The sequence below is a fragment of the Variovorax nivicola genome (assembly GCF_051216475.1).
Lineage (GTDB): Bacteria > Pseudomonadota > Gammaproteobacteria > Burkholderiales > Burkholderiaceae_C > Variovorax.
Genome location: NZ_JBPJZK010000002.1, coordinates 279,121 through 334,130, shown reverse-complemented (window position 1 = coordinate 334,130; position 55,010 = coordinate 279,121). Strand labels below are relative to the sequence as shown.

General features: G+C 66.9%; 56 protein-coding genes and 4 tRNA genes (2 of these 60 only partly in view). 29 read left to right on the top strand and 31 right to left on the bottom strand.

Annotated features, from left to right (window positions below):
- Together ACSFBF_RS10145 and ACSFBF_RS10140 are read right to left on the bottom strand one after the other, a co-directional pair.
- A protein-coding gene (locus ACSFBF_RS10145) for a PP2C family protein-serine/threonine phosphatase (RefSeq protein WP_093059685.1) crosses the window boundary here: on the bottom strand, positions 1 to 202 show its beginning. It extends 707 nt beyond the left edge of the window; 202 of the gene's 909 nt are visible here — the first part of the coding sequence; it begins with the start codon at positions 200 to 202; the stop codon falls past the left edge of the window.
- Between the two features lie 4 nt (positions 203 to 206).
- Complete coding sequence (locus ACSFBF_RS10140) at positions 207 to 1,214, bottom strand: serine/threonine protein kinase (protein WP_042673779.1); 1,008 nt, start codon at positions 1,212 to 1,214, stop codon at positions 207 to 209.
- 91 nt (positions 1,215 to 1,305) lie between these two features.
- Between ACSFBF_RS10140 and ACSFBF_RS10135 the strand changes: the two genes are divergently transcribed.
- The 4 genes from ACSFBF_RS10135 (at position 1,306) to ACSFBF_RS10120 (ending at position 5,457) form a co-directional block, all read left to right on the top strand.
- Entirely contained in the window at positions 1,306 to 2,229 is a 924-nt protein-coding gene (locus ACSFBF_RS10135) for a YicC/YloC family endoribonuclease (protein ID WP_435459249.1), read from the top strand.
- A gap of 14 nt (positions 2,230 to 2,243) precedes the next feature.
- Entirely contained in the window at positions 2,244 to 2,864 is a 621-nt protein-coding gene (gene gmk, locus ACSFBF_RS10130; RefSeq protein WP_093059689.1) for a guanylate kinase, read from the top strand.
- Between the two features lie 40 nt (positions 2,865 to 2,904).
- A complete protein-coding gene (gene rpoZ, locus ACSFBF_RS10125) occupies positions 2,905 to 3,108 on the top strand; it encodes a DNA-directed RNA polymerase subunit omega (RefSeq protein ID WP_007835875.1) in 204 nt (67 codons plus the stop codon).
- A gap of 93 nt (positions 3,109 to 3,201) precedes the next feature.
- Positions 3,202 to 5,457, top strand: a complete 2,256-nt coding sequence (locus ACSFBF_RS10120) for a RelA/SpoT family protein (protein WP_435466492.1) — start codon at positions 3,202 to 3,204, stop codon at positions 5,455 to 5,457.
- Positions 5,458 to 5,464: 7 nt separating this feature from the next.
- Here the strand turns inward: ACSFBF_RS10120 and greB are convergent, their stop codons facing one another.
- The 5 genes from greB to hrcA form a co-directional block, all read right to left on the bottom strand.
- Complete coding sequence (gene greB, locus ACSFBF_RS10115; protein ID WP_435466490.1) at positions 5,465 to 6,040, bottom strand: transcription elongation factor GreB; 576 nt, start codon at positions 6,038 to 6,040, stop codon at positions 5,465 to 5,467.
- Between the two features lie 57 nt (positions 6,041 to 6,097).
- Positions 6,098 to 6,174 (bottom strand) — tRNA-Arg (locus ACSFBF_RS10110).
- Positions 6,175 to 6,291: 117 nt separating this feature from the next.
- Positions 6,292 to 6,368 (bottom strand) — tRNA-Arg (locus ACSFBF_RS10105).
- A gap of 62 nt (positions 6,369 to 6,430) precedes the next feature.
- A tRNA-Ile gene (locus tag ACSFBF_RS10100) sits at positions 6,431 to 6,507 on the bottom strand.
- Positions 6,508 to 6,538: 31 nt separating this feature from the next.
- Positions 6,539 to 7,546 (bottom strand): heat-inducible transcriptional repressor HrcA, encoded by a 1,008-nt coding sequence (hrcA, locus tag ACSFBF_RS10095; RefSeq protein WP_093059694.1) that lies wholly within the window; start codon positions 7,544 to 7,546, stop codon positions 6,539 to 6,541.
- A 31-nt stretch (positions 7,547 to 7,577) separates the two neighbouring features.
- Here hrcA and ACSFBF_RS10090 point away from each other — a divergent pair, with 31 nt between their 5' ends.
- From ACSFBF_RS10090 to rapZ, 3 genes are read left to right on the top strand one after another with little or no spacing between them, the layout of a single operon-like run.
- Positions 7,578 to 8,489, top strand: coding sequence for an NAD kinase (locus ACSFBF_RS10090; RefSeq protein ID WP_435466488.1), 912 nt, complete (start codon positions 7,578 to 7,580; stop codon positions 8,487 to 8,489).
- 1 nt (position 8,490) lies between these two features.
- Positions 8,491 to 10,173: a DNA repair protein RecN gene (recN, locus tag ACSFBF_RS10085; RefSeq protein ID WP_435466486.1), complete on the top strand. Its 1,683-nt coding sequence runs from the start codon at positions 8,491 to 8,493 to the stop codon at positions 10,171 to 10,173.
- Positions 10,170 to 11,048, top strand: coding sequence for an RNase adapter RapZ (gene rapZ / locus ACSFBF_RS10080; protein WP_435466484.1), 879 nt, complete (start codon positions 10,170 to 10,172; stop codon positions 11,046 to 11,048). The genes recN and rapZ overlap by 4 nt, the downstream gene beginning before the upstream one ends.
- Positions 11,049 to 11,075: 27 nt before the next feature.
- Here the strand turns inward: rapZ and mutY are convergent, their stop codons facing one another.
- The 3 genes from mutY to mutM form a co-directional block, all read right to left on the bottom strand.
- Complete coding sequence (gene mutY / locus ACSFBF_RS10075) at positions 11,076 to 12,110, bottom strand: A/G-specific adenine glycosylase (protein WP_435466482.1); 1,035 nt, start codon at positions 12,108 to 12,110, stop codon at positions 11,076 to 11,078.
- A gap of 37 nt (positions 12,111 to 12,147) precedes the next feature.
- Complete coding sequence (locus ACSFBF_RS10070) at positions 12,148 to 14,109, bottom strand: dynamin family protein (RefSeq protein ID WP_435466480.1); 1,962 nt, start codon at positions 14,107 to 14,109, stop codon at positions 12,148 to 12,150.
- 112 nt (positions 14,110 to 14,221) lie between these two features.
- Positions 14,222 to 15,034 carry a bifunctional DNA-formamidopyrimidine glycosylase/DNA-(apurinic or apyrimidinic site) lyase gene (mutM, locus tag ACSFBF_RS10065; protein ID WP_435466478.1) on the bottom strand — a complete coding sequence of 271 codons (813 nt, stop codon included), beginning with the start codon at positions 15,032 to 15,034 and terminating at the stop codon, positions 14,222 to 14,224.
- An 80-nt stretch (positions 15,035 to 15,114) separates the two neighbouring features.
- Here mutM and ACSFBF_RS10060 point away from each other — a divergent pair, with 80 nt between their 5' ends.
- The 8 genes from ACSFBF_RS10060 (at position 15,115) to ACSFBF_RS10025 (ending at position 21,694) form a co-directional block, all read left to right on the top strand.
- Complete coding sequence (locus ACSFBF_RS10060; RefSeq protein ID WP_435466476.1) at positions 15,115 to 16,980, top strand: tetratricopeptide repeat protein; 1,866 nt, start codon at positions 15,115 to 15,117, stop codon at positions 16,978 to 16,980.
- Between the two features lies 1 nt (position 16,981).
- Positions 16,982 to 17,515 carry a lipoprotein insertase outer membrane protein LolB gene (locus tag ACSFBF_RS10055; RefSeq protein WP_435466474.1) on the top strand — a complete coding sequence of 178 codons (534 nt, stop codon included), beginning with the start codon at positions 16,982 to 16,984 and terminating at the stop codon, positions 17,513 to 17,515.
- On the top strand, positions 17,512 to 18,393 hold the full coding sequence (gene ispE / locus ACSFBF_RS10050) for a 4-(cytidine 5'-diphospho)-2-C-methyl-D-erythritol kinase (RefSeq protein WP_435466472.1): 882 nt from the start codon (positions 17,512 to 17,514) through the stop codon (positions 18,391 to 18,393). Before ACSFBF_RS10055 ends, ispE begins: the two co-directional genes overlap by 4 nt.
- 70 nt (positions 18,394 to 18,463) lie before the next feature.
- Positions 18,464 to 18,540, top strand: a tRNA-Gln gene (locus ACSFBF_RS10045).
- Positions 18,541 to 18,680: 140 nt separating this feature from the next.
- A complete protein-coding gene (locus ACSFBF_RS10040) occupies positions 18,681 to 19,655 on the top strand; it encodes a ribose-phosphate pyrophosphokinase (RefSeq protein WP_081269883.1) in 975 nt (324 codons plus the stop codon).
- Positions 19,656 to 19,750: 95 nt separating this feature from the next.
- Positions 19,751 to 20,437: a 50S ribosomal protein L25/general stress protein Ctc gene (locus tag ACSFBF_RS10035; RefSeq protein ID WP_435466470.1), complete on the top strand. Its 687-nt coding sequence runs from the start codon at positions 19,751 to 19,753 to the stop codon at positions 20,435 to 20,437.
- Positions 20,438 to 20,518: 81 nt separating this feature from the next.
- Entirely contained in the window at positions 20,519 to 21,151 is a 633-nt protein-coding gene (pth, locus tag ACSFBF_RS10030) for an aminoacyl-tRNA hydrolase (RefSeq protein WP_093059713.1), read from the top strand.
- Positions 21,152 to 21,274: 123 nt separating this feature from the next.
- Positions 21,275 to 21,694, top strand: coding sequence for a hypothetical protein (locus tag ACSFBF_RS10025; protein WP_435466468.1), 420 nt, complete (start codon positions 21,275 to 21,277; stop codon positions 21,692 to 21,694).
- Here ACSFBF_RS10025 and ACSFBF_RS10020 read toward each other — a convergent pair.
- Positions 21,691 to 21,966, bottom strand: coding sequence for a YfhL family 4Fe-4S dicluster ferredoxin (locus ACSFBF_RS10020; protein WP_093059717.1), 276 nt, complete (start codon positions 21,964 to 21,966; stop codon positions 21,691 to 21,693). The two genes, ACSFBF_RS10025 and ACSFBF_RS10020, sit on opposite strands and share 4 nt — an antisense overlap.
- 103 nt (positions 21,967 to 22,069) lie before the next feature.
- Here ACSFBF_RS10020 and ACSFBF_RS10015 point away from each other — a divergent pair, with 103 nt between their 5' ends.
- The 7 genes from ACSFBF_RS10015 (at position 22,070) to ACSFBF_RS09985 (ending at position 30,418) form a co-directional block, all read left to right on the top strand.
- Positions 22,070 to 23,020 carry an ABC transporter permease gene (locus tag ACSFBF_RS10015; RefSeq protein WP_435466465.1) on the top strand — a complete coding sequence of 317 codons (951 nt, stop codon included), beginning with the start codon at positions 22,070 to 22,072 and terminating at the stop codon, positions 23,018 to 23,020.
- Entirely contained in the window at positions 23,017 to 23,892 is an 876-nt protein-coding gene (locus ACSFBF_RS10010) for an ABC transporter permease (protein ID WP_435466463.1), read from the top strand. Before ACSFBF_RS10015 ends, ACSFBF_RS10010 begins: the two co-directional genes overlap by 4 nt.
- A 5-nt stretch (positions 23,893 to 23,897) precedes the next feature.
- Positions 23,898 to 24,887 carry an ABC transporter ATP-binding protein gene (locus ACSFBF_RS10005; protein WP_435466461.1) on the top strand — a complete coding sequence of 330 codons (990 nt, stop codon included), beginning with the start codon at positions 23,898 to 23,900 and terminating at the stop codon, positions 24,885 to 24,887.
- Positions 24,884 to 25,711: an ATP-binding cassette domain-containing protein gene (locus ACSFBF_RS10000; protein ID WP_435466459.1), complete on the top strand. Its 828-nt coding sequence runs from the start codon at positions 24,884 to 24,886 to the stop codon at positions 25,709 to 25,711. The genes ACSFBF_RS10005 and ACSFBF_RS10000 overlap by 4 nt, the downstream gene beginning before the upstream one ends.
- A gap of 112 nt (positions 25,712 to 25,823) precedes the next feature.
- Complete coding sequence (locus ACSFBF_RS09995; protein ID WP_435466457.1) at positions 25,824 to 27,317, top strand: ABC transporter substrate-binding protein; 1,494 nt, start codon at positions 25,824 to 25,826, stop codon at positions 27,315 to 27,317.
- Between the two features lie 228 nt (positions 27,318 to 27,545).
- Entirely contained in the window at positions 27,546 to 29,033 is a 1,488-nt protein-coding gene (locus ACSFBF_RS09990) for an ABC transporter substrate-binding protein (RefSeq protein WP_435466455.1), read from the top strand.
- Positions 29,024 to 30,418: an amidase gene (locus ACSFBF_RS09985; protein ID WP_435466453.1), complete on the top strand. Its 1,395-nt coding sequence runs from the start codon at positions 29,024 to 29,026 to the stop codon at positions 30,416 to 30,418. The genes ACSFBF_RS09990 and ACSFBF_RS09985 overlap by 10 nt, the downstream gene beginning before the upstream one ends.
- Before the next feature lie 279 nt (positions 30,419 to 30,697).
- Here the strand turns inward: ACSFBF_RS09985 and ACSFBF_RS09980 are convergent, their stop codons facing one another.
- Positions 30,698 to 31,324 (bottom strand): YitT family protein, encoded by a 627-nt coding sequence (locus tag ACSFBF_RS09980; protein ID WP_093059890.1) that lies wholly within the window; start codon positions 31,322 to 31,324, stop codon positions 30,698 to 30,700.
- Between the two features lie 39 nt (positions 31,325 to 31,363).
- Positions 31,364 to 32,224: a LysR family transcriptional regulator gene (locus ACSFBF_RS09975; protein WP_435466451.1), complete on the bottom strand. Its 861-nt coding sequence runs from the start codon at positions 32,222 to 32,224 to the stop codon at positions 31,364 to 31,366.
- Between the two features lie 111 nt (positions 32,225 to 32,335).
- Between ACSFBF_RS09975 and ACSFBF_RS09970 the strand changes: the two genes are divergently transcribed.
- A complete protein-coding gene (locus tag ACSFBF_RS09970; protein ID WP_435466449.1) occupies positions 32,336 to 32,734 on the top strand; it encodes a tautomerase family protein in 399 nt (132 codons plus the stop codon).
- 39 nt (positions 32,735 to 32,773) lie between these two features.
- Entirely contained in the window at positions 32,774 to 34,129 is a 1,356-nt protein-coding gene (locus ACSFBF_RS09965; protein ID WP_435466447.1) for a tetratricopeptide repeat protein, read from the top strand.
- 13 nt (positions 34,130 to 34,142) lie between these two features.
- Here the strand turns inward: ACSFBF_RS09965 and ACSFBF_RS09960 are convergent, their stop codons facing one another.
- Entirely contained in the window at positions 34,143 to 34,841 is a 699-nt protein-coding gene (locus tag ACSFBF_RS09960; RefSeq protein WP_435466445.1) for a histidine phosphatase family protein, read from the bottom strand.
- Positions 34,842 to 34,912: 71 nt separating this feature from the next.
- Positions 34,913 to 35,494 (bottom strand): Yip1 family protein, encoded by a 582-nt coding sequence (locus ACSFBF_RS09955; RefSeq protein WP_435466443.1) that lies wholly within the window; start codon positions 35,492 to 35,494, stop codon positions 34,913 to 34,915.
- Positions 35,495 to 35,619: 125 nt separating this feature from the next.
- Here ACSFBF_RS09955 and ACSFBF_RS09950 point away from each other — a divergent pair, with 125 nt between their 5' ends.
- Entirely contained in the window at positions 35,620 to 36,333 is a 714-nt protein-coding gene (locus ACSFBF_RS09950) for an alpha/beta fold hydrolase (protein ID WP_435466441.1), read from the top strand.
- 10 nt (positions 36,334 to 36,343) lie between these two features.
- Here the strand turns inward: ACSFBF_RS09950 and pcp are convergent, their stop codons facing one another.
- Genes pcp through ACSFBF_RS09915 form a run of 7 tightly spaced genes read right to left on the bottom strand, consistent with a single transcriptional unit; the run spans position 36,344 to position 41,349 of the window.
- Positions 36,344 to 37,006: a pyroglutamyl-peptidase I gene (gene pcp / locus ACSFBF_RS09945; RefSeq protein WP_435466439.1), complete on the bottom strand. Its 663-nt coding sequence runs from the start codon at positions 37,004 to 37,006 to the stop codon at positions 36,344 to 36,346.
- 27 nt (positions 37,007 to 37,033) lie between these two features.
- The gene (pxpA, locus tag ACSFBF_RS09940; RefSeq protein ID WP_435466437.1) at positions 37,034 to 37,774 is read right to left on the bottom strand and encodes a 5-oxoprolinase subunit PxpA; all 741 of its coding nucleotides are present in this window, start codon (positions 37,772 to 37,774) and stop codon (positions 37,034 to 37,036) included.
- Positions 37,775 to 37,808: 34 nt separating this feature from the next.
- Entirely contained in the window at positions 37,809 to 38,807 is a 999-nt protein-coding gene (locus ACSFBF_RS09935) for a 5-oxoprolinase subunit C family protein (protein ID WP_435466436.1), read from the bottom strand.
- Complete coding sequence (gene pxpB / locus ACSFBF_RS09930) at positions 38,804 to 39,466, bottom strand: 5-oxoprolinase subunit PxpB (protein WP_435466434.1); 663 nt, start codon at positions 39,464 to 39,466, stop codon at positions 38,804 to 38,806. Before pxpB ends, ACSFBF_RS09935 begins: the two co-directional genes overlap by 4 nt.
- Positions 39,467 to 39,472: 6 nt before the next feature.
- Positions 39,473 to 39,976, bottom strand: a complete 504-nt coding sequence (gene coaD / locus ACSFBF_RS09925) for a pantetheine-phosphate adenylyltransferase (RefSeq protein ID WP_081269908.1) — start codon at positions 39,974 to 39,976, stop codon at positions 39,473 to 39,475.
- A gap of 43 nt (positions 39,977 to 40,019) precedes the next feature.
- Positions 40,020 to 40,670 (bottom strand): RsmD family RNA methyltransferase, encoded by a 651-nt coding sequence (locus ACSFBF_RS09920; RefSeq protein ID WP_435466432.1) that lies wholly within the window; start codon positions 40,668 to 40,670, stop codon positions 40,020 to 40,022.
- Between the two features lie 43 nt (positions 40,671 to 40,713).
- Positions 40,714 to 41,349: a LysE/ArgO family amino acid transporter gene (locus ACSFBF_RS09915; RefSeq protein ID WP_435466430.1), complete on the bottom strand. Its 636-nt coding sequence runs from the start codon at positions 41,347 to 41,349 to the stop codon at positions 40,714 to 40,716.
- A 75-nt stretch (positions 41,350 to 41,424) separates the two neighbouring features.
- Here ACSFBF_RS09915 and ACSFBF_RS09910 point away from each other — a divergent pair, with 75 nt between their 5' ends.
- The gene (locus ACSFBF_RS09910) at positions 41,425 to 42,342 is read left to right on the top strand and encodes a LysR family transcriptional regulator ArgP (protein ID WP_435466428.1); all 918 of its coding nucleotides are present in this window, start codon (positions 41,425 to 41,427) and stop codon (positions 42,340 to 42,342) included.
- A 7-nt stretch (positions 42,343 to 42,349) separates the two neighbouring features.
- Here the strand turns inward: ACSFBF_RS09910 and ACSFBF_RS09905 are convergent, their stop codons facing one another.
- Together ACSFBF_RS09905 and ACSFBF_RS09900 are read right to left on the bottom strand one after the other, a co-directional pair.
- Positions 42,350 to 43,726 carry a M16 family metallopeptidase gene (locus tag ACSFBF_RS09905; protein WP_435466426.1) on the bottom strand — a complete coding sequence of 459 codons (1,377 nt, stop codon included), beginning with the start codon at positions 43,724 to 43,726 and terminating at the stop codon, positions 42,350 to 42,352.
- A 17-nt stretch (positions 43,727 to 43,743) separates the two neighbouring features.
- Entirely contained in the window at positions 43,744 to 45,183 is a 1,440-nt protein-coding gene (locus tag ACSFBF_RS09900) for a M16 family metallopeptidase (protein WP_435466424.1), read from the bottom strand.
- A gap of 29 nt (positions 45,184 to 45,212) precedes the next feature.
- Here ACSFBF_RS09900 and ftsY point away from each other — a divergent pair, with 29 nt between their 5' ends.
- On the top strand, positions 45,213 to 46,433 hold the full coding sequence (gene ftsY, locus ACSFBF_RS09895) for a signal recognition particle-docking protein FtsY (RefSeq protein ID WP_435466422.1): 1,221 nt from the start codon (positions 45,213 to 45,215) through the stop codon (positions 46,431 to 46,433).
- Between the two features lie 131 nt (positions 46,434 to 46,564).
- Here ftsY and ACSFBF_RS09890 read toward each other — a convergent pair whose 3' ends face one another.
- Positions 46,565 to 48,367, bottom strand: a complete 1,803-nt coding sequence (locus tag ACSFBF_RS09890) for an ATP-binding response regulator (protein WP_435467396.1) — start codon at positions 48,365 to 48,367, stop codon at positions 46,565 to 46,567.
- A 2-nt stretch (positions 48,368 to 48,369) separates the two neighbouring features.
- The gene (locus ACSFBF_RS09885) at positions 48,370 to 49,080 is read right to left on the bottom strand and encodes a response regulator transcription factor (RefSeq protein WP_435466420.1); all 711 of its coding nucleotides are present in this window, start codon (positions 49,078 to 49,080) and stop codon (positions 48,370 to 48,372) included.
- 185 nt (positions 49,081 to 49,265) lie between these two features.
- Between ACSFBF_RS09885 and ACSFBF_RS09880 the strand changes: the two genes are divergently transcribed.
- Both ACSFBF_RS09880 and rpoH read left to right on the top strand, forming a co-directional pair.
- Complete coding sequence (locus ACSFBF_RS09880; protein ID WP_435459220.1) at positions 49,266 to 49,730, top strand: Mpo1 family 2-hydroxy fatty acid dioxygenase; 465 nt, start codon at positions 49,266 to 49,268, stop codon at positions 49,728 to 49,730.
- Between the two features lie 98 nt (positions 49,731 to 49,828).
- Positions 49,829 to 50,770, top strand: a complete 942-nt coding sequence (gene rpoH / locus ACSFBF_RS09875) for an RNA polymerase sigma factor RpoH (RefSeq protein WP_093059932.1) — start codon at positions 49,829 to 49,831, stop codon at positions 50,768 to 50,770.
- A gap of 44 nt (positions 50,771 to 50,814) precedes the next feature.
- Here rpoH and ACSFBF_RS09870 read toward each other — a convergent pair whose 3' ends face one another.
- The 5 genes in view from ACSFBF_RS09870 to ACSFBF_RS09850 are tightly spaced (at most 16 nt apart) and all read right to left on the bottom strand, a layout consistent with a single transcriptional unit that may run on beyond the window.
- Positions 50,815 to 51,636 carry a DNA alkylation repair protein gene (locus ACSFBF_RS09870; RefSeq protein ID WP_435466418.1) on the bottom strand — a complete coding sequence of 274 codons (822 nt, stop codon included), beginning with the start codon at positions 51,634 to 51,636 and terminating at the stop codon, positions 50,815 to 50,817.
- Positions 51,637 to 51,652: 16 nt separating this feature from the next.
- Entirely contained in the window at positions 51,653 to 52,270 is a 618-nt protein-coding gene (locus ACSFBF_RS09865; protein WP_435466416.1) for an SCO family protein, read from the bottom strand.
- A gap of 10 nt (positions 52,271 to 52,280) precedes the next feature.
- Positions 52,281 to 53,186 (bottom strand): heme o synthase, encoded by a 906-nt coding sequence (cyoE, locus tag ACSFBF_RS09860; protein WP_435466414.1) that lies wholly within the window; start codon positions 53,184 to 53,186, stop codon positions 52,281 to 52,283.
- Positions 53,183 to 54,406 (bottom strand): COX15/CtaA family protein, encoded by a 1,224-nt coding sequence (locus tag ACSFBF_RS09855; protein WP_435466412.1) that lies wholly within the window; start codon positions 54,404 to 54,406, stop codon positions 53,183 to 53,185. The genes cyoE and ACSFBF_RS09855 overlap by 4 nt, the downstream gene beginning before the upstream one ends.
- 8 nt (positions 54,407 to 54,414) lie before the next feature.
- Positions 54,415 to 55,010, bottom strand: partial view of an SCO family protein gene (locus ACSFBF_RS09850; RefSeq protein WP_435466410.1) — the 3' portion only. It continues 85 nt past the right edge of the window; only the last 596 of its 681 coding nucleotides appear in the window; the start codon falls outside the window, past its right edge — the gene reads right to left on this strand; it ends in the stop codon at positions 54,415 to 54,417.

The following is a 55,010-nucleotide window of genomic DNA, read 5'->3' as shown; positions in this document are numbered from 1 at the left end:
TCACGACCGGACGCGCCTCGCGCTGGTAGAGCGCGGCAATGGTCTGCAGCGCCAGCTGCGCCGCAACCTCGCCTTCCGGGTGGCCGCCCATGCCGTCGGCCAGCACGAACAGGCTCGATTCCCGCGTGTAGCAATAGCCCATGCGGTCTTCGTTCTTGAGACGTCCGCCCTTGCGGCTGACCTGGAAGACGGAGAATTTCATGATGTCATGCAGGGCGCGTGGTGGGCGCAGCAGCCTTGGGCAGGCTCTTCTTGTCGAAGGAGCGGATGTTGTCGATCGACAGGCGCACTTTCTCGCCCACCGTGAGCTTGGTGTAGCGGCGCTCGCCTTCACGGCTGAGCTCCTTCTGCAGCGCGAAGACCGATTGCGGGCGCGACAGCGGGTCGAGCGACATGCACCACTCGACCACCTCGATCAGGTTGTCGGAATACACGCCCCGCAGGCGCGACAGCGACAGGCTGAGCCGGTCTTTCTCGATGCGCCGCGGCGCGTCATTGGGCGGGTAGCCCTGCATGCAGGCGTAGATGCAGGCGCCGATGGCATAGATGTCGGTCCACGGGCCCATCGACGAATCGCGCCGGTACATCTCGGGGGCTGCGAAGCCGGGGGTGTACATCGGGCGGATGAAGATGCCTTCCTTGCTGAGCACTTCGCGCGCGGCGCCGAAGTCGATCAGCACGGCACGGTCGTCGTCGGTGACGAAGATGTTGGCTGGCTTGATGTCCAGGTGCAGCATCTTGTACTGGTGGACGATGCGCAGGCCACGCAGGATCTCGTCGAACAGCGAGCGGATGGTCGACTCGCGGAACACCTTTTGCTTCTTCAGGTCGCGCGCCGTGACCACGAAATCCTGCAGGGTCGCGCCCTCCAGGTAGTTCATGACCATGTAGACGGTCTCGTTCTCGCGGAAGAAGTTGAGCACGCTGACCACCGAGGCATGCGAGATCTGCGCGAGCGAGCGGCCCTCTTCGAAGAAGCTCTTGAGCCCCAGCCGATAGAGTGACAGCTTCTCCGGCGGCACCTGCGGCGCGAGCTCGCCAGGCCCCCGCGTGGCAAGCGAAGACGGCAGATATTCCTTGATGGCCACCTGCTGTCCGCTGGGGTCGATGGCGAGATAGACGACACCGAACCCACCAGCGGAAAGCCGGCGTACAACGCGGTAACCACCAATGACCGTATCGGGCAACAGGGGCGTAGGCTTGACCTTTGACATAATCCGGGAGTTTCGCCCGAAGGCGATGGTGCGGCAAGCGAACGCCGTGCCGACGCCTCGGTGCATGCAAGCAAAACCACAGTGAGGCGCAATGCCAGTTTACAGCATGACCGGCTACGCCAGCGGCCAGAACGGGTCCGCAGGCAGCCACTCCGAAGCCGAGGCACGGCCTTCCGCCGCGGGCCGGCTCGGGGTAGAAATCCGCTCGGTCAACAGCCGCTTCCTCGATCTCACCTTCAAATTGCCGGAGGAGCTGCGCCAGCATGAAACCGCGCTGCGCGAGCTGCTCACGGGCAAGCTCAAGCGCGGCAAGGTCGAAGTGAGGGCTGCCATCGAGAACACGGCCCAGGCCGGTGTGGTCGAGCCCTCCGTCAAGCTGCTCCAGCGGCTCAACGGGGTGCAGGACAGCATCAAGGCCTGGCTGCCGAGCGCGCGCGACCTGAGCGTGGCCGACGTGCTGCGCCTGGCCGGGGGCGACAGCGCCGCCCGCGGCGATTGGGGCCCCGACCTGCTCGATGTCGCCGGAAAGGCGCTCGAAGGCCTGATGTCGGCCCGCCAGCGCGAAGGTGCGCGGCTGGCCAAGATGCTCGAAGCCCATCTGGGCCAGTTGCGTACCCTGGTGCTGCAGGCCGGTCCGCTGGTGCCGCAGCTGGTCGAACAGCAGCGCACCCGCTTCCTGGAGCGCTGGCAGGAGGCCATGGGCCTGACCGCCGGCACAGGCGGCACGCTGCCCGAAGCCGCCCAGGACCGCGCGCTGACCGAAGCCACCGCCTTCGCGATCCGCATCGACGTGGCCGAGGAGCTCACCCGGCTGAACTCGCACCTCGACGAGATCGAGCGGCTGCTCAAGAAAGGCGGCGAAATCGGCAAGCGCCTCGACTTCCTGATCCAGGAGCTTCACCGCGAGGCCAACACCCTGGGCTCGAAGTCGGCGGCACTGGAGCTCACGCGCATCGGCGTGGACATGAAGGTCCTGATCGAGCAGATGCGCGAGCAGGTGCAGAACATCGAATGACGACGAGCGAAAGAATGGATTACCCCGGCAATATCTTCGTGGTGGCCGCGCCCAGCGGGGCCGGCAAATCGAGCCTGGTCAAGGCACTCATGGAGCTCGATTCGGCCGTGCAGCCCTCGGTCTCGCACACGACCCGGTCGCCGCGCGGGCAGGAAAAGCACGGTCGCGAGTACTTTTTTGCCTCGCCGACGGAGTTCGACGCCCTGATCGCGGCGGACGGCTTCGTGGAATGGGCCCATGTGCACGGGCACCGGTACGGCACCTCCAAGAGGGCCATCGAGGAGCGGATCGCCCAGGGGGCCGACGTCATCCTCGAAATCGACTTCCAGGGCGCGCTGCAGATCCGCAAGACCTTTGCCAACGCGGTCATGATCTTCATCCTGCCGCCCAGCTGGGAAGAACTGCGCTCCCGTCTCGAACGGCGTGGCGAAGACAGCGCCTCGGTCATCGAATTGCGCCTGAAGAACGCGGCCGAAGAGATGGCCAGGGCGGGGGAATTCGACTTCGTTATAATCAACGAGTTATTTGAGCGCGCGCTTTTCGATCTCAAGGCGATCGTCCACGCTCAGCGGCTCCGGTATTCCGCACAGCGCCGTGCACGTGCCGACACATTCGCCGCCCTGAACATCCCCTGATATCCGAGTTCATCCGCTCACAGACAGAAAGATTCTCATCATGGCCCGCATCACCGTCGAAGATTGTCTCGTCAATATTCCGAACCGTTTCCAGCTCGTCCTGGCCGCCACGTACCGTGCGCGCATGCTGAGCCAGGGCCATGCCCCGAAGATCGAGAGCAAGAACAAGCCCGCCGTGACCGCCCTGCGCGAAATCGCCGAAGGCAAGATCGGCCTCGAAATGCTCAAGAAGGTGCCGGGCTGATCTGACGCAGCCCTGCAACGAAAAGGCACCGCAAAGCGGTGCTTTTTTTATGTCTGAACGCGTCCATACAGCGGTCACGCTAAAGTGGTAGCCATGAGCGCGGTAGCCAAATCTCAGTCCCATGCCCCCAAGGGCACGCCGAAGCCGAGTCCGGCGGCGCTGAATGCGGCCGCCGCAAGCTTTGCAGCATTGACCGCGCGCCTCGACTACCTGAGCGCAGAAGATACCGAATTGGTCCGCCGCGCCTACCGCTTCGCCGACGAGGCCCATCTTGGACAGCTGCGCAACAGCGGCGAACCGTACATCACCCACCCCATCGCCGTGGCGGCGCAATGCGCCGAGTGGAAGCTCGATGCGCAGGCGCTGATGGCCGCCCTGCTCCACGATGCCATCGAAGACTGCGGCGTCACCAAGCCCGAACTCATCGAGCGCTTTGGCGCCCCGGTCGCCGAACTGGTCGACGGGCTCACCAAGCTCGACAAGCTGCAGTTCAACACGCGCGAAGAAAACCAGGCCGAGTCGTTCCGCAAGATGCTGCTGGCCATGGCGCGCGATGTGCGCGTCATCCTGGTCAAGCTGGCGGACCGCACGCACAACATGCGCACGCTGGCCGATGCGCCGCGTGAAAAGTGGGGCCGCATCTCGCGCGAAACGCTGGAGATTTACGCGCCCATCGCGCATCGTCTCGGGCTGAACCAGACCTACCGCGAGCTGCAGGAGCTGTCGTTCCGGCACCTGAAACCGTGGCGTTATGCCACGCTGTCGAAGGCCGTGGCCAAGGCGCGTGGCCGACGCCGCGACCTGATCCAGAAGGTGCAGCGCGAGGTCGAAACCGCCTTTGCCGCAGCCAACATGACGCTGCGGATCGCGGGGCGCGAGAAAACGCTCTATTCGATCTATCGCAAGATGGAAGAAAAGCACCTGAGCTTCGCCCAGGTGACCGACATCTACGGCTTCCGCCTGATCGTGCCGAACGTGATCGCCTGCTACACCGGCCTGGGCATCCTGCACCAGATGTACAAGCCCCTGCCGGGCAAGTTCAAGGACCACATCGCGATCGCCAAGCTCAACGGCTACCAGTCGCTGCACACCACGCTCGTCGGTCCGGCCGGCGTGAGCGTCGAGTTCCAGCTTCGGACCGAGGCAATGCATGTGGTGGCCGAATCGGGCGTGGCCGCGCACTGGCTGTACAAGGCGGCTGAGCCGAACGCAGCAAGCAACGACCGTCTGGGCACCAAGTGGCTGCAGTCGCTGCTCGACATCCAGGATGAAACGCGCGACGCCGCCGAGTTCTGGGATCACGTCAAGGTCGACCTGTTTCCTGACGCGGTATATGTGTTCACGCCCAAGAGCCAGATCATGGCGCTGCCCCGCGGCGCCACGGTGGTCGACTTTGCCTACGCCATTCACAGCAACATCGGCGACCACACCTCGGCCGCGCGCATCAACGGCGACCAGGTGCCGCTGCGCACTGAGCTCAAGAACGGCGACGTGGTCGAAGTGATCACCGCGCCGGTGTCGACGCCCAATCCGGCCTGGCTGGGCTTCGTGCGAACGGGCCGGGCGCGCTCCAAGATCCGTCACTATCTGAAGACCCTGGCGCACGCCGAGTCCGAAGGCCTGGGCGAAAAGCTGCTCGCACAAGCGCTGCGCGCCGAAGGCCTGAGCAAGCTGCCCGAGGAAGACGAGGAACACCAGGCGCTGTGGGAAAAGCTGCTGCGCTTCACCGGCAACCGCACCCGCTCCGAACTGCTGACCGACATCGGCCTGGGCAAGCGCATTGCCAGCATCGTCGCGAAGCGGCTGGTGGCAATGCTCTCCGAACTGGGCGAACGGCCCGACGCGCTGCTGCTGAGCCGCGAGCGCTTCATCTCGCACGAAACCGTGTCGCAGGGCGCGGTCACGCTGGACGGCAGCGAGAACTCGTCGGTGCGCTTTGCGCTCTGCTGCCGGCCGATTCCGGGCGACCAGATCGTCGGCTACCTCGGCCATGGCGAAGGCCTGGTGGTGCACACGGAAGACTGTGGTGTCGGCCAGCGGCTGCGCCATAAAGACAGCGAACGCTTCTTCGCCGTCGAGTGGGCAGACGAACCCACGCGCGCCTTCGAGACTGGCGTGGTCATCACCGTGCGCAACGACAAGGGCGTGCTGGCGCGGGTCGCGGCCACGCTGGCCGATGCGGAAGCAGACATCACGCATGTGGAAATGGCCGACGAAACTCCGCAGGATTCGACCGACCTGCGCTTCGTGATCGCCGTGCGCGACCGCACGCATCTGGATGCCGTGTTGCGCGCTGCCCGGCGTACCGCGTCGGTACTGACCGCATCCAGGACGGTTCCCGCCCCCTGAGGCGCCGTTACGCCGCGGCTGGGCGCGGCGCCGGATAGCTCACGGACAGTATCTCGACCTCGTGCGCCCCGCCCGGTGTCACGAGCTTCACCACATCGCCTTCGCGCGACTTGAGCAGCGCCCGAGCAATCGGCGAAATCCAGCTGACCTGCGACTTCGCGCTCTCAGCTTCGTCGATACCGAGGATCGTGACGCTGCGCTCGTCGCCCGCTTCGTCGACATAGCGAACGGTGGCGCCGAAAAAGATCTGATCGCGACCGTGGTGCACCGAAGGATCGGTGACCTCCGCGATTTCGAGGCGCTTGGTGAGAAAACGGATGCGGCGATCGATCTCGCGCAGGCGCTTCTTGCCGTAGAGGTAGTCGCCGTTCTCGGAGCGGTCACCATTTTTGGCTGCCCAGTGCACGGTCTCGACGATCTTCGGCCGCTCCTCGTCCATCAGCTGCAGCAGCTCGTCGCGCAGGCGCGCGTAGCCTTCGGGAGTGATGTAGTTCTTGCTGCCTGCGGGCAACGGAGGCAAAGCGCCATCAGCGCCGTCGTCATCTCCGTCGGAGTCTGTTTCCTTGGTGAATGCCTTGCTCAAAGCAGAATCCTCCAAATGAAAAAAGCCCGCAACTTTCGTTGCGAGCTTTTCTTGTTGTGGTGCGGCTGGCAGGAATTGAACCCACGACCCCTTGGTTCGTAGCCAAGTACTCTATCCAACTGAGCTACAGCCGCACAGCTTGCAATTATAGCCCGCTTTCTTCGACCCTTTTTGCATTTGCCCAGCCGAATCCACGCGAAGGCACAAAAGAAAAATGCCCGAAAGATGAATCTTCCGGGCATTTTTGGAGATGGTGCGGCTGGCAGGAATTGAACCCACGACCCCTTGGTTCGTAGCCAAGTACTCTATCCAACTGAGCTACAGCCGCTAAGCCTTCGATTATAGCCTGTTCTGGGGCTCGTTCCGAAAACGGGCAAAAACAAGAAGTGGTGGTAGGCCGTGATGGGCTTGAACCATCGACCAACGGATTATGAGTCCGCTGCTCTAACCAACTGAGCTAACGGCCCACTCGGCACGATTCTATTCGCGCCGCAGCGCCTACTTGCGATGGCTCAGCGCATTGCTCACCAGGCGAGACGTGATGTCGACGATCTGGATCATGCGTTCGTAGGGCATGCGCGTCGGCCCGATCACGCCCAGCGTACCCACGACCTGCCCGTCGACCTCGTAGTTGGCGCTGACGATGGAGAGCTCCTCGAAGGGCACCACCTGGCTTTCACCGCCAATGAAGATGCGCACCCCTTCGGCCTTGCTCGACACGTCGAGCAGACGCATCAATTGGGCCTTCTGCTCGAAAAGTTCGAAGGCACGGCGCAGTTGCCCCATGTCGCTGGAGAAATCGCTCACCGCCAGCAGGTTGCGCTCGCCCGAGATCACGACGTCGTCTTCCTGCGCCTCGTTTAGCACTTCGGAGCTGACCTGCACCGCGGCCTGCATCAACGCAGCGATTTCGCCGCGCAGCTTTTCGACCTCGGACTGGAGGCGATCGCGCACCTGCTCGATGGTCAGGCCCGCATAGTGCGCGTTGATGTAGTTCGAGGCCTCGACCAGCTGCGACTGCGAGTAATCGGCCTCCGGAAAGATCACCCGGTTCTGCACGTCACCATCGGGCGAGACGATGATCACCAGCAGGCGCCGGTCGGAGAGCTTCAGGAATTCGATCTGCTTGAACACCGAAGCACGCCGCGGCGCCATCACCACGCCGACGAACTGCGACAGGTTCGACAGCAAGTGCGCCGCATTGGCAATCACCTTCTGAGGCTGGTCGGGCGCGAGGCTCGGCGTGCTCATCTGCTCGCGCTGCGCGGTCAGCATGGTGTCGACGAAGAGGCGGTAGCCGCGGTGCGTTGGAATGCGGCCGGCCGAGGTGTGCGGGCTGGCAATCAGTCCCAGCGCCTCGAGGTCGGACATGACGTTGCGGATGGTCGCCGGCGACAGATCGAGCCCCGAGGAACGCGACAGCGTGCGCGAGCCGACGGGTTGCCCGTCGGCGATGTAGCGCTCGACGAGCGTCTTGAGCAGCAACTTGGCACGGTCGTCCAGCATTGCAAGATTTTAGTGTTGTAATTTGTGAGATATGACCTCTCGCTTTCGTCACGTCGCCCTGATCGGCAAATACCAGGCTTCCGGCGCCCGGGCGCAGGCGGACTCGCGCGACGGCGTCATGGAAGGCATTGGCACCTTCCTCGAATCGCAAGGCTGCACGGTGTTCGTCGAGCGCTCGACCTGCGAGGAAGACGATGACGGCGCCCCCGCCCATCCACGCTACGAAGCCCTCAGCGTCGAGGAAATCGGCCAGCGCTGCGACCTCGGCTTGGTGGTCGGCGGCGACGGCACCATGCTCGGCATCGGCCGGCAGCTCGCCAGCTACGGCATCCCGCTGATCGGCATCAATCGCGGCCGGCTCGGCTTCATCACCGACATTCCACTCGACAACTACCAGGCCACACTGATCCCGATGCTGGCCGGCGAGTACGAGGAAGACCACCGCAGCCTGATGCATGCGCAAGTCGTGCGCGACGGCGCCTCGGTGTTCGACGCGCTCGCCATGAACGACGTGGTCGTCAACCGCGGCGCCACCTCCGGCATGGTCGAGCTGCGCGTGTCGGTGGGCCGCCATTTCGTGGCCAACCAGCGCGCCGACGGCCTGATCATCGCCACGCCCACAGGCTCGACGGCCTACGCTCTCTCGGCCGGCGGGCCGCTCCTGCATCCGGCGGTGCCGGGCTGGGTGCTGGTGCCGATCGCACCGCACACGCTGTCGAATCGCCCCGTGCTGCTGCCCGATGCCGACGAGATCGTGATCGAGCTGGTGGGCGGACGCGACGCCAGCGCCAATTTCGACATGCAGTCCCTGGCCTCGCTCGCAATCGGCGACCGCGTTGTAGTGCGCCGCTCCGATTTCCGCGTGCGCTTCCTGCACCCGCGCGGTTGGAGCTATTTCGACACCTTGCGCAAGAAACTTCATTGGAACGAAGGGGGCTCCTGAAATGGCGCTGCGACGCATCGCACTGCGCGACTTCGTGATCGTGCGATCACTCGAACTCGACCTGTCCGGCGGCTTCACGGTATTGACCGGTGAAACCGGCGCGGGCAAATCCATCTTGATCGACGCGCTGCAACTGGCGCTGGGCAACCGCGCCGACGCTGGCGCGGTGCGCGAAGGCGCCGAGCGGCTCGACGTGAGCGCCGAATTCGACGCCGACCCAGCCCTGGACACCTGGCTCGACGAAGGCGGCTTCGAAGCCGGCGACGCGCTGCTGCTGCGCCGTACCGTCGATCTGCAGGGCCGCAGCCGCGGCTGGATCAACGGCAGCCCGGCCACGGCCACGCAGCTGCGCGAGCTCGGCGACCGCCTGCTCGACATCCACGGACAGCACGCCTGGCAAAGCCTGACGCGGCCCGAGGCGGTGCGCGGCCTGCTCGACGCCTATGCAGGCGTGGGCACCGACGCGCTCGCTGCCGCGTGGCAAAGCTGGCGGCAGGCGCTCTCCGCACTCGAACACGCGCGCTCGGCACAAGACTCGCTGCAGCGCGAACGCGAGCGGCTGCAATGGCAGATTTCCGAAGTCGCCAAGCTCGCACCGGGCGTCGACGAGTGGGAAGAGCTGTCGACCAACCACTCGCGCATCTCCAATGCGCAAGCGCTGATCGATGCCGCCCAGGGCGCTAGCCAGGCTCTGGAAGACGACGACAACGGTGCCCTCCCCGCGCTTACGCGCGCGCTCACGCTGCTGCAGAACTGCGAGCACATCGAGCCTGAGTTCCGCGCGCTGGGAGAAGTGCTCGCCTCATGCGTAGCCCAGGCCTCCGACGCGGCCCACACGCTGCACGGCTACCTGCGCGATGCCGACACCGACCCGCAAACCCTGGCCGAGCTGGACGAGCGCATGGGCCTGTGGATGTCGCTCGCGCGCCGCTACAAGCGCCCGCCCACCGAACTGCCAGCGTTGCTCGCCGGCTGGCAGGCCGAGCTGCAGGCGCTCGATGCGCAAAGCGATCTCGAAGGCCTTGAGCGAGCAGAACAGAACGCGCAGCAGGCCTACATGAAAGAAGCCAAGGCGCTCGGCAAGGTCCGCAAGCAGGCCGCGCCCCGCCTCGCCCAGGCCGTCACCGATGCGATGCAGGGCCTTGGCATGCAGGGCGGACGCTTCGATGTCGAACTGCAGCCGCTAGCGCAGCCCAGCCGCGCCGGCCTCGAAGACGTGGCCTTTCTCGTGGCCGGCCACACCGGCAGCACGCCGCGCGCTATCGGCAAGGTGGCTTCGGGCGGCGAACTGTCGCGCATTGCGCTGGCCATCGCCGTCACCACCAGCCAGCTCGGCGCGGCGCAGACGCTGATCTTCGACGAGGTCGATGCCGGTGTCGGCGGCGCGGTCGCCGAGACCGTCGGCCGCCTGATGAAGCAGCTCGGCCGCGACCGCCAGGTGCTCGCCGTGACCCACCTGCCCCAGGTGGCCGCCTGCGCCGACCATCACCTCGTTGTGGCCAAGCGCCAAACGGCGGCGGCCGGCAAGGACGGCCCGCGCACCGAGAGCGGCGTGTCGCGCCTCGACGACGACAACCGCGCCAAGGAAATCGCTCGCATGCTGGGCGGCGAGAAGGTCTCGCAGACTTCGCTCGCACACGCACGCGAAATGCTCGGCCACAAGACCTCGGTGACCGCGCCATGAACCTCGACCTCGTGCTCATCACGGGCATGTCGGGCTCCGGCAAGTCGGTGGCCCTGCATGCGCTGGAAGACGCGGGCTATTACTGCGTCGACAACCTGCCGCCTGAACTGCTGACGTCGTTCATCGCGTTGCAGCACGAGCAGCAGACACCGCGCGTGGCCATTGCCATGGACGTGCGCAGCGGCGTCTCGCTGCCGATCGTTCCACAGCAGCTCGAAGCACTGCGGCGCGACGGCGAGATCTCTCTTCGTTCGCTGTTCCTCGACGCGACCACCGACGCTCTGCTGCGCCGCTATTCGGAAACCCGCCGCCGCCATCCGCTCTCGCGCCAGGAAGGTCGCACCGACGTGCCCGAGCAGCACCGCGTGCTGATGCAGGCCATCGAGCTCGAACGCGAATTGCTGGCCGACCTGCGCGACGGCGCCGACGTGATCGACACCAGCCTGATCCGGCCGGCGCAGCTGCAGAGCTACATCAAGTCGCTGATCTCCGCGCCGCAGAGCGCGTTGACGCTGGTATTCGAATCGTTCGCCTTCAAGCGCGGCGTGCCGCTCGATGCGGACTACGTGTTCGACGTGCGCATGCTGCCCAACCCGCACTACGTGCCCGCGCTGCGCCCGCTCACGGGCCGCGACGAGCCGGTGATCGAGTGGCTGCGCGAGCACGACGACGTGGCGCGCATGTACGACGACATCGAGCAGTTCCTGGGGCACTGGCTCGATGCGCTGGCGCGCGACCATCGCAGCTATGTGACGGTGGCCATCGGGTGCACGGGCGGGCAACACCGTTCGGTGTTCCTGGTCGAGCAGCTGGCGCGCTCGTTCGGTGCGCGCTGGGGTGCGCTCAAGCGACACCGCGAGCTCGACGCGAGCTGACTGATCGGCCGACTAAGAATCGGCTGACTAAGCCTCGCTGCCTTCCAGCAGCTTGCGCATCGGCGCCGGCAGGCCCAGCCGGCCCCACTCCTCGGCCTCGACCCAGCGCGCGCCATCGCCTTGCGGCTGGCCGCCCTGAAGCTGCACCGGGTGCAGATGCAGGTCCTTATGGGTCAGCACATGCACGAAGGCCGGCAGGTCCTGCACGCCGCGTCGCGCGGCCGTCGGCAGTGCGGCAAGAAGATCTTCGCGGCTGTCGAACACGGGCAGGCAATAAAGGCCGGCCCAGATGCCCTTCGACGGTCGCTTCTCCAGCCACACACGGCCTTGTGCATCGCGCGCCAGCAGCACCCAGAGCGACTGGGCGCTGCGCTTGAGCTTGCGGGTCTTGACGGGATAGCGCTCCGGCGCGCCTTCCCGCAGGGCCGCGCAGGTCTTGTGGACCGGGCAGATCATGCAGCTCGGCTTGCGCGGCAGGCACACCGTGGCGCCCATGTCCATCACGCCTTGCGTGTAGTGCGCAATGGCTTCTTTCTGCTCTGCCGGCGGCAGCAATTGCGTCGCCAGATCCCACAGCGCACGCTCCTGCGCCGCCGAAGACATGTCGCCCGCAAAGCCGAGTACGCGCGTCAGCACGCGCTTCACGTTGCCGTCGAGGATCGCCACGCGCTCGCCGAAGCAGAAGGCCGCAATGGCCGCGGAGGTCGATCGGCCGATGCCGGGCAAGGTGACGAGTTCGGCGGCGGTGCGCGGAAACTCGTCACCGAAGCGCGCAACGACCTCTTGCGCGCAGCGATGCATGTTGCGCGCGCGGCTGTAGTAGCCCAGGCCGCTCCAGAGCCCGAACACCTCGTCCTCGGTGCCGGCGGCCAGCGCCTTCACATCGGGAAAGCGTTCGAGAAAGCGCGCGAAGTAGCCGAGCACAGTCGACACCTGCGTCTGCTGGAGCATCACCTCCGACAGCCACACGCGGTACGGGTCGCGGGTGTTCTGCCACGGCAGCTGGCTGCGCCCGTGGCTGCGCTGCCAGCTCACGATCTGCGCAGCGAAATCCGGGGGCAATTGCAGGGTCGCAGCAGCCGCCGTGGAGGCGGAAGCTTCAGGCCGCACGCAGTTCGCCGACAGTGGCCACGGCCTGTGGCTTTCCGTGCTGCGCGATCAGCGAAGTGAATTCGCGCAGCTGCACATGCAGCTCGGCAAGATTGCTTTCCTGCGCGGCCAGCTCGATCAACCGTTCGTCGAGGTTGCCCGCCGCGCTCTGGATGCGCTCGATCGCCTCGATGCGCTTGCTGAAGTTGCGGCGGCGCTCCTTGAGCTGCGCATCGATCTGCGCACTCGCGCCCTTGCTCCAGCGCTCGACCTCGGTCATGGCCGCCTCGTTGACGAGCCGCAGCCGGCTGGCCAGCGCGCGAACCAGCTTGTCGCAGAAATCGGCCTGCGCGAGCTTCAGCAGGTTGCCCACACCCAGGTAGTGGATGTGGCTGCGCTCGATCTGCCCAAGCTCCTGCTCGAAGCCCGTCAGGTCGGGCTCGGCCGGCGCCTGCAGGGTGAAACCCTGCTCGGCGTTCAGCTGGCGGAAGGTGGCATGCAGCATCGACTGGATCTCGGCCGTGGTCGCCTGCACCTCGCGCAGGTTGTTGCGCAGCGAGTCGAAAGTCTCGCCATACACCTTGCGTACATTGAACTTGACGCCCGGGCGCTTGAGCGCGGCCGACAGCCGCACCATGTCGGCCTTCAGCGCGGTGCGGCCGAGCACGGCATACACCTCGCGCAGCAGCTTGCCCTGCACCGAGCGCAGCGCCAGGATGCGCGTGTTGCTCCCTTCGAACTCGGCATGTTCCTGGTCGATGCGCGCACGCATGTGGCGGATCACCGAGACGTTCTTGCCGCGCAGCCCCTGCAGTTCAAGCGCCTGCTCGGCCAAGTCGCGCTGGCGCACTTTCAGGATGCGTTCGGCCTCGGCGCGCAGTGCGGTCATGCCCGCATCGACCGCAAGCCGCAGCATGGTTTCGCGCTTGCCGAGCACGCCTTCGGCCAGCAACGATTCGAGCGCCGGCAGGCGGCTGGCCTGCAGCAACTGGCCGTCGTGCTGGATCTTGGCCTGCAGCCCCTTTTGCGCGGACACCGGCAACACCTGCGCCAGCGGCACTTCGAGCAGGCGAGCCGCGCCTTCGCGCTGGCGTTCGATCTGCTGTTCGATGTGCGCGGGCGTGCTCAGCGTGTCCCACATCGTGTCGATCTTGTTGAGCACCACGAAGCGCGTGTCGTTGCCTTCGTCCTCGGTGATCAGGTGCTCGCGCCAGATCGAGAGGTCAGAGCGCGTCACGCCGGTTTCGGCGCCCAGGATGAAGACCACGGCATGCGCCTGCGGAATCAGGCTCACCGTGAGTTCGGGCTCGGCGCCAATCGCGTTCAGGCCAGGAGTGTCGAGAATCACCAGCCCCTGCTCCAGCAGCGGGTGCGGCATGTTCAGCACCGCATGGCGCCAGCGCGGGATTTCGACGCGGCCTTCCGCATCCTGCACCGGGTTGTCGTCGGGGGTGTCGTCGTTCCAGAAGCCCAGCGTGCGCGCTTCATCCTTGGCGACCCAGCGCACCTCGGCCACCTTGCTCATGGCCTGCGCCAGATGCTCGGCGTTGCCGACGTCAATGGCGATCTCGGTCCAGCGCGTGGGCTTTTCGCGCCAATGGGCGAGCGAATGCGGCTCCAGCCGGGTTTCGATGGGCAGCAGGCGCAGCTTGGGCGCGAGCGCGGCGTCGTAGCCCAGCTCGGTCGGGCACATCGTGGTGCGGCCAGCGCTCGCGGGCATGATGCGCCGCCCGTAGCCGGCGAAGAAGATCGCGTTGATGAGCTCCGACTTGCCGCGCGAGAACTCGGCCACGAAAGCGACCATGACCTTGCTGGTGCGGATCTGCGTTTCGAGCCCGCGCAGGCGCTCCGCCACTGCCTGGTCGAGCAGCTCGTTCTCGGTCAGCCAGCGGGACAGCCACTGCAGCCGGTGGGCGAAATTGCTCCGCCACGCACCGTGCTGATCGAGTTGTTGGTTGAAGGAGCGGCTCAAGGGGAATATGTAAGAAACAATTTACAAATATAGCATCGGGAGGCGAACAACCAACGTCTCCATATTGTTTCTCCTGCGATCCACGTCTGAATCCGACATCTGGATCCGGCGCCTACTTCTGGCAATTGGGGCAATAGTAGGTGGAGCGCTGCCCTTGGCGCAGCTGCCGGATCGGCGTTGCACAAACCCGACAGGGTTCGCCAGCACGGCCATAAACGGTCGCTTCGAGCTGGAAATAGCCATTCTGTCCGTCCACATTGGAGAAATCTCGTAGCGTGCTGCCGCCCTTCTCCACCGCCCGGGCCAGGATTTCGCGCACGGCTGCGTGAAGCTTGGCCGCCCGCGGACGGCTGATGCGCGCCGCCGACAGCGTCGGCCGGATGCCCGCCTGGAACAGCGCCTCCGACGCGTAGATGTTGCCCACACCCACCACCACGTCACCCGCCAGCAGCACCTGCTTGACGGCACTCTTGCGCTTCTTCAGGCCGGCATGGAAGGCGTCGAGGTCAAAGGCATCGCCCAGCGGCTCCATGCCCAGGCCGCCAAGCAGCTTGATGGCCCATGGGGCTGCCTCGTCCTCCACGTAGACCACGGCGCCGAAGCGGCGCGGGTCGTTGAGCCGCAGCGTGCCCCGATTGGTGACCAAATCGAAATGGTCGTGCGGCCCGGGCGGCGGCAGTGCCGCGTCGAAACGCAGGCTGCCCGACATGCCCAGGTGCAGCAACAGGATGCCGCGGTCGAGATCGATCAGCAGGTACTTGCCGCGCCGCCGAACCTCGCGCACCTGCCGCCCGACCAGCGCCTCGGGCAGCACCATCAGCGCCCATCTCAGTGGCTTGCCGATGCGCACCGCGTCGACACGCGCGCCCGCGATGCGGTCGGCAAAGCCGCGGCGGGTGACTTCGACTTCGGGTAGCTCAGGCATGAAAAGTAAATCTCCGGCAAATGCGGCGTTGACTAAGCCCCACGCAATATTCGTTCAAACGCCTGGATTATTATGGTCGGATGAATCTTTCGCCCCGCCGACACCGCCTTGCGGCGGCCGCGTCTCTCGCCTTGCTGGCTTGTGCCGTTCACGCGCAATCTTCCGCTCCTGCAACCCCCAACGGCCCTGCGCTGACCATCGAACAATCGGCACAGCCGAAGCCCTCGACAAGGCCCAAGCCCATCACGGCCAAGGCCGCCAGCGAGCCCGCGCCGCAGCCCTCCGCGCTGACGGCCGACCTGTTCTACGAAATCCTGATGGGCGAAATGACCGCCCGCTCCGGCGACCCCGGCTCCGGCTACGCGCTGGTGCTCGATGCCGCTCGTCGGCTGCGCGACGGCAAGCTGTTCCAGCGTGCGGTCGAGATCGCCCTGCAATCGCGTTCCGGCGATGCGGCCCTTGCCGCGGCACGGGCCTGGCAAGAGGCCCTGCCGACTTCGCGCGACGCACGCCGCATCGAGCTGCAGATCCTGATCGCGCTGAACCGCATCAGCGAAACCGTCGAGCCGCTGCGTGCCGAAGTGGCGGCCACGTCGCAGATCGAACGCCCGCTGCTGATGGCCGTGATCGCACGCAACTACTCGCGCGCCGCCGACAAGAAGCTGGCCGCCTCGGTGGTCGAGCAGGCCCTGGCCGACGAACTGAAGAGCCCGACCAGTGGCGGAATGGCCTGGGCCACCGTCGGCCGGTTGCGCCTGAACGCAGGCGATGCTTCCGGCGCCCTGGAAGCCGCGCGCAAGGGCCAGGAAATCGACCCGAGTTCCGATGCGCCCGCTGCACTGGCACTCGAAATGATCGACCCCGGCCAGCCGCTCGCCGAGCCGATCGTCACTCGCTACCTGAACAACAACCCGAAGGCCACGCCCGACCTGCGCATTGCCTACGCCCGCGCGCTCGTCGAGGACCGGCGCTTCACCGATGCCACCACGCAACTCCAGGCAGTGACCACGTCGCGGCCCGAGCTGGCTGAGCCATGGCTGTTGCTCGGCAGCCTCCAGATGCAGGCCAAACAGGACGCCGCGGCCGAGACTTCGATCAAGCGATTCATCGAACTGTCGGGCAGCCGCAGCGCCAACAAGGACGCCGATGGCGATGCCAATGACGCCGCCGACCGCAAGCGCGGTGTGTCGCAGGCGTACTTCGCGCTGTCGCAACTGGCGGAACGGCGCAAGGACTTCACGGCGGCCGAGCGATGGCTCGCGCGTGTCGACGGCCCCGACGAACTGGTGGCCGCCCAGACCCGCCGCGCAGCCTTGCTGGCCCGCCAGGGCAAGCTGCCCCAGGCGCGCGAAATCATCCGCGGCCTGCCCGAGCGCACACCCGACGACAAGAAGCAGAAATTCCTCGCCGAAGTGCAGCTGCTGCGCGATGCGAAGCAGTACCAGGCGGCCTACGACATGCTCGCCCAGGCCTCGGCGGCGGCGCCGGACGACGGCGACCTCGTCTATGACCAGGCCATGGTCGCCGAGAAGCTCAACCGCCTCGACGACATGGAGCGCCTGCTGCGCCGGCTCATCCAGCTCAAGCCCGAGAGCCAGAATGCATACAACGCGCTGGGCTATTCGTTCGCCGATCGCAAGATCCGGCTCGACGAGGCACGCACGCTGATCCAGAAGGCTGTGCAGCTGGCGCCGGAAGATCCGTTCATTGCCGACAGCCTGGGCTGGGTCGAGTTCCGGCTCGGCAACACGGCCGAGGCGATCCGCATCCTCGAAGCGGCCTACAAGACGCGGCCCGATCCCGAGATCGGCGCGCATTTCGGCGAAGTCCTGTGGAGCACCGGCCAGAAAGACCGTGCGGTCACGATCTGGAAGGAAGCCCTGCTGAGCGACGCCGAGAACGAGACGCTGCAGGAAACGCTGAAACGCCTGCGAGTGAAGCCGTAGCATGGCTCACGCTGGGGCATTCGCGCCAACGCAGGCCGGCCACGGCCGCCGCGCTCTTCTGGCTGCGGGCGGAGCGGCCTTTCTCCTGATGACGGGTTGCGCACAGCTGTCTGGCGGCTCTTCCACGCCGAAGACCTCGGACAGCTGGAGCGGCCGGATGTCGCTGCGCATCGAGAGCGAACCGGTGCAGACCTTCGCTGCGCTGTTCGAGCTGCGCGGCTCCGCCGACGCGGGCGACCTCACACTCACGACACCCATCGGCAGCACGCTGGCGCAACTGCACTGGGCGCCAGGCGAGGCCCTGCTGAAAGACGGCAGCAAGACACGCCGCTTCGACTCCGTCGACGAACTGATCGAGGCCGCCACTGGCGCTGCAATTCCGGTCGGCGCGCTGTTCGGCTGGCTCGCGGGCCGCAACGACCCCGTTCCTGGCTGGAAGCCCGATCTTGCGCAGCTCGGCAACGGACGGCTTCAGGCCGTGCGCGAATCGCCGAGCCCCCGGGCCGATCTGCGCATCGTGTTCGAACGGTCATGAAGGCGATCTACGACCTCTCCGCGCCGGCCAAGCTCAACCTCTTCCTCCACATCACCGGTCGGCGCGACGACGGCTACCACCTGCTGCAGTCGGTCTTCATGCTGATCGACTGGTGCGACACGCTGCATGTCGAACTGCGGCGCGATGGCCAACTGAGCCGCGAGGACCTGACAACCGAGCTGCCCACGGACGACCTGATCCTGCGCGCGGCGCGCGCCCTGCAGGCATTTGCGGCGCCCGGCCAGGGCGCGCACATCGGCGTGGCCAAGCATGTGCCGGCACAGGCGGGCATGGGCGGTGGCTCTTCGGATGCCGCCACCTGCCTGCTCGCGCTGAACCGCCTGTGGGGGCTGAACCTGCCCCTGTTGCGGCTGGCTCACATCGGCCTGAAGCTGGGCGCCGACGTACCCTTCTTCCTCGGTGGCCGCAACGCGTGGGTCGAGGGCATCGGCGAGGAAATCACACCGGTTACACTGCCGTCGGCGCGTTTCGCGGTGGTCAAACCACCCGAGGGACTCGATACCCGATTAATTTTTTCGGCTTCAGATCTTCAACGCGCCACACCTGCTGCTATAATCTCGGGCTTTGCTGCAGATAGCGAATCGCTCGAAGTAACGAACCTGGGAAACCCGGTTTTCGACTTCGGCCACAACGACCTGCAGCCGGTTGCCCAGCGACTTTGCCCCGCCGTCACCGACGCCATCGAATGGCTCGGCGCCCAGGGGTTGAAGGCCCGGATGACCGGCTCCGGAAGTTCGGTGTTCGCGAAGATGCTGCAAGCGCCGCAGGAAGCGGAACTGCTCGAAGCCCCCGAAGGCTGGCAGGTTCGTCAATGCAGCAACCTGGAAGTCCATCCGCTCTTGGGATGGGCAACCTGAAGATAATCGGACCGTTCATTCGGTTCGATGCGACATATATCGGTTGGTGGTGAAAACCATCGACCCGTGTAGGGGAGTCGCCAAGCTGGTTAAGGCACTGGATTTTGATTCCAGCATGCAAAGGTTCGAATCCTTTCTCCCCTGCCAAATCTTCAACGACTGCGGCCCAACGGCCGCAGTCTTCTTTTGCAGCCCACCCGCTGCAATAATCGGCGGCTCACCGGCCGCCACGCATCACAAACCTTTTGGCGGCTTCCTAAGCCAATTTGCACTGCCGGGACGCGCTCATGCAGGCTAATCACCCTGATTTCATGGTTTTCACCGGCAACGCCAATCCGGGCCTTGCTGCAGAAATCGCGCACAACCTCGGCACCTCGCTGGGCGCCGCTCGCGTCGGTCGCTTCTCCGATGGTGAAGTCACCGTCGAGATCAACCAGAACGTCCGGGCGCGCGATGTGTTCGTGGTGCAGTCGACCTGCGCACCGACCAACGAAAACCTGATGGAACTGCTGATCATGGTCGACGCGCTCAAGCGCGCTTCGGCCGAACGCATCAGCGCCGTGATTCCCTATTTCGGCTATGCCCGCCAGGACCGCCGCCCGCGTTCGAGCCGCGTGCCGATCTCGGCCAAGGTCGTGGCCAACCTGCTGGAAACCGTCGGTGTCGAGCGCGTGCTCACGATGGACCTGCACGCCGACCAGATCCAGGGCTTCTTCGACATCCCCGTCGACAACATCTACGCCTCGCCGGTGCTGCTGGGCGACCTGCGTGCGAAGAACTACGAAGACCTGATCGTGGTCTCACCCGACGTCGGCGGCGTGGTTCGCGCCCGTGCGCTGGCCAAGCAGCTGAACTGCGACCTCGCCATCATCGACAAGCGCCGTCCGAAGGCCAACGTCAGCGAAGTCATGAACGTCATCGGCGAGATCGACGGCCGCAACTGCGTGATCATGGACGACATGATCGACACGGCCGGCACGCTGGTCAAAGCAGCCGAAGTGCTGAAAGAGCGCGGCGCCAAGAGCGTCTACGCCTACTGCACGCACCCGATCTTCTCGGGTCCGGCCATCGAGCGCATCACGCAGGGCTCGGCCCTCGACGAAGTGGTCGTGACCAACACCATTCCCCTTTCCGACGGCGCCAATGCCTGCGGAAAGATCCGCCAGCTCTCCGTGGCACCGCTGATCGCCGAAACGATCCAGCGCATTGCCAAGGGCGAGTCGGTGATGAGTTTGTTCTCGGACCAGGACAACCTGTTCTGATCTGAGCAAAAAGCGGGCTCCGCTCCCTCTCGGGACTGGAGCCCTTGTTGAACCGGAGTCTCACTGGTCGCGGTGGACTCTCACAGGAGTTAATTATGAAATTCGTCGCTTTTGAGCGCGCAAAGCAGGGCACGGGTGCGAGCCGCCGTCTCCGCATCTCGGGCAAGACCCCCGGCATCGTCTACGGTGGCGACACCCAGCCGCAACTGATCGAAATCGATCACAACGCGCTGTGGCACGCCCTGAAGAAGGAAGCCTTCCATTCGAGCGTGCTCGAAATGGAACTGGCCGGCAACGTCAGCAAGGTTCTGCTGCGCGACGTGCAATACCACCCGTTCCGCCAGTTGGTGCAACACATCGACTTCCAGCGCGTCGATGCCAAGACCCGCATGACCCTGAAGGTGCCGCTGCACTTCAAGGGTGAAGAAGAATCCGAAGCCGTCAAGATCGACCTGAACCTGGTCAATCACGTGACGACCGAACTCGAACTGAACTGCCTGCCGACCGACCTGCCGGAGTTCATCGAAGTCGACCTGTCGGGCCTGAAGAAGAACGGCACCGTCACGCTGAAGGACATCAAGCTGCCCAAGGGCGTGAAGTGGGTCAGCCACGGCAAGGTCAACCCGGTGCTGGCTTCGGCCGTGTCGCCGGCGGCTGAAGAAGTCGACGCTCCCGCTGAAGGCGCTGCCGATGCAGCCGCCGCAGCAGCGCCGGCCGGCAAGGGTGGCAAGGCTGCTCCTGCAGCCAAGACCCCCGCCGCCAAGACGCCTGCCAAGAAGTAATTCGCTTCTTCGCATTCGTTGCTGCAGAAGGCCCGCCCCGTGCGGGCCTTCTGCTTTCTGGCGACGGGATAATCCACGACCATGATCAAGCTGTTTGTCGGCCTCGGAAACCCGGGCCCTGAGTACGAAGCCACGCGGCACAACGCCGGCTTCTGGTGGATCGACGCCCTCGCGCGCGAATGGAAGCTCAACCTCGTGCCCGAGCGCAGCTACCACGGCCTTGCCGCACGCGCCAACATCGGCGGCCAGAGCATCTGGCTGCTGGAGCCGCAGACCTTCATGAACCTGTCGGGCAAGTCGGTGGCCGCCCTCGCCCGCTTCTTCAAGATCGCGCCCGAGGAAATCCTCGTGGCGCACGATGAGCTCGACGTGGTCCCGGGCCAGGTCAAGCTCAAGTTCGGCGGCAGCCATGCCGGCCACAACGGGCTGCGCGACATCCACGCGCAGCTAGGCACCGGCGACTACTGGCGGCTGCGCCTGGGCATCGGACACCCCGGCGTGAAGTCGGAGGTCGTCAACTGGGTGCTCAAGAAGCCGCTGAAGGAACAACGTGAAGCGATCGAGGACGCCATCACCCGCACCCTGCACGCGATCCCCGCGCTGGTGGCGGGCGAGATGGAGAAGGCGACCCTGGTCATTCACACGAGCAAACCGCCCCGGCCCAAACCGCCGCGGAGGGAGCCCGGCGACGGAGGCACGCCTGCCGCCACCTAGCCGGCCATCGGAGTGCAGGAGGGAGAGAAATAAAAAATGAGCGAGAAGAAAAAGAGAAGAAAGAGAACGACAGCGGGGAAGATCGGAATTGCTATATTTTCAATAGCAGCATGCGCTTGTTCCATGAGCGCGCCCGCCCAAAGTGCCGCGAAAACCTGGCGATGCGGCAACACCTATTCCGACCAGCCCTGCGAAGGCGGCAAGACGGTGAAGGTTGACGACCATCGCAGCGACCAGGACCGCCGGGCCGCCGACGCCGGCACACGCAGCGCGCAAACCCACGCCGACCGCCTGGAGCGCACCCGGCTGTCGCAGGAGAAAGCAGCCCATGACCGCGACCAGCGGGCCGCACGCGAAGCAAGAAGCGCCGCCCTGACGGAAAGACGGCTCGCCATGTCAGAGCAAAGGGAGCGGGAGCGCGCACGCAAGGCGGCCAGCGAGCCGCGCAAGTCCAGCATGAGCTTCAGCGGCGGCCAGAGCGCGAAGGCAGCAGCCGGCGACGCGCCTGAACGCAAGAAAAAGAAGCGAAAGTCGGCCGACTAAGCGCCAGTCGAAGCAGCCGTCACCTTGATCGCCGTGAGACGCTGGTACTTCTGCATCAGCGTCTCGCGGCTTTCCACGTGCTCGGGGTTCAGGGGAATGCAGGCCACCGGGCAGATCTGCACGCACTGCGGCTCATCGAAATGGCCGACGCACTCGGTGCACTTGTGCGGATCGATCTCGTAGAACTCCGCGCCCATGTAGATCGCATCGTTCGGGCACTCGGGCTCGCAGACATCGCAGTTGATGCATTCGTCGGTGATCATGAGGGCCATCCCCCGATTATCGCGGGCTCGGCCGGGCGAGCCGCCTGTGAATGACAAAGGCCACATTCAAGGCACACTTGTTGCAGGAGTCAGTTATGCTGCGCCCCGCCCCATGAGTCTGTTTCTATTCAAGCGCCTCGCCACGCTGATCGGCACGTTGATCGGCGCCTCGGTCATCGTTTTCCTCGTCCTCGAGATCCTGCCGGGCAACGCCGCGCAGATGCTCATGGGCCCCGATGCCTCACCCGAAGCCGTCGCGGCGCTGGCCACCAAGCTCGGCCTCGACCAGCCCGCATGGACACGCTACTGGCACTGGATCGGCGGCCTGCTCACCGGCAACCTCGGCGACAGCTACGCCTACAGCTCGCCGGTGCTCGACCTGATCCTCGAACGCCTCGCGCTCACCGTGCCGCTCGCCATGCTGGCGATGGCCCTCACCGTCGTGATTGCGCTGCTGGTGGGTGTCACGGCCGCGGCCCGCCACAACAAGCTCGGCGACGTCGGCCTGATGGGCATGGCCCAGGTCGGCATTGCCATTCCGAATTTCTGGTTCGCCATCCTGCTGATCCTCGTGTTCTCGGTGCAGCTGCAGTGGTTCTCTGCAGGCGGCTTCGAGGGCTGGAGCGAAGGCATCTTCGCGGGCATCAAGTCGCTGTTGTTGCCTGCTCTTTCTCTTGCCGTAGTGCAGGCCGCGATCCTCGCGCGCATCACCCGCTCGGCGGTGCTCGAAGTGATGCGCGAAGACTTCGTGCGCACCGCGCGCGCCAAGGGCGTCTCGCAGCGCGCCGTGCTGTGGACCCACGTGCTGCGCAACGCAATGATCCCGGTCATCACTGTGATGGGCATGCAGTTCTCCGAACTGCTGGCCGGCACCATCGTGGTAGAGAACGTGTTCTACCTGCCGGGCCTGGGCCGGCTGATCTTCCAGGCCATCAGCAACCGCGACCTGATCGTGGTGCGCAACTGCGTGATGCTGCTGGCGGCCATGGTGGTCATCGTGAATTTCGTGGTCGACGTGCTGTATGCCGTGATCGATCCGCGCATCAAGGCCAGCGACATATGAACGCGATCACAGCTCCGAGCGCTGCGGCGCTCAAGGTGCCGGGCTTCTGGCGCCGCGCATTGCATCACCGCAGCTTCGTGCTGGGCGGCGCGCTGACGCTGCTCCTGCTGCTCGCCGCCGCCGTTTCGCTGGTCTGGACGCCCTGGTCGCCCTACGACATGGACATGGCCAACAAGCTCAAGCCGCCGACAGGCGCGCACTGGTTGGGCACCGACACCTACGGGCGCGACGTCGCCTCGCTGCTGCTGGTCGGCGCGCGCGCGTCGATCCTCGTCGGCGTGATCGCCGTCGGCATCGGCCTCGTGGTGGGCACCGCGCTGGGCCTGCTGGCGGCTGCGAAGCGCGGCTGGGTCGAAGAAGCCATCATGCGGCTCACCGACTTCTCGCTCGCCTTCCCCGCGATCCTCTCGGCCATCATGATGACCGCCGTGTTCGGCGCGGGCATCGTCAACGCGATCATCGCGATCGGCATCTACAACGTCCCGACCTTCGCGCGCATCACGCGCGCCTCGGCCAACGCGATCTGGTCGCGTGAGTACGTGGCCGCAGCGCGCGCCTGCGGCAAGGGCCCGTTCGCGATCACGATGCAGCACGTGCTGCCCAACATCTCGGCCGTGCTGATCGTGCAGATCACGATCCGCTTCGCCATCGCCATCCTGGCCGAGGCCGCCCTCTCCTACCTGGGCCTTGGCACGCAGCCGCCGCAACCCTCGTGGGGCCGCATGCTCAGCGAAGCGCAGACGATGATGTTCCAGTCGCCGCTGCTCGCGGTGTTCCCCGGCATGGCCATCGCGCTCGCGGTGCTCGGCTTGAACCTGCTCGGCGACGGGTTGCGCGACCTGCTCGATCCACGACTGGCACGGGCAAGGTAAGCAAGATGCCCCTGCTCGAAGTCAAAGACCTGCACATCGAACTGCAGACGCAGCGCGGCCCCGCCGAAGCCGTGCGCGGCATCGGCTTCACGCTGGAGCGCGGCGAAACGCTGGGCATCGTCGGTGAATCGGGCTGCGGCAAGTCGATCACCGTGATGTCGCTGATGGGCCTCCTGCCCTCGACCGCGAAGGTCACAGGCAGCATCCGGTTCGACGACACCGAGCTCATCGGCCGCGACGAAAAAGCCATGTGCCAGATTCGCGGCAACCGCATCGGCATGATCTTCCAGGAGCCGATGACGGCACTGAACCCGGTGCACACCATCGCGCGCCAAGTCGGAGAACCGCTGCGGCTGCACCGCGGTCTCTCGAAGGCCGACGCGCGCAAGGAAGTGCTCGCGCTGCTCGACCGCGTGGGCATTCCCGACGCGGCTTCGCGCCTGGACGCCTATCCGCACCAGTTCTCCGGCGGCCAACGCCAGCGCATCGGCATCGCGATGGCGCTGGCCTGCGGCCCTGACCTGCTGATTGCCGACGAACCGACGACGGCGCTCGACGTCACCATCCAGAAACAGATCCTCGAATTGATCCAGAGCCTCGTGGCCGAGCGCGGCATGGCGCTGATCCTGATCTCGCACGACCTCGGCGTGATCGCGCAGACGGTCTCGAAGATGCTCGTGATGTACGGCGGCAGCGTGGTCGAGAGCGGCCCGACCGAGGCCGTGTTCGCGCGCCGCGCCCATCCCTACACGCAGGGCCTGTTCGCAGCGCGCCCCGCCATCGGCGCGCCGCGCGGCCTGCGGCTGGCCACCATCAAGGGCAGCGTGCCCGAGCTGGTCGACCTGCCGAAGGGCTGCCCATTCGCGGGCCGATGCAGCTACACCATCGATGCCTGCAAGACCACCCGGCCGCCAGCGACGATGCTGCCGCAGGACCATGCGGTGCGTTGCATCCGGCTCGAAGAGATCGCCACGGAAGAGGCCATCGCACCATGAGCACGGCCACCACTTCACCGCTGCTGCAGGTCACCGATCTCGTGCGCCACTACGCGCTGCCGCGCGAAAAGCTCTTCGGCCCGCCGCCCACCGTGAAGGCGCTCAACGGCGTGAGCTTCGAGGTGCAGGCCGGCAAGAGCGTGGGCATCGTCGGCGAATCGGGCTCGGGCAAGTCGACCATCGCGCGCCTCGTGATGGCGCTGGACACGCCCACCTCGGGTACCGTCTCGCTCGAAGGCCGGAATCTGCATGCGCTGCCGAAGGCCGAGCTGCGCACCGCGCGGCGCGACTTCCAGATGGTGTTCCAAGACCCGTACGGCTCGCTCGACCCACGCCAGACCGTCGCACGCATCGTCGCCGAGCCGCTCGAAGCGCTGGCCGAGACCAGCCGCGCGGTGCAACGCGAACGCGCCTCCGAAGCATTGGCAGCAGTCGGCCTGCGCACAACAGACATGGACAAATACCCGCACGAGTTCTCGGGCGGCCAGCGTCAGCGCATCGCCATTGCACGCGCGCTCATCACGCGCCCCAAGCTCATCGTCGCCGACGAACCGGTGAGTGCACTCGACGTGTCCGTGCAGGCCCAGGTACTCAACCTCATGCAGGACCTGCAGCAGCAGTTCGGCATCAGCTACCTACTCATCAGCCACGACCTCGCTGTAGTCAACCACCTGTGCGACGAGGTCTGCGTGGTGTGGAAAGGCAAGATCGTCGAGCAGGGTCCACCCGCCGAGCTCTTCCATCACGCGCAGCACGAATACACGCGCACGCTGCTCGATGCGGTGCCGCGCACGCCCACGGGCGGCACGCTGCTGCCGGCCTGACACCGAAGCGTCGCCCGCCGCCTCTAGGATGAGTGGGTCATAAGCATCTGGTTGCGCTGGCGCCCTGCTCTCGCGGATGATGCTTGCCCCCCTGTTCCGAGGACACCGCTTCATGCTCAAACGACGCACCCTGCTCGCCACCGGCGCTGCAGCCCTGACACCGCTGGCCCTGCCGACTCTCGCCCTGGCACAGAAAAAGAAGGATGCGCTGGTCATCGGCCTCACGCTGGAGCCCACGGGCCTCGACCCCACGGCCAAGGCCGGCGCCGAGATCGCCGAGGTGGTGCTCTACACCGTCTTCGAAACCCTCACCAAGATCAACTCCGACGGCAGCGTCACGTCGCTGCTGGCCGACAGCTGGGAGGTGTCGCCCGACCTGAAGACCGTCACCTTCAAGCTCAAGCGCGGCGTGAAGTTCCAGAACGGCGAGCCGTTCAATGCGCAGAGCGTCAAGTTCTCGTTCGACCGAGCGGCCGCGGCCAACAGCACCAACAAGGACAAGCGCACCTTCACCAACATCGCGACGCAGGTGGTCGACGAACACACGGTGGTGCTCATCACGAAGGAGATCGAGCCTGATCTGCTGTTCCTGCTGGGCCAGGCCTCGGCAATCCAGGTCGAGCCCAAGACCGTAGAGACCAATGCCACCAAGCCGGTCGGCACCGGCCCTTACCGGCTCGACGGCTGGTCCAAGGGCTCGAGCATCGTGCTCGCCAAGTGGGACGGCTGGCGCAACGCCGACGCGGTGCAGATCCGCAAGACCAGCTTCCGCTTCATCTCCGAGCCGGCCGCGCAGACCACCGCACTGCTCTCGGGCGACATCGACCTGTTTCCGCACGCCTCGGTGTCGCGCAGCCTGCCGCAGTTCCAGAACGACAAGCGCTTCCAGATCGTCTTCAACGCCTCGCGCGGCAAGACCATCCTCGCCATCAACAACAAGCGCAAGCCGCTGGACGACGTACGCGTGCGCCGCGCGATTTCCGCGGCCATCGACCGCAAGGCGGTGATCGAAGCCGCAGTCGACGGCCGGGGCATTCCCATCGGCAGCCACTACGTGCCGGGCGCGCCGGGCTACGTCGACACTACCGGCATCAACCCCTACAACGTCGAAAAGGCCAAGCAGCTGCTGGCCGAGGCCGGCGTGAAGACACCACTCGAACTCGAGCTGGTGCTGCCGCCCCCGCCCTATGCGCGCCAGGGCGGCGAGCTGATCGCCGCGCAGCTCGCCAAGGTGGGCATCGTCGCGAAGATCCAGAACGTCGAATGGGCGCAATGGATCAGCGGCACCTACGGCAACAAGAACTACGACCTCTCGCTGATCCTGCACGTCGAGCCCTTCGACCTCGTGAACTACACCAAGCCCGAGTACTACTGGGGCTACCAATCGGCCAAGTTCAACGAGGTCTTCGACAAGGCGCGCAACGCCGCGCGCGCCGCCGACCGCCTGCGCTACCTGGGCGACGCGCAGCGGCTGCTGGCGGAAGACGCGGCCAATGTCTTCCTGTTCCAGCCGCAGTTCATTACCGTGGCGGCGCGCAACCTGCGCGGGCTGTGGAAGGACGCGCCGATCTTCGTGAACGACATCGCGGCCCTGTCCTGGGGCTGATCTGGGCGCCCCCTCATTGCGGGACTCTACGGGAACGTCCCGAGGAAAAACCGCCCCACGGGCCGCGCGCCGGCTCGCCCGCTGCGAGAGAATGACCGGCTGCGCACGTGGCATCTTTCGTGCTGCGTGTCGTGTCTTTCGCGGCGTCGCGCCTCCCTTCGGGGCATGGCGCACGCCGGAGCAGTCGTCATTCGAACCTGGCTTGTTGTCTATCCGGAGATCACACGTATGTTGAACCGCCGCACCCTTCTCACCACCGCTGGCGCCACCGTTGCGCTGGCCACCCCGCTCGCCGGCATGGCGCAGGGCCGGAAGGACGCCATCGTGATCGGCATGGCGCTCGAACCGCCGGGGCTCGATCCGACCACCGGCGCCGCCGCCGCCATCGCCGAGGTGGTGCACTACAACATCCTCGAGACGCTCACCAAGATCAACGCCGACGGCAGCGTCACGCCGCTACTGGCCGAGAGCTGGGAAATCTCGCCCGACCTGAAGACCTACACCTTCAAGCTGCGCCGCGGCGTGAAGTACCAGAACGGCGAGCCCTTCAACGCGGCCACCGTGAAGTTCTCGTTCGACCGCGCCGGCGGCGAGAAGAGCACCAACAAGGACAAGCGCACCTTCGCCAACCTCGCAACGCAGGTGGTGGACGACTACACCGTCGTCATCATCAACAAGGAGATCGACCCCGACCTGCCCTTCGTGCTGGGCCAGGCCACCGCCGTGATCGTCGAGCCCAAGAGCGCAGATGGCAATGCCACCAAGCCGGTCGGAACCGGCCCCTACAAGCTCGACAGCTGGGCCAAGGGCTCGTCGATCACGCTGAGCAAGTGGGAAGGTTTCCGCAGCCCCGCCACCGCGAAGATCAACAAGGTCACGTTCCGCTTCATCTCCGACACCGCCGCGCAGGCCGCCGCCATGCTGTCGGGCGACGTCGACGTGTTTGCGCGCATCGGAACGCGCGTGGTGCCGCAGTTCAAGGCGAACCCGCAGTTCCAGGTGATCCTGGCGGGCTCGCGCGCCAAGACGATTCTCTCGATCAACAACAAGAAGAAGCCGCTCGACGACGTGCGCGTGCGCCGCGCCATTCTTGCCGCCATCGACCGCAAGGCCGTGATCGAAGGCGCGGCCGACGGCTTCGGCGTGCCCATCGGCAGCCACTACGTGCCGGGCGCTGCGGGCTATGTCGACACCACGGGCATCAACCCCTTCGACATCGAGAAGGCCAAGAAGCTGCTGGCCGAAGCCGGCGTGAAGACGCCGCTCGAACTCACCATGACGCTGCCGCCGCCACCGTATGCGCGGCAAGGCGGCGAGGTGATCGTGGCCGAGCTCGCCAAGATCGGCATCACGGTGAAGGTGCAGAACGTGGAGTGGGCCCAATGGCTCAGCGGCACCTACGGCAACAAGGACTACGACCTGTCGATCGTCTCGCACGTGGAGCCCTTCGACCTCGGCAACTACGCCAAGTCGGACTACTACTGGGGCTACCAGTCGAAGGCCTTCAACACGCTGTTCGACAAGATCAAGTCCACGGCCAACGCCACCGAGCGCAACAAGCTGTTGGGCGACGCGCAAAAGCTGCTGGCCACCGACGCGGCCAACGGCTTCCTGTACCAGCCGCAGTTCCCGACCGTCGCAAAGAAGAACGTCAAGGGCATCTGGAAGGACAACCCGATCTTCGTGAACGACCTGTCGGCGCTGTCGTGGGGTTGAACGACCTGTCCGCACAGGAGCTTGCCGCGGCCTACCGCGACCGCAAGCTCTCGCCGGTGGAGGTCACGCAGGCCGTGATCGCGCAGATAGAGCGCTGGGAGCCGCACCTGCAGGCCACCTGGCTCTTCAGGCCCGAGGCCGCGCTCGAACAGGCGCGCGCTTCGGAAGCGCGTTGGCAGCGCGGCGATGCGCTCGGTCCGCTCGACGGCGTGCCGGCCACCATCAAGGAAAACATCGCGACGCGCGGCGACCCGATGCCGGCCGGCACCGCCGCCGTCGACCTGAAGCCCGCGACTGCCGATGCGCCGCCAGCCGCACGCTTGAAAGAAGCGGGCGCGGTGATCGTGAGCAAGACGACGATGCCGGACTACGGCATGTTGTCTTCGGGCCTGTCGAGCTTTCACACGCTGGCGCGCAATCCATGGGACCTGCGCCTGACGCCGGGCGGCTCCAGCGCGGGTGCGGGTGCTGCGGCTGCTGCCGGCTACGGCCCACTGCACCTGGGCACGGACATCGGCGGCTCGCTGCGCTTGCCCGCGAGCTGGTGCGGCATCTTCACGCTCAAGCCGAGCCTGGGGCGTATTCCCATCGATCCACCGTACATGGGCCGCGCTGCAGGACCGATGACACGCACCGTGGGCGACACTGCGTTGGCGATGCAGGCGCTGTCGAAGCCCGATGCGCGCGACAGCATGAACCTGCCGCCGCAGGACATCGATTGGGCCGGCTTCGACGTGTCCCCCGACCATCTGCGCGGCCTGCGCATCGGGCTGCTGCTCGACGCGGGCTGCGGACTGGCGGTGGAGCCTGAAATCCAGGCAGCGGTCGAACAAGCGGCGCGTCTTCTGGAGAAGGCCGGCGCCATCATCGAACCGATGCAGCCTTTCATGTCACAGGCGCTGCTCGACGGCATGGACCATCTGTGGCGCATGCGCTCGCTGGTGGACATGAAGGGCCTGCGTGCCGACCAGCGCTCGAAGGTGCTGCCCTACATCCGCGAATGGGCCGAGAGCGCGGCGGAGTTCAGCGGCGAGCACGTGTTTCGCAGCTTCAGCCAGTTCCATGCGACGCGCGTGGCGGCGGTGAGCGCCTGCGCGCGGTTCGACTACGTCATCTCGCCCGTTTCCCCCAACATGCCCGCAGCCGCGGAGGCGCCTTCGCCCACGAACGATCCCTTGCGGCCGCTGGAGCACATCGGATTCACGGTGCCGTTCAACATGTCGGAGCAGCCGGCGGCTTCGGTGAATTGCGGGTACTCGGCGGGTGGATTGCCGATCGGTCTTCAGATTGCCGGGCAGCGCTTCGACGATCTCGGGGTGCTTCGCGTTTCGCGTGCATTCGAGCAGATCCGGGAGCCTCAGCGGCCCTGGCCCGTTGCGCCTTAACGTTAGGCGTGCGTTGTTCGGGGCGCGATCACGCCGACGGGGTACCTTGCTCCGCGAATGTCCCCCGGCCTGCGGCCTCCTCCTTTATTTCGCTGCGCAAGGCACCCCATCGACGTGATCGATGGACGCAGCGCTCGTGCGGCCGGCAATACGACTGCGCCCATGTGCGGATGGCACCGGGTGCTCCCCGCAGCGAAATAAAGGAGGAGGCCGAAGGCCGGGGGACATTCGCGGAGGGGAGTACCCGGTGTCATTCGCACGCCCCCCAGAACAGCAAGCTCAAGTCGCCGCATACCTCCCAGGCTTGTGGTTGATCCAGAGAAAAAGCCCCATCACCACAGCAGCCAGCACCGACCACCCCACACGCTGCGGCGGAATCACGAACAGGGCAAGCAGAACCACCGTGCAGTCGATCCCGATCTGCACCTTGCCCGCAGGCCACCCGCGCTTTTCCTGTAGATACAGCGTCAACACCGTCGCACCGCCCAAGCTGGCGCGGTGGCGGGCGAGGAACAGACAGCCAGTGCCCAGCAGCAGACCACCAAGCACAGCCGCAAAAGCCGGGTGCAGGGAATCGATCGACAGGTAACGCGGCGCCCAATCGGTCATCAGCGAGAGCAACGCAATCGCCGAGAAAGTCTTGATCGTGAACGCCCGCCCCATGTGGCGCCATGCGAACCAGTAGAACGGCAGGTTGACTAGGAAGAACAGCTTTCCGAAGCTCACACCAGTGGCGTAGTGCAGGAGAAACGCGACGCCGGCCGTGCCACCCGTGAGCAGACCCGCCTGGCCGAACAGCATCATGGCGATGGCGACGAACAAAGTGCCCGAAAAGATCGCCTGCGCGTCATCGAAACGGGAATGGCGCAGCCATTCCGGTGGGGTAGTGGGAGGTGGCGCATCCATGGCAGACGTGACGCAAATCCCGCGCCACCCCGGCCGGACTCACACCAGATGGGTGGCCAGCAGTTCCCGGGCCCGGGTCACGAACGCTGTTTCTCCCCGGCGACCGGGTAAGAACTCGAAGGCGACACGTGGCAGCGCCGGCAACCCGTGGGGTGTGGCCAGCCGCGCCACGCCGTCGCTGATGGCCGATTCGTTGAGGCAGGCCACGCCCAACCCTGCGGCCAGCGCCGACTGCAACCCCGCCACGCCCGAAGCCACATGCGCCAGCGCGTAGGGCACTCGCCGGCGCCGCAACAGCGCCACGGTGAACTGGTGCAGCGAGCAGGTGTCCGGCAGCGCCAGCAGCCGCACCGGCTCGCCGCGCACGAGCCGCATGCCCGCCGCGCCCAGCCACACCAGCGATTCGCGCCGGATCACCGACGCCCGGGGCTGCGCGGCGGAAACACCGGCGATATTCATCGCCACTCCCACGTCGAAGTCGCCTCGCGCATACGCGGCGCGCAACTCGTCGCTCTTCAGGATGCTGACGTGCAGCCGCACTTGCGGATAGCTCTCGCCAAGCCGCCCCAGCAGCCGCGTCAGGTCGCCGGGCCGGAAGTAGTCGGTGACGGCGAGGCGCAGCTCGCCCTGCAGCGTCTCGCCATGCAGATCGCGAAACGCCTCGTCGCTCAGCGCCAGGATGCGCCGCGCATAGCCCAGCAGCCGCACGCCCGCCTCGGTGGGTGAGACGCCCGCCTTGCTGCGCGTGAGCAGCGACTGCCCGGCCCGCTCTTCCAGCTTGCGGATCTGCTCGCTAACCGAAGACTGCGAAAGAAAGACGCGCGGCGCGGCGGCCGTGAGGCTGCCTGCGTCGACAACCGCTGCCAGCGTGCGCAGCTGCTCCAGATCAAAGCCTTGCATGACTTATCCATCCGTTAACCCGATGGAATCCATCATATCTTCCCGCTTTTCCGATTGATAGGGAGTTCCCACAATCACCCCATCGACCACTCATTCACTCAGGAGTCCACCATGCCCCACATCGTCGTCCATCTCTCCGGCCAACCCGATGCCGCCCTCACCCGCAAGACCGTCGACACGGTCGCCGAACTCACCCAGAGCGTGCTCGGCAAGCAATTGCCAGTGATCGCCATCACCGTGCAGTACATCGCCACCGACGCCTGGTTCATCGGCGGCCAGACGCTGGCCTCGCTCGGCAAGTCGGCGTTCCATCTCGACATCAGCATCACCGACGAGACCAACACCAAGGCCGAGAAGGCGCGCTACCTGCGCGAGGTGCACGCGGCCATGGCGAAGATCCGGCCGGACCTGCACGAGGTGTCGTACATCCACGTGATCGACGCGCGCGGCGCAGCCTATGGCTACGGCGGCAAGACGCAGGAGTACCGGCATCAGCAAGCCGGCGTCTGAGTCGTTGAAGCATCGCCGGGGGCATGGCACCATGCCGCCATGCCCCCCGGAAAACAACTCGCCGACAGCCTCGGCAACCCGCTCACCCTCGACGACCCCGCCAGCCTGCCGCTGGTCGACGACTTTGTCATGGGCTTCATCTCGACCGAGGCCCGTGCGGTCAACCTGATCGCGGTGGTCGGCACCGATGCGAGCCCCATCGTGCAGGCCTACTGCGCCACGCTGCACCTGTTCGCCGAATCGCGCGAAGCCGTGGCCAACGCCCGGCCCTTTCTCGACAAGGCCCGCGCCGATGCCGCGCGCGCCACGCCGCGCGAGCAGCGCTACATCGCGGCCATCGAAGCCTGGGCCGATGGCGACATCGCCCGCGCCATCGCGCTGCACGCGGAACAGGCGCGCGAGCATCCGCGCGACCTGGTGTCGGTCAAGCTCGGCCAGTACCACTGCTTCAACACCGGCGACTGCCCGGGCATGCTGCGGCTGGCGCTCGCGGTGCTGCCGCAGGCTGCCGACGTGCCCTATGTGCACGGCATGGCAGCCTTCGGGTACGAGCAGTGCCACCTGATGCGCGAGGCCGAGGCCAGCGCCCGCCACGCCATATCGATGTGCCGCAAGGAGCCGTGGGCGCATCACGCGCTGGCGCATGTGATGCTCACCGAAGGCCGGCTCGCCGAGGGATTGGCGTTCATGCAGGGCGTGAGCGACACGTGGACCGGGCTCAACTCCTTCATGGTCACGCACAACTGGTGGCACGTGGCGCTGTTCCTGATCGACCTGGGCCGCGATGCCGAAGCGCTCGCCGTGTACGACGAGCATGCCTGGGGCGTGGTGAAGGACTACTCGCAGGACCAGATCGGCGCGGTCTCGCTGCTCGCGCGGCTGGAGCTCGCGGGCATCGACGTGGGCACGCGCTGGGACGACGTGGCGGGCTACCTGCTGCAGCGCCAGGCCGACCATGTGCTGCCTTTTCTCGACCTGCAATACCTCTACGGCCTGGCGCGCGCCGGCCGGCCCGAGGCCGATGTGCTGCTGCGCAACATCGTGGCCTTCGCGCCGAACGCACCGCCATCGACCCGCGCCGCGTGGCAGCGTGTATGCGTGCCGGCTGCGCACGGGTTGGTGGCGCATGCGCGCGGCGATCTCGCGGCAGCCGTCGAAGGCCTGGGCGTGGCGCTGCCGCGCATGATCGAAATCGGCGGCAGCCACGCGCAGCGCGACCTGTTCGAGCAGCTGTACCTCGACGCACTGGTGCGCACCGGCACCGAGGCATCGCTGACCGGTGCGCAGGGCATCCTGCAGCAGCAGCTCAACGGCCAGCCGGAATCGCTGCGCCTGCGCCGGCAGACGGCCGCCGTCTACGAACGGCTGGGGCTGGGCCAGCTCCTGCGGGACTGAGGCGGCGGAGCGCTCAGCCCTTGTTCTTCAGGTGCCGCGTCTGGTCATAGGTCGGCTGTGGCGGCAGGTCTGCCAGGTGCCGCGTGTCGGCCCACTCGACGATCTCGATGTCGCCGGGCCGCTGAGGATCGGCAATGCGGATGCGGTTGAAGCCCGCATTGGGAATGTCGCTCTGGCGCGGCCCGCTCAGGCTCAGGCCCCTGGCTGTGCGCCACACCATGTCGAGCACGCCGCCGTGGGTGACGACGATCAGGTGCTGCCCCTTGTGCGCAGCGGCGATGCTGCCCAGCGCCGCGATGATGCGCGTGTGAAATTCGCGCGCCGTCTCGCCCTCGGGCATGGCGTGGTCTTCGCGGAACTCCAGCCATTCTTCCCAGGCGCGCGGATGCAGGCTCTGGATTTCGTCGGAGCGCATGCCCTCGACCACGCCGAAGAACTGCTCGCGCAGCCCCGCCAGGGTGACCACCGGCAACGACAGCTGCGATGCCGCGGGCGCGGCGGTCTGCTGCGCCCGCATGAGGTCGCTGCTGATGATGTGTTGCACCGCCGTCTCGCCGGCCAGCCGCAGGCCGATGCGGCGCGCCTGCTCGTGGCCGATGTCGTTGAGCGGAACATCCGCATGCCCCTGAAAACGCAGTTCGCGGTTCCAGGCGGTTTCGCCGTGGCGGATGAGGATCAGGTCGGTGGTGGTGTCGGGCTTGGGCGTTGGCATTGACGCCCATTTTCCACCGTGCGCGTGACGCTCGGGCTTTTGTGGCCCGCGAGCTGTTGCTCGACCGCCACCTAGAGCCGCACCGGCGACGGCGTGAGCAGCGCCAGCACCCACGCGATGATGAAGCCGCCGACGATGGCGCAGACCACCACCACGGCGGTGTACGCAATGGCCTTGTCTGGCGGGCACTTCATGAGCACCGGCAGGCCGGTGTAGAGCAGGTACACACCGTACAGCGCCGCCAGCGCGCCAAGAACCGACAGCGAAGGCAGCAGGCTGAAGATGCCGCCGACAAAGGCCGCGGTGCTGGCATAGGCCGACAGCTTGAGTGCGCCGATCTGGCTCCTGGTGCCCTCGAAGGTCGGCGCCATCGCGTCGATGATGAGTGCGAGCACGAACACCATCACCAGCGACAGCACGTAGCCCACGATCATGTTCGCGAGCCCCGAGACGATAGGCACGCGAAAGCTCACGCCGAAGGCGCCGATGCCGATCAGCGACAGGCCGATGAAGCTCGCCACCGCCGGGATCAGCGCGAGGATCATCACGTAGTTCTTGTACAGCGAGGCGGCGTCGGCCGGCTCCGCGTCGATCTCGGGCCAGGTGGCCTTGGGCTTGAGCAGGATGGATTGCGCGCGTTCAACCAGGTTCATTGAGAGTCCTCGGCATGGGTCTCAAAAGTATGCCGAGGCCGCTTGCGGATGACTGCTGGCCAGGAAGCCTATGCCATGCGCTATGCCGCGACGCTGGTTGCCGCATTCGCGCAAAATCCGTCTCCATGCCTAATCTCATCCTGCTGCCCGGCCTCGCTTGCGACGAGCGCATCTGGGAAGCCCAATTGCCCGCCCTTCCCCCCGCCTTCGGCGCCCGCGTGAGCGACGTCCAGCGGCACAACGACTCCATCGAGGGCATGGCCGCAGCCGTGCTGCGCGACAACGACGGCCCGCTGGTGCTGTGCGGCGCCTCGATGGGCGGCATGGTTGCCATGGAGGCGGCCCGCCAGGCGCCCGGGCGCATTGCCGGGCTCGCGCTGCTCGGCACCAGCGCACGACCCGAGACGCCCGACATGTTCACGCTGCGCGAAGGCGCCATCGAATACTTCGAGCGCGGCGAAGTGCGCGACGTGATCGAGCCGAACGTCTACTTCGCCTTCCATCCCACGCAGGCCGCCAACCCTGTGATGGTGCAGCGCTACCTCGACATCGTGCTGGGCGCAGGCGCCGAGCAGCTCGTCCGCCAGAACCGCGCGGTGATGCGGCGGCCCGATGCGCGCCTGCACCTGGCGTCGCTGCGCGCACCGGTGCTGCTGGTGTGCGGCGACGAAGACCGGCTCGCGCCGCCCGAGTGCACGAGCGAGATGGCGGCGCTGCTGCCGCAGGCGCAAGTCGTGTGGGTGCCCGATTGCGGCCACATGCTGACGATGGAAAAGCCCGAGCTCGTCAACGCCGCGCTCAACGGCTGGCTGGCGAGGAATTTCCCCGTCGCAGCCTGAGCCGGCAGGCTCAGTGCAGCTGGCCGCCGGTTTCGGCGACGTCGTGCTTCACCGCGAGCGCGGTGGTCACGGCAATGCGTAGCGCCTTGATCATCGTTTCCAGCGACATGCTCGGCGCGCCGGAAAAGCGTGCCGCCTGCTCCGGCAAGTAGGGAATGTGGATGAAGCCGCCGCGCAGCCCCGGCACCGGATGCGTCGCGATGCGGTGCATCAGGCCGTAGAAGATATGGTTGCAGACGAAGGTACCCGCGCTGTTCGACACCGAGGCCGGCACGCCGGCCGCGCGCAATTCGCGCACCATGGCCTTGATCGGCAGCGTCGAGAAATACGCGGCGGGAGCCCCGAGCACCACGGGCACGTCGATGGGCTCGCGGCCTTTGTTGTCGGCCACGCGGGCGTCGTCGATGTTGATGGCGATGCGCTCGGGCGTGAACTCCGCGCGCCCGCCGGCCTGGCCGATGCACAGCACCAGTTGCGGCTGCAGTTCGTCCATCGCGCTAGCAAGCACGTCGATGGCGTCGCCGAAGACACAGGGCACCTGGCGCGCATGCACCGTCGCGCGGCCGACCTTCCAGCCGTCGAGCGCACGCACCGCCTCCCATGACGGATTGACCGCCTCCTGCTCGAAAGCGTCGAATCCGGTCAGCAGGACGTTGATGGGCTTTGCTGCCACGGCACGGCCCGTTGCGTGTTCAGGCCGTCAGGCCATCGCCTGGACGGCAATGCCTTCCTGCTGCAGCCGCTCGCGGATGCGGCGCGCAAAGGCCAGCGCGTGGGCGCCGTCGCCATGCAGGCACACGGTCTGCGCATTGACGGGCACCACGCTGCCGTCGATGGCAGTCACCCGGTGGTCGCGCACCAGCGAGAGCGTTTGCGCGATCGACTGTTCTTCGCTCTCGATCAGCGCGCCGGGCTGGCTGCGTGGCACAAGGCTGCCGTCGGGCATGTAGCCGCGGTCGGCGAACACCTCTTCGACCGGCGAGAGGCCAGCGCGACGGGCCGCGTCGATCATGTTGCTGCCCGCGAGGCCGAAAAACTTGAGGGAGGGGTCGAAGCGGCGCACGGCTTCGCACAGCGCATCGGCAAGCTCTGGCTCCTTCACGGCCTGGTTGTAGAGCTGGCCGTGCGCCTTCACGTGCGAAAGCTTGCCGCCCTCGGCCTTCACGATGGCCGCCAGCGCGCCCACCTGATAGAGCACGTTGGCCACGATCTCGTCGGGCGGCAGATGCATGGTGCTGCGGCCGAAGTTCTCGCGGTCCGGAAAACTGGGGTGCGCGCCGATGGCCACGCCGTTTTGTATTGCCCAGCGCACGCACTGCTGCATGGTCTTGGCGTCGCCCGCGTGCCAGCCGCAGGCAATGTTGGCGGAGCTGACGAGCGCGAGCAGCGCTTCGTCGCTGCCAGCGCCTTCGCCGAGGTCGGCATTGAGGTCGATTTGCATGGTGGGGCTTCCTTTTCCGCGAGTTCCGCGGAGTCTATGCCGGGCCCGGCCAGCCTGCAGCAGCCAGCCCTTGTGCCACTTGCGACAGGTAGCGCTGCTGGTCGGCCCATGCAGCCAGCGCCTGCGGCTGGTCGACCTGAACGAGGCGCAGCCTGCCGTTGAGCGGCGCCTGCGCGAGCTTCCAGAGATCGGCGCGAATGACCACGCCGATGCGCGGATAGCCGCCGGTGGTCTGCGCGTCGCCCATCAGGATGATCGGCTGGCCCGAGGGCGGCACCTGGATCGTGCCGGGAATCACGCCCGACGAGAGCATGTCGCCACCGCGCTTGCGCTTGAGTTCGGCACCAGCGAGCCGGCTGCCCATGCGGTTGCTCTGCGGCGTGATGCGCCAGCGCTCACCCCACAGCTGCTCGCGCGCGGCCAGCGTGAACAGTTCGAACTCGGGGCCTGGCAGTACGCGCAGGGCGATGGCGCCGTCGTCTTCGTCCGGGCCCCAGTCGGGGCCGCGCAGGCCGAAGGCACGGCGTTCGCGCTGCGTGGCATCGAGGGGCGAAGCGCCCGTCGGGAGCCGGTCGCCCTTGCGTAGCGCGCGGCCTTCGTGGCCACCGAAGCCGGCCTTGAGGTCGGTGCTGCGCGAGCCGAGTATCTGCGGCACATCGATGCCGCCCGCCACCGCCAGCCAGCTGCGCAGCCCGACCTTCTTCACGCCGGGCACATTGGCGCCCGCGAGTCTGAGCGTCTGGCCGGCCGCGACCGGCACGCTCCAGCAGGGCCACAGCGGCACGCCGTCGAGGCTGGCGCTGAAATCGTCGCCGGCGAGGGCGATGCGCGTGTCGGCTTCGAACTGCAGCTCGCAGCCGCCCATCGTGAGTTCGAGGCCCGCGGCACCGTCGGCGTTGCCCACGAGCCGGTTGGCCAGCGTGAGCGCCAGCACGTCGAGCGTGCCGCCCGGGCAGATGCCGAGCTGCCGATGGCCGTGCCGTCCCAGGTCCTGCACCGAGGCGAGCACGCCGGGTTTGCGGATGACGATCATGTCTGCACGCTCTCTGCAACGAAGCGCACGCGGTCGCCGGGGCGCAGCAGCGTGGGCGATTCGGCCGTGGGGTCGAACAGCTCGAGCGAGGTGCGGCCGATCAGTTGCCAGCCACCCGGCGACACCAGCGGATAGATGCCGGTCTGCTCGCCGCCGATGCCGACCGAGCGCGCGGGCACCGCGGTGCGCGGCTCGGCGCGGCGGGGCGTGGCGAGTTCGGGCGGCAGGCCGCCCATGAAGGCGAAGCCCGGCAGGAAGCCCAGCAGGTAGACGATGTATTCACCGGCGCTGTGGCGCCGCACCACCTCGGCCGGCGTGAGGCCGGTGTGGGCTGCAACGTCGGCCAGGTCGGGCCCGTGCTCGCCGCCGTAGGCCACCGGAATCTCGACCAGCCGGCCCGCGACGCCGCCGGTCGGCAGCTTCGGCCACGCCTCGAGGACGTGCGCGGTAAGCGTGTCGAGGTCGATCGCGGTCGGGTCGAAGGTGAGCGTGAGGTTGTTCATGCCCGGCAGCGTTTCGCCGACGCCGGGCCATTGCCGGGCGCGCTCCGCAAGGGCCCAGATGCGCTGCTGCTGCGCCAGCGTGGCCGGCGCGGGCAGCTCGCAGAGCAGCGCTGCATCGCCCAGAAGATGCAGCCGGGGCGGCGGGGTGCCGCTCATCGCGGCTTATTCACGGCCGAGGCTGCGGACTTTAGCCGCCAGCTGCTGCTCCACATTGGGAGAGACGAACTTGTGGACTTCACCGCCCAGCATGGCGATCTCGCGCACGAAGGTGCTGGAGATGAACTGGTATTTGTCGCTGGGGGTCAGGAACACGGTCTCGACATCGGGCATCAGCGAGCGGTTCATGCCTGCGAGCTGAAACTCGTAGTCGAAGTCGGTCACGGCGCGCAGGCCGCGCACCATGGCCTTGCCGCCGCGCGCGACGACGAAGTCGCGCAACAGGCCCGAGAAGCTCTCGACGGTGACCTGGTCGCTGTAGGGCTTGACGGCCTCGCGGGCCATGTCCATGCGCTCGGACAGCGTGAACAGCGCCTTCTTGTGGTGGCCCGCCGCGACGGCGACGATCACCTTGGAGAAGAGCTGGGTGGCACGGCGCACCACGTCCTCGTGGCCGAGGGTGATGGGGTCGAATGTGCCGGGGTAAACCGCGATGACGTTGCTGGCCATGGTTGCTTCTTCCTCATGCTGCCGGTGCGGCTTGTTCGGCGGATTATGCAGTCCCCTCGGCAGCCAGCCGCAACAGGTGGGCGTGCACGGCGCCGGCCTTCAGGTAGCGGAAGCCGACGAGGCCGAAAGCGGCCAGTTCTTCGTCGCTCCAGCGGCGTGGTGCCTCGAGGTACACCGACCCGCCGGCACGCAGGGCGCGCGCGGCGGCGCGCAGGGCCGGTTCGTAGAGCGCGGTGCTGTCGAAGGGCGGGTCGAGGAACACGGCGTCGAGGCTGCCGGCTGGCGCGCGTTCGAGCGCGGTGACGCCGTTGCCGCGCTCGACGCGCACGGCCTCGGCGCTCAGCTTGGTCTTGGCGGCCTGGAGTTGCGCGACGAGTGCGGCGTCCTGCTCGCACAGCACCACGTTCGCCGCGCCGCGCGAGGCAGCCTCGAAGCCGAGCGCACCGGTGCCCGCGAAAGCATCGATGCACTGCCAGCCCGGCAACTCGCCGCCGCCCGCGCCGGCGAGGCTCGCGAGCCAGTTGAACAGCGTCTCGCGCACGCGGTCGGGCGTGGGGCGCAGGCCGGGCTTGTCGGCCACGGCGAGGCGGGTGCGCTTCCATTCGCCGCCGATGATGCGCACCTCGCTGGGCTTCGACGGGCGCTTGGGCTTGGGTGCGGCGGGATGGGAGGCAGGGGCGGCTTTCTGGGGCATGCGGCGAGCTTAACGCCGCCACATGCGCGCCTTCACAGAGCTTTCAAAGCCCTGCGAGCGCTCGCTGTGCCAGCATGGTGGCCAGCAGAAGCATGGTGCCGCCAATGAGCGCATCGAGCATCTGCCAGGCGCGCGGACGTGCGAACACCGGCGCGAGCAACCGCGCACCGAAGCCCAGCGAGGTGAACCACAACGCGCTCGCCGTGCAGGCGCCTGCCACGAACCAGACTTTGAGCAGGCCCGCGTACTGCGCGCCCGCGCTGCCCACGAGCAGCACCGTGTCGAGGTAGACGTGCGGATTCAGCAGAGTGAAGCCGGCTGCCTGCGCCACCACGGCCACGCGCGACAGCGAAACGCCCTGCGCCGTGGTCTGCAGCGCGGCAGGCTGCCGCGAACGCCACAGCGCCTTGAGCCCGTAGCCACAGAGAAAGGCCGCGCCGAGCCCCGCGAGCACGGTGGCCAGCATCGGACGCCCCTGCAGCGCCTGCGCCATGCCGGCGACACCGGCGCCGATCAGCACCGCGTCGCTGGCCGCGCAGAACAGCACCACCGCGCCCACGTGCTCGCGGCGCAAGCCCTGGCGCAGCACATAGGCGTTCTGCGCGCCGATGGCGACGATGAGGACCAGGCTCATGAAGAGCCCGTTGGCGAAGGCAGTGGTGACGTGTACGGCTTGCATGCTTCGAGGATGCCGCTCGCACGGTATTAATTCAAACTAAACTTTCTTAATCCAATTCAGTTTCACTTCATCCCCATGCTCGACTATGCCGCCCTGAACGCCCTTGCCGCCGTCGTGCGTGAGGGCAGCTTCGAACGCGCCGCCCGCGCGCTGCACGTCACGCCCTCGGCGGTGTCGCAGCGCATCAGGCAGCTGGAGGAGCGCACCGGCGGCGCGCTGCTGGTGCGCGGCCAGCCCTGCGTCGCAACGGAGGCTGGACTGCAGCTGTGCCGGCACGTCGAGCGCGTGGGCATGCTGGAGCATGAGCTGCGCGAGGCCCTGCCCGCCCTTGGCATGGGCAGCGGCGAGGCAGGCGGCGAGCGCGTCACGATGCGGGTGGCCGTCAACGCCGACAGCCTTGCGACCTGGTTCGTGGCCGCCGCCGCGGCCTTCGCCACGCAGGAGCAGGCGGCGCTGCTCGACCTCACGGTGGACGACCAGGATCACACGGCCGAGCGGCTGCGCAGCGGCGCGGTGTTCGCGGCGGTCACCGCGCTGGCGCAACCGGTGGCGGGCTGCAACAGCGAGGCGCTGGGCACGATGCACTACGTGGCAGCCGCGAGCCCCGCGTTCATGCATGAACATTTCTCCAAGGGCGTGGGCGCCCGCACGCTGGCGGACGCGCCGAGCCTGGTGTTCGACCGCAAGGACCGGTTGCAGGCACGCTGGGTGCGGCGCATCTGCCACCGCAATGTCGAGACGCCACGGCACTGGATCCCCTCGCCCAACGCTTTTGTCGAGGCGGCGTGCGCGGGCATGGGCTGGGGCATGCACCCGGCCAGCATGGTGGCCGGTGCGATCAGCGAAGGCAGGCTGGTGGAACTGGTGCCCGGCTCGACGCTGCCGGTGCCGCTCTACTGGCAGCAGGCGCGCGCTGCGCCGCGGCTGCTCGAACGGCTTGGGGCGGCGGTGCGGGCTGCCGCCAGCAGCGGCCCGCACGCCCTGGCGGTGTGACCGCCGGTCAGGGCTGCGCCTTGGCGGTCGTCTTGGCTTCCTTGCCGCCCACCACCACCGTCACCATGCGCTCAGGCTGCAGCTTGCGCTGGAAGGCCGCCTTGACATCGGCGGCCGTGACCGCGTTCATGCGCGCGGTCCAGGTGTCGAGGTAGTCCAGCGGCAGGTCGTGCCAGGCGATGTTGGCAACGTTGCCGATCAGCTTGCGGTTGCTGTCCAGCAGCAGCGGAAAGCCGCCGATCAGGTTGTCCTTCGCGGCTTTCAACTCGCTGGCGGTCGGGCCTTCGGCCACGAACTTGGCGAGCACTTCGCGCGACATCTTCACCGCCTCTTCGGCCTGGTCGGGCCTGGTCTGGAAGCCGACGCGGAAAGCGCCTGCTTCGAGCCCCGGCGCGAAGCCGCTGTAGATGCTGTAGGTCAGGCCGCGCTTCTCGCGCACTTCGTTCATCAGGCGCGAGACGAACCCGCCGCCGCCGAGCACGTAGTTGCCGAGCGTGAGCGCGAAGTGGTCCGGATCCTTGCGCGGATAGCCGGGCTGGCCGATGAAGACGTGGGCCTGCGCCGAGTCGAACGCAATGCGCTCGTTCTTCGGCGCAGTGAGCGCGGCCACCGGTGCAACGGCAGGCAGCGGCGTGCAAGCCTCAGGGCCAGGCAGGCGCGACAGCAGCGTGGTCGCGATCGTCTCGGCCTCGGCACGCGTGACGGCGCCCACGATGCTGAGCTTGGCGCGGCACGGCACGATGAGCTGCTGGTAGCGCTGGCGCATGGCGGCGGTGTCGACGCGCGCGAGCGTCTCTTCCGTCACTTCCTGGCCGTAGGGGTGCACGCCGTACACGGCTTGCGCGAATGCACGGCCGGCAACGGTCGCGGGCTTGGTGTTGGCTTCCTTGATGGCCGCGTTGATGCGTTCGCGTTCGCGCTGCCACACGTCGTCGGGGAAGGCCGGCTCGCCGATCTCGCGCGACGCGAGCGCAACCGCCTTGTTCAGCAAGGCAGGATCGGACAGCGTGCGCAGCGAATAGCTGGTGCGGTCGGTGCCGGCGCTCACGTCGAAGCTGGCGCCCAGATCGGCCCAGGCTTCGCCCAGGGCGTTCTGGTCGAGTGCCGGTTCGCCGCTCTTGCCGGCGCGCACGCCCTTCTCGACCATGGTCGCGGTGGTGCTGGCCAGGCCAGCCTGTGGTGCGGGGTCGCGGCGGCTGCCGGCGTCGAAGTCGATCTGCACGTCGACGATCGGCAGCGCGTTGGTCGACACGAGGTAGATTTTTGCGCCGTTGGCCAGCGTCCACTGCTGGATGGGCAGCGCGGCCTGCGCGCTGGTGATGCTCACGATGGCGGTGACGCCTGCGAGCAGGGCGCACTGGGCGATCTTCTTGAGAGTTTTCATGGAACGGGACCTGTCTTTCAGCGCATTTCGCCTGCGGGCGCCGCGAAGCCGCGGCCACGGGGCTTGGCTTCGGGCGGCAGGGGGCGCAGCGTGGCGACCGTGAGCTGGTCGTCACCGAAGTACTTGGCGGCCACGGCCTGCACCTGGGCGGCCGTGACGGACTGCAGCCGGGCGACGATGCGCTCGCTGGCATTGAGCGGCAGGCCCTGGACCCAGTTGCTGCCGAGCTCGCGCGCCTGCGCCATCACCGAGTCGCGCTTGTAGGTTTCGCTCGCCACCCACTGGGTCTTGACGCGGGCCAGTTCGGCTTCGCCCACGCCCTCTTTGGCGACGCGCGCCAACTGGGCGCGCAAGGCGGCCTCGACCACCTCGGCGCTCTTGCCTGCAGCCGGCACGCCGTCGAGCACGAAGAGCTGCGGGCCGCGGCCCATGAAGCCCGAATAGGCGCCGGCCGAATCGGCGACACGATCGGGGCCCTGGGTGAGCGCGCGGTCGAGCCGCGCACCGGCGTAGCCGTCTAGCACGGCGGACAACACCACCAGCGCCCAGGCGTCGCTGTTCGCGTCGTCGATGCTGGCGAGCTGCGGCACGCGGAAGGCCAACGACACGTAGGCTTGCTCGGCCGGCGCCTTCAGTTCGATGCGGCGGATGCCGCGCTGCGCCGGCTCGGTGCGCGGCTTGCGCGCAGGCACGGCGCTCGAAGGGATGCGGCCGTAGTACTTCTCGGCCATGGCGCGCACCTGGGCCACGTCTACATCGCCGGCCACCACGAGCACGGCGTTGGCGGGCACGTACCAGCGCTTGAAGAAGGCGCGTGCGTCCTCGGGCGTCATCGCGTCGAGGTCGCTCATCCAGCCGACCACGGGGCGGTGGTAGGGCGAGGCGGTGAAGACGGCGGCGTTCTGCTGTTCGCCGAGCAGGGCGCGCGGCTGGTCTTCGGTGCGCAGGCGGCGCTCTTCCTTGACCACCTCGATCTCGCGCTTGAACTCGTCGTCGGGCCACTGGTTGTTGGCGAAGCGGTCGGATTCGAGCTTCATCACCTGTTCGAGGCTACCGACCGGAATCTGCTGGTAATAGCCGGTGTAGTCGCGGGTGGTGAAGGCGTTTTCCTGGCCGCCAAGGGCCGCCACGCGGCGCGAGAACTCGCCGGGCTTGATGTCCTTGGTGCCCTTGAACATCATGTGTTCGAGCGCATGTGCCACACCGGAGGTGCCGTCGACTTCGTCGATGGAGCCGACGCGGACCCAGACCATCTGCACCGCAGTGGGCGAGCGCCGATCGGGCTGGACGATCAGCGTCATGCCGTTGGCAAGCGTGAATTGCTGGGGGCCGGGCGCCGCGGCTGCGGCGGCGGAAGATGGATTGCTTTGGGCCTGTGCAGGCATGGCCCATGGCGCCAGAAGCGCCATCGCCAGCACCGCACCAGACGCAGCACGGCGTGGCGGGAGGTGTTTCATAGAATGGGTCGGATTGTAAAAAGCTCCTGATGTTCAGTTTCTTCAAGAAAAAACCGCCTGCCGAAACCCCCGATACGCCGGCACCCACCCCGCCGGCCGCACCGGCACCTGCCCCCGAGGCCGCGCCGGCGCGTTCGGTGTTCTCGCCTTCGAGCTGGTTCGGCTCGAAGCCGGCGGCCGAAGAGACTTCACCGCCTCCCGCATCGCCTGCACCCGCACCTTCCCCGGCGCCTGCACCCATCGCAGCCCCGGCCCCGGTGGAGACACCGGCACCAACCCCCGCATTCGTTCCACCGCCCGTTCCGGCCCCTGCTCCCGCGCCGGTTCCTGCCGAGGCCGCCGTCGCCACCGAGCGCAAGAGCTGGTTCGACAAGCTCAAGACCGGCCTGCGCAAGACCGGCACCGGCATCCAGGCCGTGTTCGTCAACGCGCAGATCGACGACGCGCTTTACGAAGAGCTCGAGTCCGCCCTGCTGATGGCCGACACCGGCGTCAAGGCGACCGAGTACCTGCTCGACGACCTGCGCGGCCGCGTCAAGCGCCAGATGGCCACCGACGCCGCGCAGGTCAAGGTTTTGCTGGCCGAGGCGGTGGCCGACCTGCTCAAGCCGCTTGAGAAGCCGCTGGTCATCGGCCAGTTCACGCCCACCGTCATCATGGTGGCCGGCGTCAACGGCGCGGGCAAGACCACCTCCATCGGCAAGCTCACCAAGCACCTGGCCACCGAAGGCGCCTCGGTGCTGCTGGCCGCGGCCGACACCTTCCGCGCGGCGGCGCGCGAGCAGCTGCTGGTCTGGGCCGACCGCAACACGGTCGAGATCGTGAGCAACGAGGGCGGCGACCCGTCAGCCGTGAGTTTCGACGCGGTGAACGCAGGCAAGGCGCGCGGCAAGGACGTGGTGCTGGTCGACACGGCCGGCCGCCTGCCGACGCAGCTGCACCTGATGGACGAGCTGAAGAAGATCAAGCGCGTCGTCACCAAGGCCGACGCCACGGCGCCGCACGAGGTGCTGCTGGTGATCGACGGCAACACCGGCCAGAACGCGCTCGCGCAGGTCAAGGCCTTCGACGAGACGCTGGGGCTCACCGGCCTGATCGTGACCAAGCTCGACGGCACGGCCAAGGGCGGCGTGCTGTGTGCCATTGCGCGCGAGCGGCCGATTCCGGTCTATTTCATCGGCGTGGGCGAGAAGCTCGAAGACCTGGAGACCTTCAACGCCCGCGAGTTCGCGCAGGCGCTGCTCGGGTAAAAAAACGGCCCCGGCTTGCGCCGGGACCGCTTCGCTTTTTCTCCCTCTCCCCTTTTCCTTCTCTTGCGGGAACGCAATGCGGTGAAGGTAGTGCGCACAGCGATTGCTCGCCAGTGCCGAAAGTCATGGGCTTACCTGGCAACGGCGACTTCGGCCATCGCCTGCAGCAGCGAATCGGCCACGACCGGCTTGAACAGCACCGGCACCTGCGATTCGCGAACCCGCTGCAGCCGGTCGGGCGAGGTCTCGCCGGTGATGAGCAGCAGCGGCGTTGTCATGCCCTGCCCCTGGCTGAGCCGCAGGCCCGCGTCGAGCCCGTCGGCGCCGTCGGCCAGTCGGTAGTCGCACAGCAACAGATCGAAGGGGCGGCCCTCGCCAATCGCCTGCTGCAGGGCGGCGGCGGCGCCGGCCTCGTCCGCCACGGCATGGGCGTCGATGGCGTGGGAGCGCAGCAGGCCCGTCATGGCTTCGCGGATTTCCAGTTCGTCGTCGAGCAGCAGCACGCGGCCGGGCAACACTGGCGCCAGGCCGTGGCGCGGCCCGGTGGCCGCGTCGGTCATGGCCGCCGGCGCCAGCGCCCCGGCCAGCTCGCGCGCCGCCGCACTGACGGCCGGCACCACCACGCGAAAGTGCGTGCCCCGCCCCAGCCGCGAATGCATCTGCACCGGATGCCCGAGCAGCCGCGACAGCCGTTGCACGATCGACAGCCCGATGCCGAGCCCCCGCGAGCGGTCGCGGCCCGGATTGTTGATCTGGTAGAACTCCTCGAAGATTCGGCCCGACTGCTCGGGCGCAATGCCGATGCCGCTGTCGCGCACCTCGATCCACACTGAGTCGCCGCGTTCGCGCGCCATCACCGTCACGCCGCCGCGGGCTGTGTATTTGAGGGCGTTGTCGATCAGGTTGGACAGCATGCGGTGCAGCAGCTGCGGGTCGCTGTGCACCCACAGGCCGCTGGCCCGCACGCGCAGCTGCAGTTGCTTCTGCTCGGCGCGCGCCGCGAAGGTGTGGTTGAGCGGCAGGAACAGCGCGTCGAGCTGCACCGGCTGCGGTGCGGGTGTGATCACCCCGGCGTCGAGGCGCGACACGTCGAGCATGGTGTCGAGCGAGGCGCCCAGTGCATTCACCGCGCGCATCAGGCGCTCGGCGTTGCGGCCCTCGGGGCGGTCGCGCAGTTCGTTCTCCAGCGCAGCGCCGAACAGCGCGATGGCATGAAGCGGCTGGCGCAGATCGTGGCTGGCGGTGCCGAGGAAGCGGGTTTTTTCTTCGCTCGCGCGCTCGGTGGCGGCAATCTGCTCGCCGAGCCGTGCGGCGAGCGCCTCGTTCTCGAAGCGCAGCATGAGCGATGCGGTCAGCAGCTTGTGCTGGCCGATGCCCGCGTGCAGCGTCAGCAGCAGGTAGGCCGCGCCGGCTGCCGCCAGGAACAGATGCAGCCCGTCGCCCTGCCACGCCAGCGCGGTAATCATGCCCAGCGACATCGGCATCGTGTAGCCGAAGAGCGCCGGCTTAAGCGGCCAGAGCGACTGCGCCGCCCGCGCGCAGCTGCCGACGATCACGGCCATCAGCAGCGAGGTCATGGGCAGGTTGTCGTGCGGCACGATGAGCCAGGGCACCACCGCCGTGACCATGCTCACCAGCGTGACCATGCGCGAGATCTTGCGTGCCCAGTACGCGCTCTCACGCACGGGCCGGGACGGATTCCAGCGCGGCGTGAAGAACACGTAGATGTCGGCCATCAGCAGCCCGGCCAGCCAGAACAGCAGGCTCGGGTCCTTCAGCTGCGAATAGATGATGCTGCCGAACACCACCACGAAGGCCATGTGCGTCAGCGTCGAGACGCCGTAGGTGCTGTAGACCGAGGCAACGTGCTCCCGCAGCACCCGTTGGCCGAGTGCGTGGTCGGCGGACGGGTCGTTCGACGCGGCGGGCTGCACGCTCAATGCAGGGTGCTGATCAACTGGGCGCGCGAGCGCATGCCGAACAGCAGCAGGATGGTCGAGACATGGTTCTTCACCGTGCCTTCGCTCAGGTTCGCGAGCTGCGCGATTTCCTTGTTCGCCTTGCCTTCGAGCACCCATTGCAGCACCTGCATCTGCCGCGGCGTGAGCTCCTGCCAGGCGCTGGCGTGGGCGAATTCGGCATAGCCGGTGAGCGACTTGGGCACGGCCGGTGGCGGCACCTCCGCCGCGCCGGGATCGAGCAGGCCGCAGGCGCGGATGAAGCTCACCACTTCCTTCAGGTCGGCCGACTTCGGCAGGAAGGCGGCGGCGCCCAGCGCGAGCACGCCCTGCGCCAGCGTGCTGTTGCCGGTGCCCGAGAGCACCACGATCCGCGCGGCGGGAAAGCGCAGCCGGAACTCGGCCACGCCGCTCAGGCCGTGCGTGTCGGGCAGGGCCAGGTCGAGCAGCACGAGGCCGATGGAAGCCTGATGGGTTTCGTACAGCGCGAGCGCGTCGGCGACGTTGGCGGCCTCGAAGACTTCGATGTTCGCGCCGGATGGGGTGGCCTGGGCCTGAACCAACGCGCAAACGCCCAGGCGCAACAGGTCGTGGTCGTCCACAACCAGGATCGCCCTGGGCGTGCGGATGGGCGCGCCAGTCTCCGCGGCCGGTGACAGGGGGGCGGGTAGGGAGTCGAAGGATGCCACGCGTCGATCTTAGCGATGTAACCTTCTGGTGACAGTGCATAAAGTCATGGCAGCCGCCGTGGCTGTAGTGCTTTATGCTACTTTTTTGATAGCAATTTCACATCGCATGCGCGCTTGCCATCGGGCTTCTCTGTGGGCACCATCGAAAGTCTCGCCGCACCGAACGGCGCCCACGGAGACTTGTCATGACGCATACCGCCGCCGCCCCCCTGGAATCGAGCGATCGCAAGGTCGACCGCCTGCTCGCCCATTACGAGGAGAGCCATCGCAACCCGACCAACGAGCTGATCCATTTCGTGGCCATCCCGGCCATCATGCTGAGCATCGTCGGGCTGCTGTTCGCGCTCCATCCCTGGGTGGCCTATGTTTTCGTGGCCGCCAGCCTCGTCTACTACGCCTTGCTGCGCGCCCCGGCCTTCCTGCTGACCATGCTCGCGCTGACCGCTCTGGCCCTGGCGTTGGTGCATGCGATGGGCGGACTTGTATTGCCGATTTCAGCCGCTATCTTTGTGGTGGCCTGGATCTTTCAATTCGTGGGCCACAAGATCGAAGGCAAGAAGCCTTCGTTCTTCGAAGACATCCAATATCTGTGGGTTGGCCCGCTGTTCGTGCTGTCCAAGCTTTTCCTAAAGCTGGGCGTGCGCTGGTAGCCACTGGCTATTCCGGCGATAGAAATTCAAGGGAACCCTTGGTTTAGCACTCCCTCTAACCGAGTGCTAATATGGCCCACACAAAGGAGTTTCCCCTGATGACAACGCTGTCTGGAGTCTCTGCCAACCAGCTGGCCGTCGCCAATCCATGGTCGATGGTTCCGCCGCTGGGCAACCTGGATGCCTACATTTCGGCCGCCAACCGCCTGCCGATGCTCACGCTCGAAGAAGAGCAGGGCTTCGCACGCAAGCTGCGCGACCACAACGATCTTGAATCCGCTGGCGCGCTCGTGCTGTCGCACCTGCGCCTCGTCGTTTCCATTTCCCGCCAGTACCTGGGCTACGGGCTGCCGCACGGCGACCTGATCCAGGAAGGCAACGTCGGCCTGATGAAGGCCGTGAAGCGTTTCGACCCCGACCAGGGCGTGCGGCTCGTGAGCTACGCCATGCACTGGATCAAGGCCGAGATCCACGAGTACATCCTGAAGAACTGGCGCATGGTCAAGGTCGCGACGACCAAGGCCCAGCGCAAGCTGTTCTTCAACCTGCGCTCGATGAAGCAGGGCTTCAAGGCCGACTCGGCCGCGGCCGACAACGGCACGCACCGCGAAACGCTGAGCCCCGACGAGGTGTCGCAGATGGCGACCCGGCTCAACGTCAAGCCTGAAGAAGTGCTCGAGATGGAAACCCGCCTGTCGGGCGGCGACGTCATGCTAGACCCGGGCCCGTCGGACGACGGTGACGAAACCTTCGGCCCGATCGCCTACCTGGCCGACGCCACGCAAGAACCGACCGCCCTGCTCGAATCGCAGCAGCGCGACCGCCTGTCGAGCGACGGCATCGCGACCGCGCTCGAGGCACTGGATGACCGCAGCCGCCGCATCGTGGAAGAACGCTGGCTCAAGGTGAACGACGACGGCTCGGGTGGCATGACGCTGCACGACCTGGCCGCTGTGTACGGCGTGAGCGCCGAGCGCATCCGCCAGATCGAGGTCGCGGCGATGAAGAAAATGAAGAAGGCGCTCGCGGACTACGCGTAAGCCTCCCTTCCCTCAGAAAAAAGCCCGGTACTCCCGGGCTTTTTTCATTTGGAAAGCGTCCGCATCGCCCGCTTGGCGATGTACCGGGTTTCGGCCATGTCCGACTCCGCCACCCACCGCGCACACAGCTTGTCGACCCACTCGCCCTGGCTCTTGCTCGCGTCGTTGAGCCAGTTCGCCACCGAGTTCTGCACATAGCGGCTGGGGTCGGCGCGCAGCGGCTCGATCAGCGGCAGCGCGCGCCACGGCTCGGTCTTGAGCGCATCGATCTGCGCGCACCACACGCCGCGCGGCCGCGTGAGTTCGCTGGCAAAGCGGCGGATGTTGGGGTTGGCATCGGACACCCACGGCTGCAGCAGCGCGAGCGCTTCGTCGAGCGAATCGATGACCGCGTCGCGCACCGCCATCCACGCGATTTCCCGCACGCCGAAATGCGGATCGGCGGCGAAGCGGCGCACCGCCTCCAGTTGCGCCGGCAGCGGCAGGCCCGAGAGCGTGACCCACTGCGCGGCCCAGCAGCGAGCCACGTCGCTCGCGTGCATGGCCAGCCGGTGCGCGACGGCATCGCGCTCGTCATGCAGTGCCGTCAGGTCGTAGAGCGCACGCGCGATGTGCCCGTGCCGTTGCATCGGCTTGAAGGCGCTCAGCATCGCGATCGTGTCTACCAGCCGTTCGCTCTGCGCATCGAGCCCGATGTGCCCCGCCACGCTGCGCGCCAGCCGGGGCAACTCCAGCGCCATGAATTCGTTGAGGTTGACGGTTTCGAGCAGCCCGTCGTTGAGGGCACCCAGCACCTCGGGCGGAATCAGCGCGATACGGAAGGCGCCCTTGCGCCCCTTCAGGTGCTCGACCGAACCGGCGTCCATGTGCCCACAACCCTTCTCAGGAAGCCAGCAGCGTCTTCAGGTCGGACACCATCGACGGCACGCCCGCGCCGTAGCGCGCGTAGAGCCGCAGCCGGCCCTGCGTGTCGTAGACGTAGCTGGCGGCCGAGTGGTCCATCGAATAGCTGGTCGGCGTCTTGCCGTCGACCTTCTTGTAGTAGACCTTGTAGTCCTTCGCGAGCGCGACCAGCTCGTCGACCGTGGGGATCAGCGCGACAAAGCTCGGGTCGAACGCGCCCATGTAGGCTTTCAGCACCTCGGCCGTGTCCCGCGCGGGGTCGACCGTGACGAACAGCACCTGCAGCTTGTCGCCGTCCTTGCCGAGTTGCTGCTTGACCTGCGCCATCTCGGTCATGGTGGTGGGGCAGACGTCGGGGCACTGCGCGTAGCCGAAGAACATCACGACCACCTTGCCCTTGAAGTCGGCCATGGTGCGGACCTTGCCATCCGCGTCCTTCAGGGAGAAGTCCTTGGCGTAGTCGGCACCGGTGATGTCGACCGCGGTAAAGCTTTGCTTGGTTTCGCTGCAGGCCGAGAGGCCCAGGCCGAGGGTGGCGGTCACGCCCACCCAGCCGGCGCCCGCGGCAATCAGTCGAAGAGCGTTGCGCTTGTTCATGGAAACGTGGTCAGTGAATGTAGTGATCGACGAGCAGCGCCAGGAACAGCACGCTCAGGTGGATCAGCGAAAAGCGGAAGGTCTTGCGCGCCAGCGTGTCGGAGTAGTTGCGCCACAGCGCGAACGCATAGCCGGTGAAGCCGATGCTCACGGCAACGGCCACCGCCAGGTACAGCCAGCCGCTCATGCCGTAGATGAAGGGCATCAGGCAGGCCGCGAACAAAATGAAGGTGTAGAGCAGCACCTGCAGCCGCGTGAACTCGTTGCCGTGCGTGACGGGCAGCATCGGAAGGCCGGCCTTGCGGTAGTCCTCGACGCGGTAGAGCGCCAGCGCCCAGAAGTGCGGCGGCGTCCACAGGAAGATGATGAGGAAAAGAATCAGCGCCTCGGGCCCCACGTCGCCCGTCATCGCGGCCCAGCCCAGCACCGGTGGCATCGCGCCCGACGCGCCGCCGATCACGATGTTCTGCGGCGTCAGCGGCTTGAGGATCACCGTGTAGATCACCGCGTAGCCAACGAAGGTGGCGAAGGTCAGCCACATGGTGAGCGGATTGACCGTGAACCACAGCAGCGCCGAGCCGGCGGCGCACAGCAGCGCCGAGAAAATCAGCGCCTGCAGATCGCTGAGCTGCCCGCGCGCCGTGGGGCGCCAGGCGGTGCGCTTCATCTTCGCGTCGATGCCCTTCTCGACCAGGCAATTGAACGCCGCTGCCGCACCCGCCACCAGCCAGATGCCGATGCAGGCCAGCACGGCGCGCTGCACGTCGGCCCACGAAGGCAGGCCGGGCACGGCCAGCACCATGCCGATCAGCGCGCAGAACACGATCAGCTGCACCACGCGCGGCTTGGTCAGCGCGTAGAACTGGCGCAGCACGTTCGCGGTGCTGGTTTGCTGAACGGGGATCGGGGTGCTCACGCGGTGGCCTTCCTTTGATTGTTGTTGTGACCGGTTGCATTGTCACTGGCGCGTGCGGTCTGTGCCGCCAGGTCGCGCCGGCTCTCGCACAGCGCCCAGGTGAGCACCACGGCGAGCGCCGCAGCGCCGCCGGTATGAAGCACGGCCGCAGCCAGCGGCCAGCCCAGCAGTACGTTGCCCAGACCTGTGGCCAGCTGAAGCAGCGCCAGGCCCGCGAGCCATCGCGCCTGCGGGCGCAGCGCCTCGATTCGGCGCAGACGCCACGCCAGCACGCCGAGCGCGACGAACACCGCGTAGGCCATCAGCCGGTGCGCGTAGTGGATGGCGGTGAGCGCGGAAAAATCGAGCGGCTGGCCTTCGCCGGTCACGCCAAGGTGGCGCCAGATCTCGAAGCCCTGCGCGAAATTCATGGCCGGCCACCAGCTGTCCTGGCAAGTCGGGAACTGCGTGCAGGCCAGCACCGCATAGTTGGTGCTGACCCAGCCGCCGAGCGCGATCTGCAGCACCAGCAGCACGGTCGTCACGATGAGTCCGTTGCGCAGTGCAGGCGACACGGGCGTCGGCAACCGTTGCGCCGCTGCCTGCCGGTAGTGCACGGCCTGGATGCAGAGCAGCGCCAGCAGCACCACGGCGCCGAGCAGATGCAGCGTGACGATGGCGGGAAAGAGTTTCCACGTCACCGTGAGCGCGCCGAAGGCGCCCTGCAGGCAGACCCAGACCAAGGTGAAGGCCGGCCACCAGGCGCTGAGCGTAGCGTGGTGTTCGCCCTCGCTCGACGAAGATGGTGGCGGCGCGCGGCGCTGGCGACGACGCACGATCCAGGTGGCGCCCGCGAGCGTGAGGATCAGCACGCCGACGCCGGTGGCCAGATAGCGGTGGACCATCTCGACCCAGGCCTTGCTGTGCGTCACCGGGCCGGTCGGCTGGGCAGCTTGCGCCATCGCGATCTCGTGGCGCGCGCCGGCCGGGCTGGCATTGCCATAGCAGCCGGGCCAGTCGGGGCAGCCCAGGCCCGAATCGGTGAGCCGCGTGAAAGCGCCGAACAGCGTCAAGTCAAAAGTGAGGAACAGCGTGAGCACGGTCAGCGCATGCAGTCGCCGCGCCGGGCCTGCGCCCGCGTTGCGGCGCCACACCCACACCAGCGGGCCGAGCGCGATCAGCACACCGGCGGCCATGAGCCAGGCGATGGGCGTCAGATCGTAGAGCGAGCTCGTGTCCATGCGAGGTCTCAGCGGCCAGGTTCGTCCCACGACGCCGAAGCGCGCAGCAGGCGGTCGAGGTCGCGCTTGGCGCGGCCGGCGCCAGCGGCGTCCATTCGGGCGGGGAAACGCATCATCCAGTTGCCCATCGGATCGACCACGTACAGGTGTTCGGCCAGCGAGTGGCCCGACACAGGCGCGAGCCACTTGGCCAGCTGGTCGGCCGGCACGCGCAGCACGGTGGCGCCATGCAGGCCGTTGTTCAGGCGCTCAGGCACGGGAGCCGCGTCGCTCACGAGCCAGACGCGGTCCATGCGGTCTTTTTCGCGGCCCAGGCTCTCGCGCAACTGGCGCTGCAGGTAGAGCTGCTGCTCGCACAGCGCGTCGCAGGCCGCATCGGCCACCACCACCAGCAGCCACTGGCCCTTGAGCGTGGCCAAATCGACCGGCGCGCCGTTGCGGTCGGTGGCAGTCAGCTTCGGCAGTTCGTGCTGCGGATCGATCAGTTCGCCGTAAACGCTGCGGCCTTCAGGCCGGATCACGTAGTAGGTGAAGTACGAGGCAATGACCGGCGCCGCACACATCAGCATCACGGCGATCATCTTCCAGCGCCCGACGACCGTGC

Coding starts and splice junctions, on each gene's coding strand:
- ACSFBF_RS09980 (WP_093059890.1), bottom strand. CDS start 31,324: ATGGATGCGCCACCTCCCACTACCCCACCGGAATGGCTGCGCCATTCC.
- ACSFBF_RS09905 (WP_435466426.1), bottom strand. CDS start 43,726: ATGAAAACTCTCAAGAAGATCGCCCAGTGCGCCCTGCTCGCAGGCGTC.
- ACSFBF_RS10020 (WP_093059717.1), bottom strand. CDS start 21,966: ATGGCCCTCATGATCACCGACGAATGCATCAACTGCGATGTCTGCGAG.
- pth (WP_093059713.1), top strand. CDS start 20,519: ATGATCAAGCTGTTTGTCGGCCTCGGAAACCCGGGCCCTGAGTACGAA.
- ACSFBF_RS09915 (WP_435466430.1), bottom strand. CDS start 41,349: ATGCAAGCCGTACACGTCACCACTGCCTTCGCCAACGGGCTCTTCATG.
- coaD (WP_081269908.1), bottom strand. CDS start 39,976: ATGGCCAGCAACGTCATCGCGGTTTACCCCGGCACATTCGACCCCATC.
- mutM (WP_435466478.1), bottom strand. CDS start 15,034: ATGCCTGAGCTACCCGAAGTCGAAGTCACCCGCCGCGGCTTTGCCGAC.
- ACSFBF_RS10055 (WP_435466474.1), top strand. CDS start 16,982: ATGGCTCACGCTGGGGCATTCGCGCCAACGCAGGCCGGCCACGGCCGC.
- ACSFBF_RS09970 (WP_435466449.1), top strand. CDS start 32,336: ATGCCCCACATCGTCGTCCATCTCTCCGGCCAACCCGATGCCGCCCTC.
- ACSFBF_RS10025 (WP_435466468.1), top strand. CDS start 21,275: ATGAGCGCGCCCGCCCAAAGTGCCGCGAAAACCTGGCGATGCGGCAAC.
- ACSFBF_RS09955 (WP_435466443.1), bottom strand. CDS start 35,494: ATGAACCTGGTTGAACGCGCGCAATCCATCCTGCTCAAGCCCAAGGCC.
- ACSFBF_RS10135 (WP_435459249.1), top strand. CDS start 1,306: ATGCCAGTTTACAGCATGACCGGCTACGCCAGCGGCCAGAACGGGTCC.
- ACSFBF_RS09880 (WP_435459220.1), top strand. CDS start 49,266: ATGACGCATACCGCCGCCGCCCCCCTGGAATCGAGCGATCGCAAGGTC.
- ispE (WP_435466472.1), top strand. CDS start 17,512: ATGAAGGCGATCTACGACCTCTCCGCGCCGGCCAAGCTCAACCTCTTC.
- ACSFBF_RS10060 (WP_435466476.1), top strand. CDS start 15,115: ATGAATCTTTCGCCCCGCCGACACCGCCTTGCGGCGGCCGCGTCTCTC.
- ftsY (WP_435466422.1), top strand. CDS start 45,213: ATGTTCAGTTTCTTCAAGAAAAAACCGCCTGCCGAAACCCCCGATACG.
- hrcA (WP_093059694.1), bottom strand. CDS start 7,546: ATGCTGGACGACCGTGCCAAGTTGCTGCTCAAGACGCTCGTCGAGCGC.
- ACSFBF_RS10010 (WP_435466463.1), top strand. CDS start 23,017: ATGAACGCGATCACAGCTCCGAGCGCTGCGGCGCTCAAGGTGCCGGGC.
- ACSFBF_RS09950 (WP_435466441.1), top strand. CDS start 35,620: ATGCCTAATCTCATCCTGCTGCCCGGCCTCGCTTGCGACGAGCGCATC.
- rpoZ (WP_007835875.1), top strand. CDS start 2,905: ATGGCCCGCATCACCGTCGAAGATTGTCTCGTCAATATTCCGAACCGT.
- ACSFBF_RS09990 (WP_435466455.1), top strand. CDS start 27,546: ATGTTGAACCGCCGCACCCTTCTCACCACCGCTGGCGCCACCGTTGCG.
- gmk (WP_093059689.1), top strand. CDS start 2,244: ATGGATTACCCCGGCAATATCTTCGTGGTGGCCGCGCCCAGCGGGGCC.
- ACSFBF_RS10140 (WP_042673779.1), bottom strand. CDS start 1,214: ATGTCAAAGGTCAAGCCTACGCCCCTGTTGCCCGATACGGTCATTGGT.
- ACSFBF_RS10090 (WP_435466488.1), top strand. CDS start 7,578: ATGACCTCTCGCTTTCGTCACGTCGCCCTGATCGGCAAATACCAGGCT.
- pxpA (WP_435466437.1), bottom strand. CDS start 37,774: ATGCAAATCGACCTCAATGCCGACCTCGGCGAAGGCGCTGGCAGCGAC.
- ACSFBF_RS09910 (WP_435466428.1), top strand. CDS start 41,425: ATGCTCGACTATGCCGCCCTGAACGCCCTTGCCGCCGTCGTGCGTGAG.
- recN (WP_435466486.1), top strand. CDS start 8,491: ATGGCGCTGCGACGCATCGCACTGCGCGACTTCGTGATCGTGCGATCA.
- ACSFBF_RS09975 (WP_435466451.1), bottom strand. CDS start 32,224: ATGCAAGGCTTTGATCTGGAGCAGCTGCGCACGCTGGCAGCGGTTGTC.
- ACSFBF_RS10040 (WP_081269883.1), top strand. CDS start 18,681: ATGCAGGCTAATCACCCTGATTTCATGGTTTTCACCGGCAACGCCAAT.
- pxpB (WP_435466434.1), bottom strand. CDS start 39,466: ATGAGCGGCACCCCGCCGCCCCGGCTGCATCTTCTGGGCGATGCAGCG.
- rpoH (WP_093059932.1), top strand. CDS start 49,829: ATGACAACGCTGTCTGGAGTCTCTGCCAACCAGCTGGCCGTCGCCAAT.
- ACSFBF_RS09870 (WP_435466418.1), bottom strand. CDS start 51,636: ATGGACGCCGGTTCGGTCGAGCACCTGAAGGGGCGCAAGGGCGCCTTC.
- ACSFBF_RS10000 (WP_435466459.1), top strand. CDS start 24,884: ATGAGCACGGCCACCACTTCACCGCTGCTGCAGGTCACCGATCTCGTG.
- ACSFBF_RS09855 (WP_435466412.1), bottom strand. CDS start 54,406: ATGGACACGAGCTCGCTCTACGATCTGACGCCCATCGCCTGGCTCATG.
- ACSFBF_RS09995 (WP_435466457.1), top strand. CDS start 25,824: ATGCTCAAACGACGCACCCTGCTCGCCACCGGCGCTGCAGCCCTGACA.
- ACSFBF_RS09935 (WP_435466436.1), bottom strand. CDS start 38,807: ATGATCGTCATCCGCAAACCCGGCGTGCTCGCCTCGGTGCAGGACCTG.
- ACSFBF_RS10005 (WP_435466461.1), top strand. CDS start 23,898: ATGCCCCTGCTCGAAGTCAAAGACCTGCACATCGAACTGCAGACGCAG.
- ACSFBF_RS09900 (WP_435466424.1), bottom strand. CDS start 45,183: ATGAAACACCTCCCGCCACGCCGTGCTGCGTCTGGTGCGGTGCTGGCG.
- ACSFBF_RS09960 (WP_435466445.1), bottom strand. CDS start 34,841: ATGCCAACGCCCAAGCCCGACACCACCACCGACCTGATCCTCATCCGC.
- ACSFBF_RS10035 (WP_435466470.1), top strand. CDS start 19,751: ATGAAATTCGTCGCTTTTGAGCGCGCAAAGCAGGGCACGGGTGCGAGC.
- ACSFBF_RS10120 (WP_435466492.1), top strand. CDS start 3,202: ATGAGCGCGGTAGCCAAATCTCAGTCCCATGCCCCCAAGGGCACGCCG.
- ACSFBF_RS10015 (WP_435466465.1), top strand. CDS start 22,070: ATGAGTCTGTTTCTATTCAAGCGCCTCGCCACGCTGATCGGCACGTTG.
- ACSFBF_RS09865 (WP_435466416.1), bottom strand. CDS start 52,270: ATGAACAAGCGCAACGCTCTTCGACTGATTGCCGCGGGCGCCGGCTGG.
- ACSFBF_RS09920 (WP_435466432.1), bottom strand. CDS start 40,670: ATGCCCCAGAAAGCCGCCCCTGCCTCCCATCCCGCCGCACCCAAGCCC.
- rapZ (WP_435466484.1), top strand. CDS start 10,170: ATGAACCTCGACCTCGTGCTCATCACGGGCATGTCGGGCTCCGGCAAG.
- ACSFBF_RS09965 (WP_435466447.1), top strand. CDS start 32,774: ATGCCCCCCGGAAAACAACTCGCCGACAGCCTCGGCAACCCGCTCACC.